Genomic DNA, 57,308 nt, shown 5'->3' with positions numbered 1-57,308 from the left:
AGCCGCTCGCCGCGAGCCCTATTTTCGACTAGCGTTTCATGCTGCCACTTCATCAGTACGCCAAATTCAGGGGTTTGATATTTCACAACAGGGCCAAAAGCAACGATTTGACCTCGATTGCCATCCTCCCCCACGGATTCACCGTGACTTTCATCATCACTCACCTGCTTGTACAAATACCCACTGACTCCAACCTGCCAGTTCTTGTTCAAACTGTAGCCAAGATGGTAGTCAGCATTCAGCTCTCGTCCCGACCGGTAATCAGTCGCATGATTATTGTCGTTTATCATGTAGAGAATCTTGGCACTTATCTCCACCTCCTCTATCGGGTTCGCCGTGAAGGAGTACCACGGCGAGTAGGACCACACATTGGTTCCCACATTGAAGAGCCGATCCTTGTCATACGAGGCGGTGGGTGCATATAAATCTAAACCCAGCATCTGATGAAAACGTGGAGAGTTCCAACCGAGAAACAGTGGAGTAAACGCCAAATCGGCGAAGCCTTCATCCTCGCCACTGTTGCGAACACGCCCTTGGGGCGTCTCTGTATAAAAACTCACTTGCCCTTTTATGTAGGGTAAGGCTGCACGACTGGCCAGCGTCGCACCCCATAAGGTGTAGTCGGCGTAGACGTAATCCAGGCAAATCGCTAGCGACTGATAACTGAGTTTGAAATCTTCAATCCCGGCCATTCTGTGCCCATCCGCGCCCTTTAGTTCACTTGACTCATAGGCGGAGCTGTAAAAGAAAGTGGTTAATCCTGGCGGCGGCATTCGTCCGGCCAACACAGTATCAAGACCGAGTGGGTAAGCGGTTCCGTTGTTTTCGGTAGCGTGAGCTTGGGCCCAAGTTAGCAGCATGGCTGCCGCACAGAGCAAAGTGGAACTTTTGCCGAGCAGCACAGTTTTTACGCGCAGCATAAGGATGATCTCGTATAGATTATTATTTTTTGATTACGAAGATTCATGCGGACGAACAGAACAGCCGGAATAACGTCACAACGACAACAGGGCCTGCCTCTGTGGGGCATTTATTATTTGCAATGCAATACAGTCCGTCTTTATTTCAGGCAGGCCTAATTGAATAGTGGGTGTCTGTAAGACTTACCAGGCCGTGGTACCACCATCGACCCGAATATCAGTGCCCGTGATAAAAGAGCTTTCATCAGAAGCCAGGAACACAGCGGTAGCCGCAACTTCTTCGGGCTTACCCAAACGCCCCAGCATCACCTTGCCCAGCATTGCTTCAGCCCACTCGGGATCTTGCAGCAACGGGATTGTTTGCTTGGACTCAATCAACCCCGGGGAAATGCTGTTGGCGCGCAAGCCATGGACCCGGCCTTCCAGCGCCAGTTGGCGAGTCATGGAAAGCACAGCCCCTTTGGCGGCGCTATGCGCGATTCCAGGGAGCATGCGGTAGGTCGACCATGCCGAAACAGATGCCGTGTTAATGATGGAAGCACCCGGAGACTTGATTAACTCCGGCCAGGCTGCACGTACAAGATGGAACACCAAATTCAGTTCCTGATCGATTGTTCGATGCCAGTCATCATCTGATATCTGATCGACCCATCCAAAATAGGCCATCGCTGCATTATTGAATAACACATCGACGCGCCCGAACTCCGAAACAGCCAATTCGACCAGTCGAGTGCAGTTGGCAGGGTCCGTCAAGTCGCAATTGTTCAGAGAAACCATCTCCCCACCCATGGACTTCACTGCATCAACCGTCTCTTGAGCGGCCTCATAATAGATGTCGCACCCCACTACTTTGGCGCCTTGTTGCGCGAACATTAACGCAGCTGCTCGCCCCATGGACCCGCCGGTGCCTGTAATAATGCAAACTTTACCCTGCAGACGATTATTCATAAGCCTCCCATTTCTCCTGCTTGTTTTTATAAGAACAGCTTGCAGTAACACACCCGATCAGTCATGGAGGTTAATGAGTTGGGCGAACTGTAGGTAGACCACTACTTATTGACTAGGCGCGAAAATCACCAAGGACTGTTGCGCTCACGCACCAGTCACGATGAAGGGTCCAAAAGGGAAATGGCAGGCAGGGTTAGAAATTCAGGATGCGGTTATATTCCGGCTCCAAGCACTTTGGTTTTTCGGGCACGTCACCCATTGAATACGGACATGATCAAGCGCCGCAGCCAGACGCTTCTGGGGGCCTCGTGAAAACGCGCATGCCAGTACTGCTTGAGGTCATAGCGTGGAATGTCCAAGGGAGGTTCGACCATTCGCACGTTCAGATTATGCGTGTACATGTTGGCGACGGTGCGTGGCAACACCACGATCAAATCAGAGCGTTCGATGATCGATGGCACACTCATGTAGTGAGAAGTCTGCAGCACGATGTTTCGGTGGATACCTGCTTTGGTCAGATGGGCTTCGAACATTTCCTGGCGACGGCTGCCATCACGTACCTGCAAATGCTCCAGCCTACTGAAATCCTCCAGGGACAGGCGCTCCCCTGCCAGAGGGTGATCGAGGCGGATCAGGCAGACCAAGTCATGAGAGAACAACCGCTGCTGATAGATGTTGGGGGTTGTAAGGTCGGGAAAATAGCCAAGCACCGCATCGACTCGGCCCTCATGCAGGTTCTCCACAAGCTCATCAGGTGCCAGGCTGACCGTTCGTATGCGCGTATTCGGTGCCGCGCTGCGCAGGCTTTGGAATAGCGCAGGTAGAAAGACCACTTCACCCACTTCGCTCAGGCAAAAGACGAACTCCTGCTCGCTGGTAGCAGGGTCGAAGGTCGGGCCGCTGAGGATGTCCCGGTCGATGATCTCGATCACTTCGCGGGTGCGCTCAATGATGCCTTGCGCCCGTGGCGTCGCCTCCATCAGGTTGCCCGAGCGAATGAACAGTGGGTCGCCCAGTGAGTGACGCAGGCGGGCCAGTGCAGCACTGGTTGCGGGTTGGCTCATGCCTAGCCGCTTCGCCGCCGCGGTGACATTGCCGGTTTCATAAACGGCCAGCAGGACGCGGAGCAAGTTGAGGTCGGTGCGCATAGGTATAACAAAACCAGATAGTTTGAATAATTAGAATTGGCTTCCTTTATTTAATGCGCTTGGCGACGATCCCGTCCAGATAAAAAAATAAAAGGTAGCCGCATGAATCCTGACAACGCCCGAATTGGCGAGATCATCGATAACGCGAAGATCTCGCCGTACCAGATCGTCATCCTTGCCTTGTGCTTCCTCATCGTCCTGGTGGATGGTTTCGACACCGCAGCCATTGGTTATATCGCCCCGTCACTGCGCGAAGAATGGGGTCTGTTGCCTGCCCAGTTGTCACCAGTTTTCGGGACTGGATTGTTCGGCCTGATGGTCGGCAGCCTGATACTGGGACCGGTCGCCGATGCCATAGGGCGTAAACGCGTTTTACTGATTTCAGTGCTGGTGTTTGGTCTCGCCACCCTGGCCAGCGCCTTTACCCATTCGATCGAGTCACTGACGGTTCTGCGTTTCATCACTGGCATCGGCCTGGGTGGTGCGATGCCGGCGTGCATTGCCTTGAGCGCCGAATATTCCCCTGCACGCCGGCGCATGATCATGGTGACCTTGAGTTGGAGTGGCTTCACGGCTGGCCTTGCCTTGGGCGGCATGCTCGCCGCACAGACGATTCCAGCATTCGGCTGGCGTTCCGTTCTGGTACTGGGTGGCGTCATGCCGCTAGCGTTACTGCCAGTGTTGGCCTGGCTAATGCCCGAGTCGGTTCGGTTCATGGCGTCCTCGGCCAAGCACGCCGACGCCTTGCGCCGGGTGGTCGAACGCATCACCAGAAAAAGCTGGAGCGGTGTAATGATCCTCGATGACGAACGCCCGGCCCAAGTAAGGTCGCCGATCTCGCACCTGTTCATCGAAGGGCGGATGGTCCGAACACTGCTGCTGTGGGTGACCTTCTTCTGCTCGCTCTTTGTGTTCTACCTGCTGACCAGTTGGCTGCCTACCCTACTCAAAGAGGCCGGCTACGACATCGCTTACGCTTCACGTATTGGCGCCATGGTGCCGCTGGGCGGTACCGTCGGCGCCGTTCTCATGGCCCTGCTGATGGATCGCGTCGGCCCTTACCCTGTGTTGGCCCTCTCGTACTCGGGAGCAGCAGTAGTCATTGCTGTGACGGGTTATCTGATGGGTAACCCCTACCCATTGGCCACAGCCGTATTTCTCATCGGTTTCGGTGTGGCCGGTGCTCAAAACGGACTCAACCTGGTATCCGCCACCCTGTACCCCACGGCTGCCCGCGTGACCGGGGTGAGTTGGGCAATGGCTGTCGGCCGTTGCGGTTCAATAGTCGGCTCGACGCTAGGCGCCTGGTTTATTTCCACCGCTGGCACGTCACAGGTCTTCTTCCATTGGTTGGCGCTTCCCGTACTGGTCGGCGCGATAGCCATAGGTGGCCTTTATTGGCTCAGCATTCGCCGGAACCAGACAGTCAAGCCTGCTCAAGTTGCTCACGTAGAAACTCAATGAAGCGTTGAGTTTTTGCGGGCAAGAGACGGGTTTCAGTGAGGGCGTACACCTGGATCGGATTGGCGTGCCATTGGGGCAGTACCGGTTGCAGCAAGCCGGTGCGCAGATCGTCCGCTGCAATGCCTTCCGGCAACACGGCGATCCCCAGATCCAGCGTCGCTAATCGACGAAGCATCCCGACGCTATTGAGTTGAAACCTTCCACCCACCTCGATCTCAATCACTTCGCCTGAATGGGAGAGCTGCCACTTGCCAGCTTTTCGCAGGCGCAGGCATTCGTGGTTTACCAGCTCAGACGGATCGCTGGGCGCGCCATTGAGCTCCAGATAACGAGGCGAGGCGTACAAACGACGAGAGAGGCTCGCTAGCTTTCGCGCAATCAGATTCGAATCTGCCGGTTCGCCCATGCGGATAACTACATCGACGGGCTCGCTGACCAGGTCGACCTGGCGCGGCGTGAGGTCGAATTCAAAGCTGATGCCAGGGTACCGTCGGGCGAACTCGGCGATGAGTGGTGCCAGGTAAATGTTGGCGAAATCCACAGGCAGTGACGCGCGCAAAAGGCCGCTTGGATGCGCAAGCATTTCACCCAACTGCTCGTGCGCCAGTCGCGCCTCGTCAACGATTCGCTTGCATCGGTCAAAGTACAACTGCCCCGCCTCGGTCAATTCGATCTTGCGCGTGGTGCGGTGTAACAGCCTCAAGCCAATGGCCTTTTCAAGCCCGCTGATGCGTCGCGACAAGGTCGAATTGGGCATCGCCATCGCTTCTGCGGCCCTGCGAAAACTGTGGGCTTTGACGACCTCGACAAACAACGCCATGTCGTTCAGAAGTTCCATATTCATTGCTCCACTGGTGGATCAGTCAATTCAATTATAACCAGTTTATCCCGAATAAAGTTTAATGAATGATAACTACATCAGCCTTCGAAGCCATTCCACACGCCTCGAACTCAATCAGTACAGCGCCGGTGCCGTTGACGGTTTCAACGGTGCCCCGTAGGAGGGCGTCAACTGCATGAAAGACCTTAATGACCTTTATTACTTCGTGCTGGTGGTCAAACATGGAGGGTTCTCGGCAGCGGCACGGGCAACGGGAATTGAAAAAACGTTGCTCAGTCGTCATGTCGCCGATCTGGAATTACGAATGGGGGCGAGACTGTTACATCGCACAACGCGCCAGGTTTCGCTGACCGAAGCCGGCCATCATTTCTTTACCCTCAGCCAACCCGTTGTCGAGGGTGCGCACACCGCCTATGAAAGTGTCGAGCATCTTCGACGTGAACCCGTCGGGCTGGTACGGCTGAGCTGCCCTCAGGTCATGGCGCAGAGTTATTTGGCCCCCCTGCTGCCTGGGTATATGGAAAAATATCCAAAGGTACGGCTTGAGTTGAATGCAGTAGATCGAGAGGTCGACCTCTTTGAAGAACGCTTCGACGTGGCTTTGCGATCGCGTGCCCGGATTGAAGAAACGGCCGGGTTGGTCGCAAAGGAATTAGGCGCAACCAGGCAGATTCTGGTTGCCAGTCCTCGCTATCTCGATCGTGTCGGACGGCCTGCCACGATCAAGGCCATTTCGGAAATCGAGACGCTTTCACGTCCTGGTGACATCCATGATGGCGTCGGTCGCTGGCTCTTGCGCAGTTCATCAGGCGAAGAGCTGCTGGTCAGCCACCAGCCACGTCTCATATGTGATGACCTACGTATGCAGTTGGAGGCCGCCGTCAATGGATTAGGCGTCGCCTTGTTGCCAGAGCCCATAGCTGCAGCCTCTGTACGCGCGAAGGCCCTGGAAGTTGTCATCCCCTCCTGGACCGGTGCAACGCATATCATCCATTTGCTCTACCCCAAACCGAAGGGGATGTTGCCCTCTGTTCGTAGCCTGATCGACTACCTGAGCCTCCATTTACCCCAAAGCATCCAGGAGCGAAGCATCACCGTTGAGAGGGTCGCTTGATGAAGGCGAAGGCCGCGCCGGTTCATGCTTTGAGCTCGGGGAACGTAACGCCTTGATGGCCGCGGTTCCCTCTCAAAGCGACTATTGCCAGTCTGATTGTTGGCTGCGCAGTACCTGGCCTACCATTTCTCTCAACCACTTATTCTGAGGGTCTCGGTGAAATCGGTCATGCCAGTACAGATCAATCTCGAACGAGGGTATTTGCAGGGGCAGAGGGTGTATGGCGAGAGGATAAAAGCGCGCCAGGGCTTTACCCAGGGCAATGGGCAGCGTCCATATCATGTCGGTATCCAGCAGTAAGTGCGGACCGGACAAGAACTGAGGGGTGCGCATTTTAATGCAGTCTCTGCCGCCCGCATCGATCAAGGCACGCTCCAGTGCCTGGTGACCGCTACCACCGGATTCCACCAACAAATGCTCACTGGTGACAAAGCTTTCAAGGCTTAAGCCGCGACGCGCCAAGGGGTGGTCTTTGCGCATGGCGCAGACGTAATGCTGAGAAAAAACCGGCGTGCGGTGAATGTCAGTCTGAAGGGTCGGCATAAAGCCGAGCGCCAGGTCTATTCTGCCAGTGGACAGGCCATTGAGCGTCTCATCCATCCCACCCACGACGGTGTGTATCCGCGCTTGAGGTGCAACCCTGGACAATTCGCTCAAGATGGGTGGCAAACAAACGACCTCGCCAATGTCGCGCATTCTAATGATGAATAACTTTTCACAACTTATCGGATCAAACACCGGCATTTGGCATCCGGCATCCCTGACCATCGCAAGAGAGGCCAACAGTCGCGGTGCGATATGGACACAAAACGGTGTGGGTTCCATTCGGCGACCTACCAGCGTAAACAACCTGTCACCATAGTCGTTTCGTAACCGCTTGAGCGACCCGCTGACTGCTGCCTGCGTAACACCCAGATTCTGCGCCGCAATTGAAGCGGAGTGGTCTCGCCACAACGCCTCAAACGTATAGAGCAGATTTAGATCTTTCATCACAACGCCTTCACCGATATTCAGAAACCAAAACACTGCACTTGCCAGCAAAGCGACGTGGGCTTCGACCGGCAAGTGCAGTAAAACTGGAATTCTTGAGTGTTATGCGGACGCGTGGATAACATCACTGACATATGCGTTACTGTACAGCGGTGAAATATCAATGTGAATTCGATAATCATTGATCAAGCGGGAAGCATTGAAGTGAACGACCACACAACAAGGAACATTGATGATCGTGCCGTCATGCTTGGTGTAATACGTATCAAAGCGCATTATTGTCGTGTCGCCTTCGCTCCACACGCCTTGAAGAACATGCTCCAGAGAGGCTATCTGAGTAAAAAATAACTCAATCGCCTCCCCGACGACTTCTTTCCCCTTCACTTCCGGGGAATTGCCAAACCGAAACACGACATCATCAGCCAGATAACTCAAAAAACCTTCGACCGACATCCGATCGACATTTTCAAACATACCTGTCAATTCATGGTTCATGGCACGCCTCATTTCTTGTTTTTGTTTTTTGGGTTTTAGTTATTGCACTGAGTTTTAGGCAGATTGGCTGATCTTGTTACGGATGGTTTGCAACGTACTTCTCACCGCATCCAGATAGGATTTTTGCATGCCGCTTGCAAACTCGAGTTCTTTTTCGCTACCGGCCGGGACGCCTGGCAGGGAGAAAACGAAGGAGAAGCGCAAATACAGTTCGCCGTCCTCTTCCTCGATCACGTTTTTGATGATCCCGCGAGCATTCCCGGAGAGGCGCACGAATTCAACTTGTTGCTCTGTCGAAAGAATCACCAGCTCCTGCAGGCGTTCGCCGTGCAAGACCACTTCACGAATAAAGCGATCGCCCTGATCTTCGACAATGTTGCACTCGGTAATTGCCGAGACGTAAGGAACGGCATTGCGCGCCTTACTCACCAGTCCTTCCCACACCTGGCTTCGATTCAGACTCACATCGTTTGCTTCTGATTGCGCATTAACCTGAATGCGGCGACTGATATTTATCATGGAAAACTCCGTTTGCTTCTGTTTTCAAAACAGCTGACCCCACGCTTAATTCAGGGGTGCAGCCCATCATTTACCAGCGAGCGGTAAACATCCTTGTTAATACGGCAGTCCGTTTGGAACGTCTTAGACGGTCAAGTAGCCGCCATCGACGGCTAACGCCGTACCGGTGACAAAACTGGCGTCATCCGACAGCAACCACAGCGCTGCCTTGGCAATCTCTTCCGGTTGCCCGAAGCGACCGATGGGATGGCGTTCACGTAGCGCGGCAAATTGCTTCGCAAAGTTGGGCTCTTGACTGGCGCGCACGATCATCGGTGTTTCGATAACACCCGGCATAATGGCGTTGATCCGAATATTAAGGGTGCCGTAGTCAACGGCAGCTGCTTTGGTCAAACCGATCACACCATGCTTTGCCGCCACATAATCCGCTGCGGCTGCGATGGCCACGGAGCCCAGTGACGAGGCCGTGTTTACAATGGCACCACCGCCACTGTTTAACATGGCGCGGATCTGATATTTCATGCAGTAAAAAACACCCGTCAAATCGATGCGAATAATTCGCTCCCAAGCGGCGGATGAAATTTCATGTAGCGGCAAATTACTTTGCTCCACACCGGCATTGTTGAATGCGCCATGTAATCTTCCAAATCGCGCAACCACTTCATCAACGGCTGAAGCGACAGCTTCTTCATGGGTGATATCACAAATAATTGAATAAACCTTGCCACCGGCCGACGTGACGGCTTGGGCAGTTTCTTCCAAACCTGAGGCATCACAATCCACTAACACAACTCGTGCACCCGCCTTCGCAAATGCCAATGCGGAAGCGCGGCCGATACCACCAGAGGCACCCGTAATAAGAATATTCCGGTCGTCAAGATCGCTCATGGACACACTCTCTTTTTGTGTTTAAGTCACTCTATTTATATGCACTACAACGGACAATCCCGTAAAAACACCAAAGACTGGTGCATATATCCACCAATCAACGCCGTGTCAGGTCCAGCGCCACATCAACGATCATGTCCTCTTGCCCACCGACCATTTTTCGCCGCCCCAATTCGACCAGGATGTCGACGGTACGCAACCCGTAGCGCTGGGCCGCCGCTTCGGCATGGCGAAGAAAACTGGAGTAAACGCCTGCATAACCCAGCGCCAGCGTCTCGCGATCAACACGCACCGGACGGTCCTGAAGCGGACGGATGATGTCATCGGCGGCATCCATCAAGGTGTAGAGATCGGTGCCATGATTCCAGCCCAGTCGCTCGGCAGCGGCGATGAACACTTCCAATGGCGCGTTGCCCGCCCCCGCCCCCATTCCAGCCAGGCTGGCATCGATACGATCGCAGCCTTCCTCGACGGCGGTGATCGAGTTGGCCACGCCCAGCGACAGGTTGTGATGGGCGTGCATGCCGGTTTCGGTTTCCGGTTTGAGCACGGCTTTGAACGCACGGAAACGCTCGCGTACATCCTGCATGTTCATCGCCCCACCGGAGTCGGCCATGTACACGCAGGTGGCACCGTAGCTCTCCATCAACTTGGCCTGCGCGGCCAACTGCTCGGGGGCGATCATGTGGCTCATCATCAGGAAACCGACGGTGTCCATGCCCAGCTCGCGGGCATATTCGATGTGCTGTTTCGAGACGTCCGCCTCGGTGCAATGGGTGGCGATGCGCACCACCCGGGCACCGGCGTTGTAGGCCGCTTTGAGGTCATGCACGGTGCCGATGCCGGGCAACAACAACGTGGTGATCTTGGCGTGGCTGATCACGTCGGCCGCGGCCTCGATCCACTCAAGGTCGGTGTGCGCAGCGAAGCCATAGTTGAAGCTTGAGCCTTGCAGGCCATCGCCATGGGCAACTTCGATCGAGTCAACCTTGGCTTTGTCCAGGGCGCGGGCAATATCCTGCACATTTTGCAGCGAATACTGATGGCGAATGGCATGGCTGCCGTCGCGCAGGGTCACGTCGGAGATGTAGAGTTTTTTGCCGGGATTAAAGGTCATGTCGGTCTCCTCAGGCGTTCAGCATCGACTGCGCCATGCGCTCGGCGGTGGCCAAGGCAGCGGAGGTCATGATGTCGAGATTGCCGGCGTAGGCTGGCAGGTAATGGGCGACACCTTCGACTTCGAGGAACACCGAAGTCTTGAGCCCGGAGAACTTTCCGAGGCCGGGGATGTTCAGCGGGGCGTCTTCCGGGATCACGTCGAACTGGACCTTTTGCTTCAGGCGATAGCCCGGTACATAGGCCTGTACGGCGGCAGCCATCTCGACGATAGAGGCTTCGACCAGCGTCTGATCGGCGGCTTCGGACAGCACAAACACCGTGTCGCGCATCATCAAAGGCGGTTCGGCCGGGTTCATCACGATGATCGCTTTGCCCTTGGCCGCGCCGCCAATCACTTCGATGGCCTTGGAGGTGGTTTCGGTGAACTCGTCGATGTTGGCGCGGGTGCCGGGGCCGGCGGATTTACTGGCAATCGAGGCGACGATTTCGGCGTAATGGACCTTGGCCACTCGCGATACCGCCGCGACCATCGGAATGGTCGCCTGGCCGCCGCAGGTGACCATGTTGACGTTGAGTTGATTGAGATTCTGTTCCAGGTTGACCACCGGCACGCAATACGGGCCGATGGCCGCAGGCGTCAGGTCGATCAGGCGGATGTCGGGTTTGATCGAGCGCAGGAAGGCGTCGTTCTTCACATGGGCGCCGGCCGAGGTGGCATCGAAGACGAAATCGATGTCCTTGAATACATCCATGCGGGTCAGGCCTTCGACGCCTTCATGGGTCACGGCTACCCCCATGCGTTCGGCACGGGCCAGGCCGTCGGAAGCCGGATCGATACCGACCATGGCGGCCATTTTCAGGTGCTTGCCGTGACGTAAAATCTTGATCATCAGGTCAGTGCCGATGTTGCCCGAGCCGATGATGGCGACGCTGATTGGATTGCTCATTGTTATTGTGTCCTGTCGTTGCACACAGCCTGGGGATCAGGCGTTACCACGCCGGCGTTCGGCAAGGGTCTTGCCACCTGCGGCCCACTGGGTTTCGGGAATCTCTTGAAGCAGCACGCGTACGCTTTCTACTGGCACATCGAGGCTTTGCGCGATGGCCTGGGTGACGTTGACCAACAGTGCATGCTTCTTCTCTTCACTGCGGCCCTCGGCGAGATGGATCATGGCGATAGGCATGGTCGATAGCTCCGGTTCAACGCTGGCTGGACGAGGTAAAGCGCATGGAAACGCTGCCCAAATGCTGGTAGCGCACGGTGATGTTGTCCCCGGCAGCAACGGCAATGGCCTCGGTGATGCCACCGGTCATGATGAAACAGCCCGCCGGCAGTTCACGCCCCTTGGCCCCGAGCATGTTGGCCAGCATGGCGACGCTCTGCGCCGGGTGCCCGAGCACCGCGGCGCCGGCACCGGTGGCGACTACTTCGCCGTTCTTTTCCAGCACCACACCCAGGCATTTAAGGTCAATGCCCTGCACGCCACTCATTTGTCCGCCGGTGACGAAGCGTGCCGAAGAGGTGTTGTCGGCAATGACGCTCTTGAGATCGAAGCGGAAGTTCTCGTAGCGCGAGTCGATCACTTCAACTGCCGGCAAAATAAAATCGGTAGCCGTCAATACGTCGCCAACATGCACGCCCGGTCCCTTGAGCGGATGCTTGAGGACGAAGGCGATCTCGGCCTCGACCTTGGGATGGATCAACCCGTCAACATCGATAGCCGCGCCGTCCAGACAAGAGCCGTAGTCCGTAAGGAAGCCGTGGATCGGCTCAGTGACCCCCATCTGCTTCATCTTTGCGAAAGAAGTCAGGCCCATTTTCAGGCCAGCGATTCGTACACCGCGGGACTCCTTGCGCTGGCGAATGGTGTCCTGAATGGCGTAGGCGTCTTCCCAGTCCATGTCCGGGTGGGCATCGGTAATTTTGGCCACGGCCTCACGGTTGAGCTCGGCGTTTTCCAAGTGTTCGGCCAGTTGCGCGATTGTGCTTGCAGAGAGATTCATAAAGGTATCCTTCAAACGAAACGAACGGAGGCCGAGCCGATGCCGCCCAGGCTGATGCGCAATTGATCACCCGCCTGGACCGGCACCATGGCGGCCAGTGAGCCGGAGAGAATCACTTCGCCCTTGTTGAGTCCGATGCCAAGCTGACCGAGTTTGTTGGCCAGCCAGGCCACGGCGTTCGCCGGATGGCCGAGGGCTGCGGCACCCGCACCGGTAGCGACCACTTCACCATTTTTTTCCAGGGTCATGCCGACACAGGCCAGGTCGACGTCACGCGGGGCCACGCCCTGCCCGCCCAGGACGAAAGCCCCGGCGGAGGCGTTGTCGGCGACGGTGTCCTGGATGCGGATTTTCCAGTCACGGATGCGCGAATCGACAATCTCAAAGCACGGCATCACATAGTCAGTAGCCCGTAAAACATCAGCCACGGTGATACCAGGGCCATGCAGGTCTTCCTTGAGCACGAAAGCGATTTCGCCTTCGGCCTTGGGGGCGATCAAACCGTCGATGGCGATGGCGGCGCCGTCGGCATAGAGCATGTCCGAGAGCAGATGACCGAAGTCCGGTTGATCGACGCCGAGCATGTCCATCACCACTTTGCTGGTGACACCGATCTTTTTTCCGATGACTCTCTGGCCGTCGTCAAGGCGTCGCTGGATCATCGACAGCTGTACCTCATAGGCCTGCTCCAGCGTCATGTCCGGGTAGGTGTCGGTCAGCGGCGCCAGAGCCTGGCAGTTGCTGAGGGCCTGGTGCAGTTGCTGGCCGAGAACGTGGATCTCTTGCTTATTCATGAATGGCTCCTTACAGCCGCACGCAGACGTTGCGCAGCTCGGTGTAGAACTCAAGCGAATGCACGCCCCCCTCACGGCCGATACCCGACTGTTTGGCGCCGCCGAAGGCGGTACGCAGGTCGCGAAGGAACCATGAGTTGATCCAGCAGACACCCACGTCCAGCGCGCTGCCCAGGCGATGGGCGACCTGCAGGTTGCTGGTCCACACGCTGGCCGCCAGGCCATAGGGTGTGTCGTTAGCCAGACGGACGACTTCTTCTTCGGTATCAAAGGGGGCGATATGGCAAACCGGGCCGAAGATTTCCTCGCGCACCACGGCCGAGGTTTCCGAAAGACCAGTCCAGATCGTCGGCTCGAACCAGGCCCCTTCGGCCAGGTGTTCCGGTACCTGGGCAATGCCACCGCCGTGAACCACCGTGGCACCGTCGGCGACCGCCTGACGGCAATAAGAGAGAATTTTTTCGCGGTGACCGAGCGAGATCACTGGTCCCATGGTGCTGTCGTGCTGGTTCGGGTCCCCCACTTTGATGCCTTCTGCGTGGGCCTTGAATGCAGCGACAAAGCGCTCGAACAGCGGACGCTGCACGTATATGCGCTCGGTCCCCAGGCAGACCTGACCGCTGTTCTCGAACACGGCGCGCCCCAATCCTTTGACGGCCTTTTCCAGGTCCGCATCGGCGAAAACGATGCCTGCGTTCTTGCCGCCCAGTTCCAGCGATACCGGGCGGATACCCTTGGCTGCGGCCTTCATGATGATCTCGCCCGTGCCGGTTTCACCGGTGAAGGTGACACCATTGACCTCTGGGTGAGCGGTGAGGAAGGCACCAGCCGAGTCACCGCCGAAACCATGCACCACGTTGTACACACCCGGTGGCACGCCGGCTTCATTCATGACTTCGGCGAGCAACGTGGCGGTTGCCGGGGTCTCTTCGGAGGGTTTGACCACGACAGTATTGCCACAGGCCAAGGCCGGCCCAACCTTCCAGGTCATCAGCAACAGCGGCAGATTCCAGGGACAAACAACAGCGATGACACCACGCGGTGCTCGCACGCTGTAGTTCACTGCCTTGCCACCGTCAGGGGTGTCCATCACGAAACTTTCGGTCGGCACATTCTTTATCAGGTCGGCGAATACCTTGAAGTTGGCCGCACCACGGGGAATGTCCAAATGTCCGGCCAAAGCGCGGGGTTTACCGGTATCGGCCACTTCGGCAGCCACAAACTCTTCATGGCGACGCTCGATGCCATCCGCCACCTTATGCAACAGGGCCGTTCTCTGGGCCACGGTCATGCTGCCCCAAGGGCCTTTCAATGCATCACGCGCAGCTCGTACGGCGGCATCGACCTCAGCTTTGCCGGCCTCATGCACCAAGCCGATCAGACTGTTATCGGCCGGGTTTCGGTTCTCGAATGTACGGGCGCTACTCACCCATTCACCATTGATGAAATGGCGGAATTCTTTCGCAGGCATAAGGTATTCCTTCTTGTTTTAGAGTGTTGGAGCGCTGGTTTCGGGGTCGCCCGCCGTCAGGTATTCCCACATGCGCTCGTAAATTCGGCCGCTGGTGACAGCCCGTCGTGCGCAGGCCTGTGCGTCGAGTACCGGCCCTTGAACGGCAAGACCTGTGCTGTGCAGTTGCAATTCAATTCGCGCGGCGTCTTCCAGGTACCAGGTCAGCGTCAACGCTTCGATCAGTGACGCGCCAACGACGATGGCGCCGTTGCCACGCATGACCAGGGCGTTTCCCTGTCCTAATTGATTGGCCAGGGCGCTGGCCTGTTCGTCGCTGCGCAGCAGCTGCGGGTCGTCCCACAGCGGGATTGGCGACTGGAAATAGCTGCCCATTCCATGGCGAGGACGGGGTGTGAGCCTTGCGCAAGACAGGGTCATGACCTGGGCAGGCATGCTTCGAATCACTGCGTGGACATCCGGGCGGCGACGGTATATTTGCTGGTGGATGCGGACTTCACCCAGCACTCCGTCGGGCAATTCACCTTTGATCGGCACCACAATTCCTGGCTCGCCCGGCCGGATCAAACCCATCGGTTGCGCTGCGCAAACCAGAAAGTGCTCCTCATCCAGCCGCAGGCTGCAGTGCCCGTAGGCATGAACCAGACCAGCGCGGGCCAAGGCGCGCGCGGCCACCCGTACTTGCGATTGCTGATCGCGGCTGGGAGTTGGCAAGCGATTCACGATTTGAACTCCGGAATGTCTGGCTTGGCGCCCCACACGCAGAATCCCGCACCCTCCGCCGGAAACTGGCGAGGCTGGTGGCTTGCATCATTCTCCGGAGAGATCAAGCTGACCCCTGTCGAGTATTCGTAGGTCATGCCGTCCGGCCCCTCGAAATAGAGGAACATCGCGCCCGAGGTGGGGTGGCGGCCCGGACCGAAGAGAATGCGAATGCCCCGCTCAACCAGGAAGTAATAGGCGCGCATCAAGTCATCGACGGTTTCCACCTGGTGGTTGATGTGTTGCACGCCGGGATGGGACGAAGGGAACAATGCTATTTTGTGGTGAACCTCGTCGATGCGCAGTAATGGCGCCTCGCCAATTCGGTCACTTACCCTGGCGTTTGCCAGCTGAGTCCAGAACAGTTCGTCACGCCGGGCATTCATGGTGCGCAAGCCAATGTGGCTGAAACCGGTGATGCCCGCATCGCGGCTTGGGAAATAGCGTCGCCCGCTGGCATGGGGACGCAACACCAGTTCGATGTTGTTGCCGCTGGGATCCTTGAAGCGAACGAAGTCGTCGACATAGCGCACTTCAGCGTCTGCACGCGAGCCATGCTGCACGTCGAATTCATGATGCTCGAGCAACACCGCTGCGTCTTCCAGATCTTGCGCCGTCCTGACCTCGAACGCTGTCGTGGTTTCCTGCGGATCGCCTTCGTAATAGCAGAGCGTGTGGTCACGACTGTCCGATCGGAAATACACCGCGCCGTTGGCTTCTCGGGCGACCTGCAGCCCGAGAACCTGAGTGGCGTAGCGACGCGCGTCATCCAGATTCGCGGTTCCCAACCGTATGTATCGAATGTCATGCAGGTTGATCATGAGGGATGTCCTCTTATTTATTGTTGTCTGGGATTCATCTTCCCGTTGGCCAATAAATAAAAGAAGCAAATATTAGTTATTCGCACTATCTGAAATGTTTATACAGATATCACCACCAGCCGCCTGTTTTCTGGAGCAAAAAAAATGCCCCGTATCAGTAGATACGAGGCATTGGCACCAACGGATTAGGTTACCCGATTGCCTCTTTGGCAATGTCTGAAGTGCCCATCAGCGTACTCCCCTCACCCAATGTTTTATTCCTTGGCATGGATATAACGAACAGTGCGGAAATAACGTAGAAGCCGGCACAGACCATCAATCCCGCTGCCAGGCTATAAAAGCTGGCAATGCCACTGAGCAGTACGGGGGCAAAAGCCGCCAGCCCTCGGCCCGCATTGAAACAGAAGCCCGCCCCAAGCGTTCGTACCCGGATGGGGTACATCTCGCTGAAGTAAGAACCAAACAACCCTGCGAACACCATGAAAAATGCGTACCCCGCCCCTATCCATATCAGCGATTGGGTCTGGGCGGTATAGACGTAGACCAGCGCCATCGTTGATGTGAGTAGTAGCGATATGACAATCGTAAGCCACTTGCCAATGCGGTCGGCGATGAAACCGAATACGTTCAGGCCAAAGAAATTCCCGAGATGGAGTACCGCCATAAAGCTGGTCATCGACGCCACACTCAAGCCACGGTCCTGTATCAGGTAGGTGGGCAGCCACGTGCTGACTCCCCAGGAGCCAAGCAATGCAAAGCTGGCTGCAAGAGACCCCAGCAAGGTGTTACGAAGTAGTTCAGGCGAAAAAATCTCGCTGACGGATATCCGCTTCGCTGCCGTTCCCTGAATATCGCGCTGAGCCTTCCAGGCCGGAGATTCCGGAATTAGAAAGTACACATAAATGATCGGCAGTATCACCGAGGCGCCGGACACGAAAAACATCAAACGCCATTCCGGCAGCATGAACTTTGCCGCCATGGCAGCCACGATGGCGCCAACCGGGAAGGCACTGATCACGAAGGATATGGCTCTGGCGCGTTGCGTGGATGGCCACGTTTCGACGATATAAGCCGAGAGGATCGTCCATACCCCGCCAAGCCCAAGACCCGAGATAAATCTCAAGCCCATCAGTACGTAGAGATCATGAGCGAATGCAAAGAAACAGGTCAGTGCGCCGAAGATTGCCAGCGATACCATCAATGCCCTGCGCCGGCCGAAGTTGTCGGAGTACCAGCCTGTGGCAACGCCGCTCACACCAATACCCAGCAATGTAGCGCTTGCCAGCGCTCCCACTTCATTGAGGCTCAGCCCCAGATCCTGACGGATAACGGGCAGAGCGAGCGTTAGCAGGATGATCTCCATTGCGTCAAAAAGGTAGGCGATAAATCCACCGATCAGTACATGCCACTTGGATATTCCAGTCACGATTTCACCTGATTTTAATTATTGGACAGTGATGTTCGCTCCAGGGCCGCCACGTTGTTTGTGGCGCCCTTGGAAAGAGGCAAAGTTCAGAATCGGTAAACGGCCTGCAGCCAGACTTTATTACCTTCGGCACGGTTCTCGACCAGCATCTCGTGCTGCACTTTCATGACAAACCCGATTGCCGGGGTCTGGTATTTGATCGAGGGGCCGATTGCGACGACCCGACCACGGTTACCATCCAGGTACGTCTGACCATTCTTCTCATCATCGCTGAGCTGCTTATACAAATAGCCGTTCACGCCCACTTGCCATTCGGGAGTGATGTTGTAGCCAATGTTGTAGTCAGCGTTGAACTCACGGCCGGAGCGATAGTGGGTAGCGGGGTTCTCACCATTTATCATATAAATGAGCTTGGCGCTGACCTCCAGTTTTTCCAACGGATAGGCGGTAAACGAATACCATGGCCCGTAAGCCCAGTAGTTTCGACCCGGGTTGAAAAGGCGGTCCTTGTCATAGGACCCGACGGGCGCAAATACATCCAGCGCGAATAATTGGCTGTACCGTGGAGAGCTCCACCCCAATACAAATGGAGTTACCGTCAGATCGCCGATGCCTTCTTGGTGATCGCTGCGATGAACTCGACCAGCAGGCGTATCGACATCGAACTTGACGTCGCCCTTGACAAAGGGCAAGGCAATGCGACTGGCTAGCTTGGCACCTAAAATCGAGTAGTCCTGATAAACATAATCCACTCGCATCGACAGTGCTTGAACATCAAGGTCAAAGTTGTGAATACCTTGTTTTTGATTGCCATCGCTATCCAGCGTTTTATTCGCACTGTAGTCGGACAAGTAGAAAAACTCGGTAAAGCCTGGCGGTGGCATCTTTCCCGCGAGGACCGTATTCACACCCAGTGGGTATGAGGTGCCGCCGCCTTCTGTTGCCTGGGCAAGCGGAACGAAAAAAAGACCTATGCAGAGGGTACTGATCCAGGCGTTTGACGCGCGATGGGTATTTGATCTTAGTGTGTTCATCTTATGTTCCATTTTTATTTTTGTATTACGGAGGAGAATTTTTTTTGAACTTTCAGCCCTAGCGTTACTTAAAAGCGGCTGGCAAATTTCAGGTGCAGCAATGCACACCGTCATTTGCCAGGACGCTGCAAACAGTTGAGTTATTCAACGGCCGGGCACTGATTGCCCGGCCCTCCGCGAGGTATTACCGAATAGTGGTTTCCAGCTCGCCGAGCCCTTCAATACAGACTTTCAAAACATCACCGCGGTCCAGGAATGTGTGGCTTTCCATGCCCACGCCTGCCGGTGTTCCCGTCAACAGAACATCACCGGGAAACAGATCGATGGTCTGGCTCAGATAGGAAATCTGCTCTGCAACGCCGTACATATGGTTGCGGGTATTGGAATCCTGGACCCACGCGCCGTTCCTCGACAACTTGATATTCAGGTTCTCGGGGTCTTTGACAAATTGCGCCGGCGTCAGGTACGGGCCCAGTGGGCAAGAACCCGTGAAGCATTTGTGGCCAATCCAGTCGAAGCGAAACGGCGAGCTGGGATCGACTTGCTCGCGACGCAGTCGATCACGCGCCGACAGGTCATTGGCGCAGGTGTAACCCGCCACATAGTCGAGCGCCTCTTCAACGGAGACACGCGACGCTCGCTTGCCGATCACCACCGCCAACTCGGCTTCCCAATCGAGCATGCGGACACCTTCCGGAAAGTCTACCGCTTGCTTGTGTGCGACCAGACTGCCGCGGCCGGGCTTGATGAAATGCCAGGGAGCAATGCCCTCGCTGCGCGGATCCAGCGACAGTTTCATGTTGAACGCACGGGCCATGGCTTCGACATGGTCACGATAGTTTGCTCCCGCGCAATAGATCGTGCCTGGACGTTCCAGGAACGGAGCAAAGTGCAACGTGGCAAGATCAAGCCGCTGCGACTCATAGAGCGCTGGCGCTTCAAACACTGCCACTGCAAGCTTTTGCAGCTGCGGATTGGACGTCTCCCAGCACTCGAGCAATGCATCGATGGAAGCTGCCGGCAACTCAAGGCCGATCTTGGCCACAAGCTGACCAAGATCATAGGCGTATTCGCCAACCAGCAGGCCGGTAGCGTTTGACTGGACATCCGTCCGATAGGTGAAAAGCTGATACTTCATGGGGCCACCATCACAGGAGCGAAAAGCGTTGGTTGGAAAAGCTGACGTGGAGCGTGAGGCCGCCTTCCATGAGCAGCCACTTGCGTACATCCACGTCATAAACGCCGTGGGCGATAAAGGGATCTGACTGGACAATGCGCTGAGCTTCGGCATGATCCGCCGCACGCAAAATGCTCATCCCCCCCAGCTCACCGGGAAGGGTCTGATCCGAAACAAAGGGCCCGGAAGCGAACAACTCGCCGCGTTGCTGCGCCAGAATCGCCCACTTCAAGTGGGCGTCCAGCAGCTCTGGTACGCGGGTCAGGTCCCGTGGCGTACGCATGACCACGAACAGCGGCTTGTTCAACATCCCTGCCAGCAGTTCCTTGGTCGTAGAGCTATCACTCATCACGTGCCGCCTCGAAGTTCTGAATGAATGCCTCAGGGGGTGGATTGGTTGCCCACACGGCGATCAGGTCTGGCGGTGCCCCGTCGATAGCCAGCCATTCGCTGTCATCTTCGGGAATGACATCGATGTCCCAGAAATATTCGACCATGCTGTCCCAAGGGTCGCGGATGTAATGAAAGTAGTTGGAGCCGGCCACATGTCGTCCCAGGCCAAAAGCGCTTTCGTAGCCCAGACTCATCAGGTGTTGAGCGCCCAGTTCGATCTCATCAATACCCATCACCTCAAAACTGAGATGATGCAGGCCGCTATGGCTGCTCTTGGCCAGACCCATTACATGGTGATCACCGCCACAGCCACACCGCAGAAAGGCGATCTTGTCCCCCGCGCGATCAGAGACTTTCATCCCTAGCACCCGGGTATAGAAGTCAATCGAACGATCAACATCGGTAGTGAATTTGATCAAGTGGCCCAGGCGCAACGGTGTCACTCGACGCAACTTCGAGGCCGGTGTGCACCCGCGCTGACCGATGCGGCGGTAACGGCCCGGGGTATTCAACTCTGGCGCCGGTAACGGAGCCATCGGCATGGACTCGGCCTCACTGACGTGTACCCAGTCGCCGGAGGGGTCACGAAACCACAGCCCTTCCTGCCCAATATCAAAAGGAGCCGGATGGATGACCACACCGTGGTAGCTCAGGTTTTCGCGAATAGTCTGCAGCCCCTCAGCATCGGTACCAAACGAGACATAGCTGAGGCGCTTTGTAGTGCCCGGCATCAGTCGCACTTGATCCTGGGCGCGCCCTTTGCAGCGCAACACCAAATGCTCACCTGCCATGCGGGCTTCGAGCCCGACAGCTTCGTAGAAGGAACGACCCACTTCCAGGTCTGGAACTGTCACGCCTACGTGTTGTAGAGAACGAATCATCTTGGATGCTCCTTCTTAACGAATAGGAGAAAAGGGTGCGGCGCTCAACAGTTCAACCTGCTGGGCAACCACCAGATGACCGTTCTTGCCGAGGAACATACGCCATCTTGGATCGCTGGACAGCGCCGCGCGGCGTTGGGCACGCTCCTCGTAGCTGGAATATCCCCACAACTGAATGACTCGATTGATGTCCCCAGTTTCCGGCTTGAAATAACCGATCAAGTTGCCCAGTGCCTCACCCTGAAGTGGTAGCCCCTCCTCCTCGTAAGCACGGAGGAATTCGTGCAGGGCGCCAGGCTTGAGTTGATAGGTACGTTGTTCAATCAGCATGTTGTTTTCTCTTTTTTGGAAGGTGCCTGGGAGTCGGCCTTGGAGTCGGCCTCAATTAGCTTGATCACTGCCGAGATATCTTCTTCACCGATGCCTTCTTCGATAGCCCTTAGAAAGTAGGGCTTGGCGGCATTGAACAAAGGCGCGGCGCTACCGAGTTGCTCGGATAGCTCACTGGCCATGTCGATGTACTTTTCCAGCGTGGCGAAAGGTCCTGGTGCCGGAAGGAAATGACGATCAGCCATCAGCGGTGCTCTTGCGCTGAACATCGTTGAGCCACCCGCGCTTTGGCGTATCACCTCAACCACCTGCTGTGCGCTGAACCCTGCTTTCACGCCAAGGTTTAGCGCCTCAGCTGCGGCCAAGGTGTGAATAGTCACGAGATAGTTGGCGATCAATTTCATCGCTACCGCGCACCCAAACCCACCAATGTGGAACTGGATGTCGGCGATCGCATCGAGCACCGGCTTGCAGTGCTCCACCAAGTCAGGATCACCGCCCAGAAACAAGGAAGCCTTACGTTGTGAAACCATTGAAGGCGTACCGCTGACCTCCGCCTCCAACACCCGAGCACCGCGTTGCTCGATACGCTGAGCCATACGTTGCTTGAAGGCTTTGTGGTAGGTGCCGATCTCAATGAGCGTGTGCTGCGTCCCTATGGACTGAAGCAGGCCATCTGGCCCCTCCATGATTCCCATGTGGGCCACTTCGCTGGGCAGGCAAGTGAGGATGAAGTTCGATTGCGCCGCTACGGCGGCTGGGCTTTCGAGCGCGATGCCACCCTGACGGATGAAGGCCTCGCGATCTCGACGTCGGTAACCGACAACGCGAAATCCGGCCGCAAGCAGGTTGGTTGCGATAGGAAGGCCAAGTTGGCCGATTCCCACCATACCGATGGTTATCACAGGCATTTTTTGCCTCTCTTGTTGTTGTTCTTTGACGCAAAGCTTGAAGCTCGGCTAGGCGCTAACCTAGGCGCAGCCGAGTTCGGGAGCAAACAGCCGGAGTAATGAATAAGTAGAAGCAAGCGTTATACGAAGGGTGGAATGGGCTCGATGCCTCAGCCAGGAGGCTGGAAAGCGATGACGCGAGAAGGCAGCAATCTGACCAAGATCGACTGGCCAGGACGCGTGGCTTTGCTGGCGAACTTGGTTGCTGTGCAGCTCACGCTGGTTTTCAGATTTTGGGTGAAACGCGTGAATGCGCGGTACGTAAATCGACTACCCAGCACCAGGAATGTCCTGTAAGGGGTTGCTGACGCAGAATACGTTCGATTTCTACGTCTACGTCTACTTCTGCCTTGTCGCCCTTCCCTCGCGGCTCACCTACCCGAACCCATTCTGAGATAAGTAAATGCCCCGCGCGGGTTACTACGTCGGTGACCTGAGTGAGTAGCATTGAAATATCAAGGTTGTGCATGGGGGACCTCGATGCCGAAAGGAGTTTGCGTCGTAAATTCGTTATGTTCGCATCGCACACCTTTGTAAAAGAAAATCGGTTTCACGCTCTCAAGATGGGCGGCTGTCGCGACCACCTTGCCCCCGCAGTTTCTTTCTAATACGGATCAAGGACTTGTAGCTCATTCTGCACGTGATCTAGAAAGGTCCCGGTATCGGCTGAGCTTTCCTTTCGCATATAGCACGCCGCCACCAAGGTAACCGGATGAACTCCCAGTACTGCACACAGTTCCTCTAGCTTCTCAAGCGTTGGGTGGGCGCCGAAGGTCTGAGCCATTACGCAAAATGGCTCGCCGGCGCGTCGGAACTGACGATGCCGAGAGAGTTCGCATAAGCACATGCTGACTCAAGACGCTCAAGAGGGATCTGCTCCTTGCGCACATCACGCTTCAGCGCGGTCACGGCCCTGAGCCTTGTCGCAAAGTCTCGTCGTTCTTCCAAATTGCGTTGTACGTAGAGGTGAGTTGCTGGGCCAGTGGCTTCAGCCCACTCCAGCAAGGCTGGCAGTTGAGAGTCCTGAAACTGGTGTTGATTGGGTGCTAAATGCTCTCGCAGGGTGCTGATACCAGGCGTAGGATTATTGTGATGACGGCTAATCACCCGTCGTTGGAAGGTCACTTCCAACCAATCGGCATTCACGCGCAAACGCAAGACATATACCGCTGCACTGTAAGGCCGCGCGCCCCTTCGCAGTACAAGGGCCGTGTTCTCACAACAACAAAAGCGAGGTGAAAGCATGTCTGGTAATCGTGGTGTCGTGTATCTCGGCGCAGGCAAGGTCGAGGTGCAGACCATCCCCTATCCGAAAATGGAAGACCCGCGCGGCAAGCGCATCGACCATGGCGTGATCCTGCGCGTGGTTTCAACCAATATCTGCGGCTCCGACCAGCATATGGTGCGTGGTCGGACCACGGCCCAGGTCGGACTGGTGCTTGGCCATGAGATCACCGGTGAGGTGATCGAGAAGGGCCGTGACGTGGAAAACGTGCAGATCGGTGACCTGGTCTCGGTGCCGTTCAACGTCGCCTGCGGCCGTTGTCGCAGTTGCAAGGAACAGCACACCGGAGTCTGCCTGACGGTCAACCCGGCGCGCCCCGGCGGTGCCTATGGCTATGTGGACATGGGCGATTGGGTTGGCGGCCAGGCCGAATATGTGCTGGTGCCGTATGCCGACTTCAACCTGCTGAAGCTGCCCGACCGCGACAAGGCCATGGAGAAAATCCGCGACCTGACCTGCCTCTCCGATATCCTGCCGACCGGCTACCACGGCGCGGTGACCGCCGGTGTCGGCCCTGGCAGCACGGTGTATATTGCCGGTGCCGGTCCGGTCGGAATGGCTGCTGCCGCCTCCGCCCGTCTGCTTGGTGCGGCGGTGGTGATAGTCGGCGACGTCAATCCGCTGCGTCTGGCGCATGCCAAGGCTCAGGGCTTCGAGATCGCCGACCTGACCCAGGACACTCCGCTGCACGAGCAAATTGCCAACCTGCTCGGTGAGCCGGAAGTCGATTGTGCAGTCGATGCGGTCGGCTTCGAAGCCCGTGGCCACGGCCATGACGGCGCGCAGCACGAGGCCCCGGCCGACGTGCTCAACGCGCTGATGGGCGTGGTGCGGGTCGCCGGCAGTATCGGGATCCCCGGTCTGTATGTCACCGAAGACCCGGGCGCGGTCAACAAAGCCGCCAAGCATGGCAGCTTGAACATCCGTTTTGGCCTCGGCTGGGCCAAGTCCCACAGCTTCCACACCGGCCAGACCCCGACGATGAAATACAACCGTCAGCTGATGCAGGCGATCATGTGGGACCGGATCAACATTGCCGAGGTCGTCGGCGTGCAGGTGATCAGCCTGGACGATGCGCCGCGCGGCTACCACGAGTTCGATGCCGGGGTGCCGAAGAAATTCGTCATGGATCCGCACAAGCTGTTTAGCGCGGCCTAAGGAGTAGGTTGGGAAAAGGGCAGCTTTGAGCTTAATGCCAGTCAGTTAAGCTGACTGGCGTTAAGCTCTGCGCCAATAGCTCATGCACAGGGTCTCCGACCGCGCGAGATCAGAGCAAGACTGGCGTATAACGCCATGCTCCGTATTGCCTTCTGCTTCGCTTAACAGCATCGGCATCCCGGATTCCCGATTACGCGGCTCAATGGCTGGCCCATCGGTTTCCCCTGTCAACGCTTCACCCTGCACCTCACGGTGCAACATGCATGACTCGGGGTCTGGTTGATTCGCCATTTCTTACCAGTATCGAACTTTCATCGACGATCCTCCGCCAGCTTTAACTGGCGCACCAAGCGTCCGACCAACACACCTTTCATGGTTAAACCGGCGCTCACCTGTGCGGCAGCAGTTCGGTAGTCTCACTCGCCCGCTGCAGTACCCGGAAGTAATTTTCCGAAATTCGAGGAACTAATTATGCGAAACCGGGAAATTGTTCCCCGTTTCGGAAAATTACTTCCGGGTACTGCTTTCTCGAGGCGTCTGAATGACTGACTTCACCTTCCTCACCCGTCATTGGCCAGCCGGCTGCCCATGACCGGCGCTATGATTATGAACAAGTGGTTGTGTCGTTCGATGAGGTCATGCAGCGCTGCACCAGGGATTTGTACGTAACATTGCATAAGCCATGCGGTGGCCAGAATAATCCGGGAGGCGACCGTATTATCGTGACCAAGGCGGTGAGCAATACAACATATCAGGAGTCCCATCATGAGCTATGGCAAGAACAGAGCGCAGGCCCTGGATGACCTGGAGGAAGCGACAGATGACATACGCCGAACTGACAATCATGCCGAGCGCCTGGAAGCGTTGTACAAGGCTCAGGGCATGCTGTACATGCTATGGCGTATTGATTGGGTGAACAGCGAAGACTTCGAAAAACTGAAGTTAAAGCTTCTCCGGGCTGATGCGGAGGCGGTGCGGCAGATAGAGGAGAAAGTGAAGCCCGCGTGAGCGCGAATGACGAATAATTTGTTGTGCGTTACAGCTCCCTCCTCCAACCCAGCCGCCGCCGGGCGGTAATGATTTGGGTGAAGCCAACATGAAAACGGTCACGGCCCTTTTCACCTGTCTGCTCGCTGCCAGCGTGTGCGCGGCGACGAGCACCTGTACAAATGCTGCGTCCCCCTCGCCTTCCATACCCAGCATTACGAATGTGAATATTGCTCGCCGGAGCAATGGGAATTCCTTGCATACTCATCATCTTATTAATGATGATTCCTCGCCATCATGCCCATCAAAACACCGCCCTTATCCGGAAAAATGGTGCTTGAACGCAACGCCCTTCACCTGAAACGGATATGGGTGAAGGGCGTTGCACTAATGGTTCAGCCAAGGTGGCTCGTGCCAAATAGTACATTCGGCAAATGGGGTTTAACTGGATGCCAAAACACCATTCAACTTCGCCACTTGCGTAGCCAATACGTCCATCAGATCTGGCGACAAGCAATCATAAGGTTCCAAACCAAGCGCGCGCAGTTTTTCGCGAATTTCCTTCATGTCCTCCGGCGGTGTGCCGGTTTCGATGATCGACGAAACGAAGGCTGCAAAGCCCGGTGCAGCCCAACCTTTTTGCGGAGAAAGCTCGGTATGCACGAAGTCCAGGCCATAGAACGCGTGGTCTTTATTTTCGATGCGGCCGTACATATGTGCATGGCACTCTTTGCAGGCATGTCGTTGAATAGTCGCGCGCTCGTCGACGATGACCAGCTTCTCAGCGTTCGCGGTGACGCTGACTTTGTCGCGTGGAACAACTGCAATGACCGCGAATTTCGCACCTGCGGGCTTCCAGCATTTGCTGCAGCCACAGGCGTGATTGTGCAGGGTCTGGGCGTCAATCCTGATTTCAACCTTATCGGTCGGACACAGGCATTGCAGGGTACCTCCAGAGAAGTTTGCAGCGCTTGGCTCTATTCCGTTATCCAGTGAAGGATGAAGCTTCAAGTTGCTCACGATAAACCTCCAGTATCAGGGAGTATTCGAACTGTATCTGGAGCCTGAGCTCCAGGGCACACATCAGTATTTGACAACGGTGCGGACCGATTTACCTTCATGCATCAGATTGAAGCTCTCATTGATACGTTCAAGTGGCATGGTATGAGTGACGAAGGGAGCCAGACCGATTTCGCACGTTCTGTATCAGCGCCTGTTTTAGAAGGAACACCCTCAGGGAGCGCTCTTCGACGCCGTGGGTTTTCCGACCCGCCTCTTGCGCTTGGCGACGGGAGCCCGACGAAGCTGCGTCAGTTGCTTCTCCAGCGTGTCGGCCGCCGGGCGGTGTGACAAGTTTTGAGCACTGACTTACACTGCGGATGCACCCAATGCGAACGAATGACTGTTTAACGGATCGATAGGTCCCACGGTAATCAGGGCATCACGTAATGATCTGGGTGAATCCAACATGAAAACGGTCATGGCCCTTTTCACCTGTCTGCTCGCTGTCAGCGTGTGCGCGGGGACGAGCACCTGTGCAAATGCTGCGTCCCCTTCGCGAACTTTCAAGACCAGCTTCGACTGCGCCAAGGCAAGGGCATCCGTCGAAAAGCTTATCTGTCGCGATCCCCAACTGGCCCAGATGGATATCGAACTGACGCGTCTTTATCGCCTGGCGCTCACGGATGAACATTCAGTACCGCGTCCAGACAAAGTCATGATCGACCAGCAGTTCTGGATCGAGGCCCGCAATCAGTGTGCCTCCGAGCCTGCGCCCAAGGCGTGCACGATCCGAAGTTATGCCGAGCGCGCGCACCAGCTACGCCAAGGCTCGGCAATTGTGAGAACCAAGGATCCAGACAGACTCACCGAAGGCCCCCTGGCTTTTCGTTGTACAGGGTTTAACGCGCTGATTGCCGCCACCTTCTTTAGCACGCAGCCTGGCGTCGTGTACCTGAAATGGGCGAACACCTCGATCACCCTGAGCCAGGTGCAGAGTGATTCGGGAACCCATTACACCGGCAAGGATTACCAGGGGAACTACAGCTTCTGGCAAAGCGGCAACGTGGTATTTTTCCAGAAACCAGGCTCTGGGGAAATGAGTTGTACGGCCGAGCCGGTCGGCTGAATTTTTATTAGGAGCCAAACCCCCGAAAGGGCAAAAGTCCGAAAACAAGGTATGACAAGAAGGAGTCTGTCTTGATGGGCCCTGGCTTGGGCTCCACTCGATCCTTGGCAGATCGTAGCGTTCGGCGTAATGCAGGCTACAAGCCCGTCACTACCCCAACAATTCCATTCTCAGCGACTTCAGTGTTTGCGAATCAAGAACAATCTCGCGCGTATTGATCGATAAAGGCTGGGTATTCCGATGCTGAAGGCTGAATTGGCTCAAGCCCCCACCGACACCATCAAGAAATATCGCGTGGTGTTTGCCGAAGGCAATGGCGTCGCCTGGGATCAGGCACTGTCGTTCAATGCCCAGCAGGATATCGAAGTAACAAATGTTGACCGCTGGATTCGAGGATTCGAGAGAACCTGGTTTAAGACAACGCCTACGCGCCATCGAGCGCAGGTTACCTGTCCGATACCCCGATCGCTTGATGTCAGCGTTATGGATACCGGACAGGGAGTTTGATGCCTAGAAGTCGTCCTCCACCTTACCGTTCTTGACCTTGAACTCGCGGCTCTGCAAGAAGGCGTTGCGGATGAAGGTGTATTTATCGCCGGTGATCACTTTCTCGCCCGACAGGTAACTGGCGCGGGTGTCGACGGTCTCGACCGCGAAGACGGTATTACGGGCAGGGATATCGTTCATGTAGCGGTACGGTGCGGTGTAGGTGTCCGGGTACTTGGCGATGCCATCGCGCACCGTGCTAGGCCCCAGCAACGGCAGCATCACGTACGGACCGGTCGGTACACCCCAGTGCCCGAGGGTCAAGCCGAAGTCTTCATCATTGCGCTGCAAGCCCATCTTGGTACCGACGTCGAAGAAGCCCGCCACACCCAGCGTGGTGTTCAACAGCAAACGAGCGGTGTCGACACCTGCGGCATGAGCTTTGCCCTGCAAAACATCGTTGGCAAAGTTACCAATGTCGCCGATGTTCCTGAACATGTTATGGATGCCGTCCTCCAGAAACTGCGGCGTGATGAACTGATACCCCTTCGCCAACGGCTTCAGTGTGTAGGTGTCGAGGGTGTCGTTGAAGCGGTAGATAACGCGATTGACGTCTTCCCACGGGTCGTCATCAGCCGCGTGAGCGGCGATGGGAACCAGAGCGGCCCCGGCAACGAAGCACAGCTGGGTCAGACGATTGGTAAGGCGTGCGCCGGTCACGGGCATAGCCGGAACTCCTGCGAAATGGGGGACGCTATGCTCAGCGACTCGAGCGAGTATAAGGCCTTCTGTCAGGATCTCAGGCAAAGTATTGGGCTGAAAATACTCGTACCCCTCCCCTTAAACGCTCTATACGTCATTGAGGCTGTGACCGGTCAGGCACGGATAGGCTATACAACAAGGCCGGCAGAAACACGAAGGTCGACAGCAGCACGGCGAACAGGCTCAGCAGCAACACCAGGCCCATGCTGGCTGTACCAGGATGGCGGGCGATGGCCAGGCAGCCGAACGCAGTGCCGGTGGTCAGCGCCGAAAACAAGATCGCGTGCGCGGTGGGCGATCCCAGGAACTGGCGCATGCCACTGCGCCAGTTCATCACGAAATAGACGTTGAAGGACACGCCGACGCCCAGCAACAACGGCAATGCAATGATGTTGGCGAAGTTGATCGACAGGCCGAGCAAGCGTACCAGCAGTGCCGTCAGCAAGGCCGACATCAACAAGGTAACCATCACCAGAACGGTGTCGCGGACCCGCCGCAGGACCACCATCAGCACCACAGCGATGGCCAGCGTGGCATAGACAGCGGCCTGCTCAAACGCCTCCAGGACCGTGTCGGCCGACTTGACGGTATCGAACGCCGAGCCGACGGCCAGGGGTGCCACCGCATGAACCGCCTCGACGAACCGGCGTAGCCCGGCGGTCGTTTGCGCCTGATCGCCCGGCGTCAGTTGTATCCGCACCCGACCGTCGGCAGTAAACCAGTCACGTTTGAGTTCGTCCGGCAGCCGCTGCAGGGTGATGCGTTGAGCGGAAAGCGAGTCATTCAGCGCCTTGAACGTCTGCGGCAAAAACCGCGCCAGTGATTGGTTGGCCGCCAGCAGAACGCTGTCCGGTGCCTGCGCCAACCGGCCCAGTGACTGACCAATGTGCAGCAACGGCGCATTTGGCGGCACGTCGCCGGAGACGCTGGTAATCGCGGCGCTGGTGTCACGTGCAGTGGCGCGCAACTCGGCGACCGTGGCGGGCGGTCTCAGCGCGTGGGGACTCAGTACCGAATACATCAGGTCCGACGCCTGCTTGATCTGTTCGAGCTTGTCGTCCTGGCCCTCGGGAACGAAGTCCGAGCCTGAAACCACCTGCGCGACTTCGGGCAGCGCACCGAGACGTTCACTTAGAGGGCGAGCGGTCGGTAGATCCGCCGCCAGCACGTTCAGGGTGAACGGGTTGGTGTTCGGGTCGTTCATCAGCGCGCTCAAGGTCTGCATGGCCTCGCTGTCCGCGCGCTTGGTATGCAGCGGATTGGCGTCGAAGGGCATGCTGACGGTGCTCCACAGGCCGGCCACCGCCAGCAACGCGAAAACCACCAGCACCGGCATCCGGCGATGTGCCAACCAGCTATCGGCCGCCGTGCCACCGGGCAGCACGACGTCAGTGTGCTGCGGCCCCTTTGCCAGCAGGCCCAGCAGCGCGGGCAATACCGTCAAGGTACACACCAGCGCCAACAGCATGCCGACGCCGGCGATGATGCCCAGTTCGGCCATGCCGCTGAAAGGGGTCGGTGCGAAGGCCAGGAAACCGCAGGCGGTTGCCGACGCGGCCAGGCCGATTTGCCCGCCGACCTGAAGGCCCGTTAGGTGCAGGGTGTCGGCGAAATCTCGGTCGCCGCGCTGCAGTGCCTGAAAGCGCACACCGAACTGGATGCCAAAATCGACAGCAAGGCCAATGAACAGCACCGCGAAGGCAACCGAGACCAGGTTCAGGCGGCCAACCGCGAACGCGGCGAAGCCCAACGTGTAGACCAGGCCCACGACCAGGGTCAGCAACACCGGCACAATCAGTCGCCAGGAACGCAGGGCCAATACCAGCCAGAAAATCACCAATAGCGCACTGCCGATGGTGATGGGTGCCGCTCGGTCGGTCAGGGAGCGAAACTCCTCATCGGACAATGGCACCGAACCGGTGTAGTTCACCCGGACCCGCCCTGCTTTCACATCGGGCAGGTTGGCAACGATGTTCAGCATCGCCTGAGTGGCGTCCTGGCCAGGTTCGAGGGCATCGTGGTCGAGCACCGGTTGGATCAGCACCAGTTCCAGACCGCCGCTATGACCAACCAGCTGGGGTGTCAACAACGCCTGCCAGGACAACGGCGAAGCCTGCCCATTCAGGCTGTCGTCCAGAGTCTTGGCAATGTTGCCCAGCGCGGAATCGTAGGTTGAGAGGTAGTCGCCCATGCCGTAGCTCACGCCTTCGACCAGCATATTCAGGCCCTTGAGCAGGCCACGGGCGGAGGGATCGCTGGCCAGCGGATCCAGTAGCTGACTGCCCTGCACCATGCTGTCGAGGACGTCGAATAAATCGCTGGACGACTGCAGCATCAAGCCTTCGCGGTCGAAGAATGGGCTGATGCCTGGCGTGGACACCGAGCGTATGTGGCGCGGGTCGGCCGCCAGACCATTGGCCAATGTGAGGGCATTTTCACGCGCCTCCTCCACCGTTGGTGCATGCACGACGGTGATGAGGGTATCGCTGAACTGCGGGAACAGGCCGGCGAACACCAGGCTCTGCTGACGCCACGGCAGGTCTGCGGAAAACAGGTGATCAGAATCCGTATCGATACTTAGGCGCGTGGAGGCGCCCATCAGACTCGCCGCCGCCAGCACTATCGCCAACAGCAGGACAATAACCGGGTGACGACCACTGGCATCCACCAGCCACACGATGCAGCGCTGCGCGATGCTGGTCATGACCAGCTTATTGCGTAGACGCCGAGTGCGACTGACGGACGCGGAGGATTCAGCGACGGCTTTTATCATGTCGTTGTACACCGCAAGGAGGTTCGCGCTTCCAGGTTCGGGCTGCCGTCGCGGCTGCGCGCAATGCACCGATGGCCCTGTTCATGCGTGATGAGAGTCCGGGCAAACCAGCCAGCAACCAGGGGCGGCGGGCCAAGGTCACGATCAGTTGCGGCACGCGGGGTCGACCCCAAGGATCAATCACAGCCTGCAACGCCTCGGGGAGTTCATCATCGCGTTCATCGATGACGGCCCTGAGCACGATGAATGGCAGATCGCGACTCGCCGCCACCGCCGCCACCGCCGCGCTTTCCATATCCACCGCCGCTGCGGTGTAGCGCTGCTGCGCGGCCATTTTTGCCGCGGCGGTGGAGAGCGGTCCGGGCAGGCTGAGCAAGGTGACATCAAACACCGTCGGCAATGCCGCGTCGGTCAGTCGCCGCTGCAATCGGTCGCGCCAAACAGGATCCACCGGGTAAATATGCCCCTGCTCGTCGAGTACGCTGTGCGGACAGAGCAACATGCCGGTGCGCAAGCTGCCATTCAGAGCACCGGCAACACCGAATGTCGCCAGCGCCTGAGCCCCGGCATCGGCCAAGGCCAGCGCCGCCTTGCGAGCAGCGTCCTGCCCCATGCCGCTGAGCCACAGACCGCAGCCCTCTGACAGGGGCACGATGCAGTCGGGGTGTACTGTCTGGGTCGTCAACGCAGCCGCTTCAGCCTTCAATGCCACCACGATACCCAGCGAGTGCAGTCTCACCTTTGCGCCCTTGACTGGCTGAGCAGGTGTCGAAAACGGGCCAACGCGTACAGCGGGAAATACGCAGCGTAGCCGTGATATTTGAGGTAATACACCCGTGGAAAACCGGGTGCGTTGTGCGAGGGATGAGACCAGAGTCCTTCATGCTGCTGGCAGGCGAGCAGCCATTGGATGCCGCTGCGCACCGAATCGGACTTGACCTCGCCCATCGCCAGCTGGGCCAACACCGCCCACGCGGTCGAGTGAGGTGTACTGACACCACCGTTGGTGCCGGCCAGGCTCGGGTCGATGTAGCTGTCATTGCTCTCGCCCCACCCGCCGTCATCGTGCTGCCGCGTGCGCAGCCAGTCCACGGACTTGCGCAAATAAGGTTGCTGGAGATCCTCACCTGCCAGCGCCAGTCCAGACAGCGCGCTCCAGGTGCCGTAGATGTAATTGTTGCCCCACCGCCCCCACCAGCTGCCGTCGGCCCGCTGGGTGGCGCGCAGATAATCGACGCAGCGACGCAGGCCGCCACGGTCCTGATCGCGCCCCAGCACGCCGAGGCACGCGGCCACACGGCCAGAGACATCCTCGGTCGGCGGGTCAAGCAGTGCGCCATGGTCGGCGAAGGGAATCGCGTTGAGGTAGTAATACGTGTTGTCTGCGTCGAAGGCCGCAAAGCCACCGTTCTTCGACTGCAAGGCCAACATCCAGTCCGTGGCCCGATCGATGCTCTGGCGATGGTGTCCGGGCTGACCGCGGCGGCGATCCAGCACGTGCAACAACGCCGCCACCAACGCGGTGTCGTCAATGTCGGGGTAGTAGGCGTTGGCGTACTGAAAGGCCCAGCCACCCGGCGCCGCCCGGGGTGAACGCGCCACCCAGTCGCCCTTGCATTCCAGCTCCTGTCGCTGCACCAGCCAGTCGCAGGCCCGCACGATGGCCGCCTCGGTCGCCGTGTTGTCATCGCTGTGAATCAAGGCCATTGCACTCCAGCCGGTATCCCACACCGGCGAAACGCATGGCTGGCAATACGCTGATCCGTCGGCGCGATGGACGACCAGTTTTTGGATCGAACGCAAACACGTATGCCGGGCCGGGTGATCCTTGGGGTAGCCAAGCAGGATTATTGCTTCGTAGCTATTGACCATCGGCGGAAAAATGGCCCCGAGGCCATCCTCGCCATTCAAGCGCGGCAGGAACCAGGCTTCCGCCTTGCGGATTGCACGCCGGCGCAGCCCCCCCGGCATCCAGCGATCGAGTCCGCGCCCCAGCTTGTCCAGCCCGAGGAACAGCCGGTTCAACAGGCCACCACGGAGAAAATAGTTACGCTCCAGTTCCGGCGGGGTAACGAACAGCTCACGAATACTGACTCGCCCGGGATTGATCGCACGGGCCTTGAGCGAACAGAGGATGGTCAAGGGCACCAGGGTCGTCCGTGCCCAGTACGAGGTCTTCTCGATGTGCAGAGGCGCCCAGCGCGGAAACAACATGATCTCGACCGGCAAATAAGGGACCGCGCGCCAGGGCACCTGCTCGAACATCGCCAGCAGGATGCGCGTAAACACATTGGTTTTGGCGGCGCCACCCAGCGCCAGTACCGCTTCCCGGGCACGGCACAGGTGTGGCATATCGAGCGCGTCGCCAGCGACCTTGAGTGCGTAATACGCCTTGACCGTGCACGACAGATCGATCGCACCGCCCACATACTGTGGCCACCCGCCATGGCCCTCGAGGACCTGAGTCGAACGCAGGTAGCGGGCCATCTTTTCCTGCAATACCTCGTCGATCTCATCCGTGAAATGCATCATCAGGATGTATTCGGCGGTGATCGTGCAGTCGGACTCCAGCTCGAAACACCAGTGGCCATCAGCACGTTGACGTGCCAACAGCGCAGCACGCGCACGGGCAATGGCCGAATCCAACACAGTGGTTTCGGGTACCCGCGCGCTGTTGCCAACGACAGCGTCAATAGAGGCGGAACACTCCCTCATGGCTGCACATCATCGGTGTCGGTGGAGGTGCACCAGATCGTTTCGGTGCAATAGGGAATGGCACTTTTCGGCCAATTGATTTTCCCCCCCGAGGGGGCATTCCACTCTGCAGACAGCAGTGTCAATGGAAGCTTGCGGGCGGCCGTTTCGAACAGCCAGCGCAAACCGCTGTTGGAGTTCCCACTCAATCGGGTGAGCGCGATGATACTGGCCACCGTTTTGTGTGAGATCTTGACTTGCTCACCGGCGCGAAAATTGAGGTTTTGCTGCAACTTGCGCAGCGTCATGACGGCCAGGCCGATGCTCCACAGGCAAAAACGGCGGAACCCCGCCTGCTCGATCGGAATGGCCAGCGTGTACTCCAGCGCGTTGCGCAGGTGGGCATGGGCCACGCCGATCAATTCGGACATCGCCCCCTCCTGACCCTCCTGACCCTCCTGACCCTCCTGACCCGCCTGCATGTCTGCCAGATGCACGCCATACCGGGCGAAGACATCCTGTGGCAGCCAGCACACGCCATGGCTGTAGTCTTCCCATTGGTCCTTGAGGATATTGGTCATCTGCAGGCCCTGGCCGAAGGACACCGCCAGACGCATCAGCCGCTCCCGTTGGCTGGCCACGGAAGGATCGAAATCGATGAGCAACTCGGTGAGCATTTCGCCCACCACGCCGGCCACGCAGTAGCAGTAGCAATCCAGATCGCGCAGCGTTTCCAGTCCTTGCTGCCCCACGCAGCACTGAAAGTCGCGCATGCCGTGGGACATGATTTTCAGGCATTTGATAATCGCCAGGCGCTGCGCTGGCTTCAAGTCCTGAGTGACTTGCAGCACCAGCGGCAACTGGCTGACCAGCTCGCGCTCGGCCAGCAAGGTCTCCTGTGAAAACAGCGGCGCCAGTTCGGCCGCGAAGCGCTGCGGGTCGATGCGGCCAGTGACGGCATCGATGAACCCATCCTCGTAACGCAACTTCTGCTCGGCAGACAGGGCCGGCTCGTCTTCGATGGTGTCGGCGACACGGCATAGCAGGTACGCATTGGTGACTGCACGGCGTAAGGCCGGCGGCAATTGGGGAATGGTGAGTGCAAAGGTTCTGGATACTTTGGGCAGAATGGCGTTTTGGTATGCGTCGGCAGCGCTTTCGGTGGCCTCAGTGGCCGGCTGGGATTCGATCATAGGCATGCCTTAGCCTTCCTCTTTTTGTAGAGTTAGGGACGGTCGGAAATAGCCCCCGACCGAAAAACAAGGGCGCGCCTATCAGACGCGGCCAATGTCACGCTTCCGAAATCAGTGTTCTACCCCCAAGGATGCGATGCGAGGCGTTTGCCTGCCTGGCAGACGCGCCTGAACCCTGTTGCTCAGGGCTCTCTTTTCGCACAATCCTCTGGCAACAATATAGTAGGAAAATTTGGTCCATACTGAAAAACGAACTGTTTGGAAATTTCAGTATCCTCTTCCCACAGCAAGCTCTGGCAGAGAACTCAAGGATTATTTACCGATGGTAGTGCCGTGAAAATACTGGTGAGCGGAGCCACTGGCTTTGTCGGCTCGGCCGTAGTGCGACGCCTCCTGCAAGATGACCACCATGTTCGGGTGCTGGTGCGGGCGACCTCGGATCGTCGCAACCTGCACAATCTGAATGTGCAAGTCATCGAAGGGGATCTCACCCAACCGACTTCGCTGCAGCGCGCCTGTGATGACTGCGACGCTCTGTTCCACGTGGCGGCCGATTACCGACTGTGGGCGCCAATTCCCGCGCAGCTCTATCAGACCAACGTCGACGGCACGCGGGCAATACTCGAAGCGGCCAGGCTGGCTGGTGTGCCACGTATCGTCTATACCAGTAGCGTCGCCACCCTTGGCAATCCCGGGGATGGCCGCCCCGGTGACGAGAACACCTCGGTGACACTGGGCGACATGATCGGACACTACAAGCGTTCCAAGTTCCTCGCCGAGGCGCTGGTCCGGGAGCTTGCCGCCGAGGGGCTGCCGGTGGTGATCGTCAACCCCTCGTCCCCGATCGGACCGCGCGACATCAAACCCACCCCCACCGGCCGGATCGTGCGCGACGCCATCGCGGGGCGCTTGCCCGCCTACGTCGATACCGGCCTCAACGTCGTGCATGTGGACGATGTCGCGGAGGGCCACTGGCTGGCGTTCCAGCGTGGCGTGGTGGGCGAGCGCTATATCCTGGGTGGCCATAATCTCAGCCTGCGCGACCTGTTGATCGAGATCGCCGACATTGCCGGGCGGGCTCCGCCGCGCTGGCGATTGCCGCATGCCGTGGTCATGCCGGTGGCTCATCTGGCAGAAGCCTGGGCACGGCTGACCGGCACCCAGCCGATTGCCACCGTGGAGGAAGTTCGCATGTCCAAAAAACGCATGTTCTTCTCCAGCGCCAAGGCCGAGCGCGAGCTCGGTTATGCCCCGGGCCCTGCCCGCCTGGCACTGGAAGATGCGGTCAGGTGGTTCGAGCAGCACCGGTAGCCATCAACGCATGAACCGGCGTGCCAGACGCGCGAGCCCCGGTACAAAGGTCGGACGCAGCAAGCGCTTATCGTAGCCGTCCATCCGCCGCCGATCCTCGGCTAGACACAGGTCCAGCAACTCGGGCAACTTGAGATCCAGGCCGATCTGCTGATGCCCGGTGAGGGTGAAGTTGGCGTCCTGCATTTCGTCGTTGCTGTCCAGCCCCTTGGCGATGCCGATGCGCTCCCAGATCAGGAAAGCCCAGACGCGAGCAACCTTGAACTCAAAGGCCACGCGTCGCCACCACGGCAACTGACGCCGGTACCAGGCGACCCAGTTGGCGAAAAACAGGATGTGCCGGGCCTCCTCCTGGATCACCGGTTCGAAGGTGTCCACCAGTTCCGCCGGAAAGTAACCGGTCAGCTTGGCCGACTCGAACAGGCCAAAGGCAAAGAAACTGTCGATGCACTCGCTGTAGCCGGTCACCAGCCACCCCCATTCGGGGTCCTTGGGCACCAAATAGTCCGGTTCCGGCTCCAGGGGAATGCCGTAGGCCTCGACCAGTTTGCTGAGCACCACCTTGTGGCGCGCTTCTTCGCCGCCATCCATGTTCAGCGCCTCACGCAGCAGCGGGTCCTTCACCGTATTGGAGTAGGTCTGCACTTGCAGCTGCGCGCGCCCCTCGGTCTGCACGGCGATGTCCCAGATCGGCAGTGACGTAATGCGCTGCAACACGTCGGGGCTCAGTTCGGGCCAGACCATTACCGCGGGCTTGTAGGGATTGTGGGTGTCCAGCAGCATGCGACAGAATAATCGCTTATGCGCCTCGGAGCCGATCCTGATCCGGCCGGGCTCCTCGCCCCGCCAGTGGCGCATGGCGTGATCGGCAGCGTCTGTGAGGGCATTGCCAAGCATCGGACATTCTCCTCTCGTCACTCAACGCTATAAACAGTCGGGCATCATTGCGCAGCTTGATCGCACTGCCGTCCTGCCTGACGGCGCACTTCCATCCAGTGCCAGTAAATCAGCGCCGGCACGCCAACCCCCACCTCGCGCATGCGCTTGACCAGTGACAGCGCCAGACTGACATCAGGCGGAACTCCTATCATGCTGCCGAACAGGATCAGACCGCCCTCCTGCACCCCCAGACCGGCGGGCACGATGAAGATGATGTGGCGCAGGGCCTGGGTCACCGCTTCGATGGCGATGGCATCCCAAACGCTGATCGAATAACCCAGCAGGTGCAGCGCCAGCCAGGTCTCGACGCTGCCCAGCAAGAACCCGGCAAACTGCCAGGCACCGGCGCCGATCAGCCGCATCGGGCTGGCACAAAGCGCGCGAATATCCTGGTCCAGATTAGAACCGTCGATCAGTTCGGTCAGGCGATTGCGACCGCCAAGGACTTTCTCCGCCACCCCCTCCAGACGCGAGAACACCTGGCCGTGGCGCAGCAACATGAACAACCCGAACGGCAGCGGCAAGCTGGCGGCCAAGGCAATCAACAGCGAGTCCAGCGCGCCCACCTGATGGGTCAACGCAATCAGCAACACGATGCCCAGCGCGGTGAATAGGTACTGGTTGACCAGGGTCAGCAAGACTTCGATGACGATGCTGGCGGTGGCGGCTGCACCGTCGATGCCGCGCCATTTGACCAGCCGGATGCCGACGATCTCGCCGCCGATGTTAACCACCGGCAAGAGTCGGTTACAGGCTTCGCGAATGGCGGCGATCCAGAACAGGGCCCAGACACCGGCGCGTCGTTGCGGGTCACGCGGTGCCAGCAGCATGCGCCAGCCCAGTACATCCAGCAGCAACGGCAATGCATGAAAAGGCAGCAGCCACAGCAAGGCCCAGCCGGCATGGTCGAGGGCACCGAGAATGGCGGCCCCGTCCTCATGCACCACCATATAAATGATTGCCGCCAGCCCGAGCAGCCCGGCAAGGTAGCTGAGCCGCTTCATGCTGCAGCCGCCGCCGGATCGCAGAAACCGTGGCACAACTGGCAGCAACCTTCGATGGCGCTGCGCACCCGTGGTGACAACAGCGCCGCCAGTTCGTCGGCATGGCGGTAGTCGGCCATGCCGGCCGTCAACCCGCCGTGAACCGCCGGGTGCAAATACAATTCCGAAAGACCGCTGGGCAACTGCTGCAACATCTCCAGCAGCACGCCCTCGTCCATGCCGCCGGTGTGCCGAAGGCCAAAGACATGATCGTTATAGATCACCCCGGCCCGCTCCAGGCGCTGGCGCATCAAGCCCAGCCAAGGGCGCAGCCACGGTCCCATGCCTGGCTCGGCGGGCAGCCGCACGGCGTGCAGTCCGAAGTCTCGGCCAATAGAGAGCAACAGTGATAAGACGGTCGGATGCAGATGGAAATGCTTGTGCGCATTGACGTGGTCTAGCGTCAAGCCGGTCGCCGCGAAGGCCTCGAACTGGGCGCGGATCTCAGCGGCCAGTTGGCGCCGTACACGGGGCAGGAAAAAAAACCGGAAGCCGTTGCGCACCATGGCGCTGTCGAACCAGCCTTGGGCATTCACCAGATCAGGAATACTCGCCGTTGGCAGCATGGCCTTGCCGTCAGCCAGTACCAAGTGCAGGCCAATGGCAAGACCGGGCATACGTCGGGCACGGTCGACGGCATCGGCCGCTGCGGGCGCCGCCACCATCAAGCTGGCGGCCCGCAACACCCCTTCTCGATACGCCTGTTCGACAGCCTCGTTGACCGCCGCGTGCAGCCCAAAGTCGTCCGCGGTGACGATCAGGCGCGGCCGCCCGACACGCATCGCGCTCAAGCCTCGTGCTCGCGCAGGAAGCGGAAGAACTCCACCCCCTCACGCAGGCGGCGCTTCGTCATGTCCCAGCTACCCAGCATTTCTTTAACGATCTCCCAGATCTTCGAGGGCCGGAAGTAGAAGCTTCGGTAGAAGGTCTCGATGCCGTGGAAAATATCTTCTTTGGACAGGTGCGGGTAACTGATCAGCGCCAGCTGTACGCCTTTCTCGTTGACCAGGTTCATGTCCCGGTTGGGTTGCAACCAACCGTTCTCCACCGCCTGCTTGTACAGCGTGGTGCCAGGGTACGGTGCCGCCAGCGACACCTGGACGGTGTGCGGATTGATCTCTTTGGCGAAGGCGATGGTCTTGGCGATGGTTTCCTTGGTCTCGCCGGGCAGGCCAAGGATGAAGGTACCGTGCACCTGAATGCCCAGCTTGCGACAGTTTTCAGTGAAGGTCCGCGCGATATCGGTCCGCAGGCCCTTTTTGATGTTGTGCAGTATCTGGTCGTCGCCGGACTCGTAGCCTACCAGCAGCAAACGCAGGCCGTTGTCCTTCATGATCTTCAGCGAGGAGTAAGGTACGTTGGCCTTGGCGTTGCAACTCCAGGTCCAACCCAACGCGTGCAGGCCCCGGGCAATCTCGTGCACGCGGTCCATGTTGGAACTGTCGGTGAAGGTGTCGTCGTCGAACATCAGCTCCTTGACTTCGCGCATGTTCTCCTTGATCCACTTCGCCTCGGCGATCACGTTGGCGGCCGAGCGAACGCGGTAGCGATGGCCGCCGACGGTCTGTGGCCAGAGGCAGAACGTGCACTTGGAGCGGCAGCCGCGGCCGGTGTAAATGGACACGTAAGGGTGTTTCAGATAGCCGATGAAGTAGCGGTCGATCTTCAGGTCGCGTTGGTAGACGGGCGCCACGAACGGCAATTCGTCCATGTTCTCGATTATTACCCGCGGCGGGTTGTGCTGCACACTGCCGTCGGCGAGCTTGTAGCTGATGCCGGTGACGTCCTTGAACGCCCGGCCCTCGGCAATTTCCTTGCAGGTGAAGTCAAACTCCTCGCGCGCCACGAAATCGATCGCCGGCGAGGCAGTCAGTGAATCGGAGGGATCGACCGCCACTTTGGCGCCGACCATGCCGATCAGGATCTCGGGACGGCGCGCCTTCAGCAGTTCGGCGAATTTGGCATCGGTGGGGAACGAAGGTGTGCTGGTATGGATGATCACCAGCTCATATTCGGCGGCAATCGTCAGCGATTCCTCCACCGTGAGCTCTTCCACCGGCGCATCCAGCAAACGTGAGCCGGGCACCAGCGCGGCGGGCTGGGCCAGCCAGGTGGGGTACCAAAAGCTCTTGATCTCGCGTTTGGCCTGATAACGTGAACCGGCACCACCGTCAAAACCGTCGAAGGACGGCGCCTGCAGAAAAAGCGTCTTCATAGGAATTATTAGCTCCAACGGTCACTGGACCGAGATTTGCCAACCGCCTGCGAACGCACTACAGAAAATCACGGTCAACTATAGCGTATGGGTCCGCCCTTGCGCGCATGCAGAACGTTGCCGCGCCACTTCACCCGCCGACCGGTCAGGGCCACTGCCCACTCCATTAATAGCAGCAGGTCGCGCAAGGGGGTAAACGGCACGCAATACCAGGGTGTCGATAGGCGTCTGACGTTGCGCCCGAGAAAAAACTGCGCAACCCGCGCAACACCCGCGACCACCGCCAGGCAGACGTTCAGCGTCGAAGGCGCCAGCGTAAGACCCACCAGCGACACCGGCCAGGTGAAACAGACAACGCTCATCGCAAAGCCGCCTGGCGAGATGGAACGGATGGTCCGCAGCCAACGCAGTTCGTGCATCCATAGCTCGCTCAGGCGGGTTTCGCTGACTTCAGTGCCCACCCATACTTCCGACAGCACGGTCCGCAACCCGGCTTCCCGGGTCAGCTGGCCCAACCAGAAATCATCGGCCAAGGTATCGCGCAACACCTCGAAGCCGCCGACGGCTTGCAACGTTTCGCGGCGCAGCGCGATCGTCGAGCCGAACGCGAAACGCCTGGAGCCGAAGGCATGCGCCAGGCAGACCGAAGGTGCAAACCAGTCGTCAATGAAAAGGCAGCCCAGACGCGACCAGAACCCGCCCTGCGGGACTCCGTGATATAGGCAGGTGACGATTCCCACACTTGGGTCCGCCAACGGCGCCGTCACCCGCGACAAATAATCCGCAGGCACACTGATATCGCTGTCGGCCAGCACCAGCCAGTCGTGACGGACCAGCGGCATCATGTTCAGCAGGTTGCTGACTTTCAAATTGACGCCCTGCACGCGGGGATCGACGACCAGGTCAATGGCCAGCTGCGGGAATTCCGCGCACAGCCTCTGCACCACAGCAATGGCGGGGTCCTGAGGCTCGCGCACACCGAATATCAATTGATCACCCGAGCGGATCTGCTGACAGAATCCGCGCAAGTTTTCGTACAGCCGCGGTTCGGCGCCATGCAAGGGCTTGAGCACAGACACCGGGTGCGCCCGCCCACCGACGCCCGCCAGAGGAGTCGGTGCGCGAAGGTGCTTGAGCACAGCGCCCAAGGCGACGACGGCATAGCCGGCGGCGGCAACGACCAATCCGCTGCCCAACCAGGTGGCGAACGTGCTGACGAAGTAAGGGGTCGGCATGTGGGGTTGATTACAACAATTGCTCGTTGATAGCAATCGACGTTAGATCGAAATCTGCGCAATGGAGATTCTGCGCTACGCTACACTGCCAAAACGGGATCTCTCGAGGAGGTTGATTTTGGCTAGCCAGGAACAGGAATGTCGCCAGTGGCGTGAATCGACGGACGTGGTTTCCTTTAATGACGAGCAGCTGGTTCTTGTCGACAGGTTCGATCAGGAAATCGGGTTTCTCGACAAGGCCTCCGCGCATCAGGGGCAAGGCTTGCTGCACCGGGCCTTTTCGCTGTTGGTATTTAATCGCAAAGGCGAGTTGCTGTTGCAGCAACGGGCAGCAGGTAAGCGCCTGTGGCCGGGCTTCTGGTCCAACACCTGCTGCAGCCATCCACGGCGTGGCGAGACGCTGGACGTAGCCATTGAACGACGTCTCGGTGAAGAACTGGGCATGCAATGCTCGCTACAGTTTCTCTTCAAATTCGAATACCAGGCACAGTTCGACACAGAAGGCGCCGAGCATGAGTTGTGCTGGGTGTATGCCGGGCGCAGCGACGAAGTTCCCACGCTCAACCTCAACGAAGTCTCGGCGCTGCGGTATATTTCTCCGGAAACGCTGGACACGGAACTGGCGGAACAACCGCACCATTTTACGCCTTGGTTCAAGATCGAGTGGGAGCGCCTGCGTCGAGAACATGCCGACCTGTTCACGCCGCTTTCTTAAGTTCCCGATGGTAGATGGCAGACAGAAATCGCGGAGACTTCCTTGGGCATTCCCCTTATTCAACAGGCCAGGATTGCACGCTACATCCTCGGCAAGAAGCTGAGAGGCCAGCACCGCTATCCACTGGCGATGATGCTGGAGCCCCTGTTCCAGTGTAATTTGGCCTGCGCAGGTTGCGGCAAGATCGACCACCCCAAGGACATCCTGCGCAAGCGCCTGAGCGTCGAGGATGCCTTGCGCGCCGTGGACGAATGCGACGCGCCCGTGGTCTCCATTCCCGGTGGTGAGCCCCTTATTCACAAGGAAATGCCGCAGATCGTGCGGGGCATTATTGCCCGCAAGAAGTTCGTTTATCTGTGCACCAACGCGATTCTGCTGACCAAGCACATCGATGAATACGAACCGTCCCCCTACTTCACCTGGTCTATCCATCTGGATGGTTTACAGCAGCGCCACGATGATTCTGTGTGTATGGAAGGCGTGTTCGACAAAGCCGTTGAGGCGATCAAGCTAGCGCTTTCTCGCGGCTATCGGGTGACCATCAATTGCACCTTGTTCAATCAAGAGCCGCCGGACAACATCGCTGATTTCTTCGACTACGCCATGTCCCTGGGCATCGAGGGCATCACCGTGTCTCCCGGTTTCAGCTACGAGCACGCACCGCGTCAAGACGTGTTCCTTGGCCGCACCGAGAGCAGCACCCTGTTCCGCGAAGTGTTCAAGCGCGGCAAGGAACGCAAGAGCAAATGGGTGTTCAATCAGTCCTCGATGTTCCTCGACTTTCTCGCCGGCAACCAACGCTACCAGTGCACGCCGTGGTCCAACCCGACCTTCAATATCTTTGGCTGGCAGAAGCCTTGCTACTTGCTGGTCGATGAGGGTTACGCGCCGACCTACAAGGTATTGATGGAAGAAACCCAGTGGGAAAACTATGGCGTCGGTATTAACCCCAAGTGCGACAACTGTATGGCCCACTGCGGCTTCGAAGGCAGCGCCGTCAACGACACCTTCGACCATCCACTGAAAGCGATGCGTGTGGCCCTGTTCGGCCCCCGCACCGATGGCGCCATGGCGCCCGCGCTACCTGTGCTCTACAGCGAACGTGTCGAGACCCCCTCCGCACGCATCCCGGTTCGCATCGTCGAACCCACCGGTGCGGATCCCGGTAAAGGCTAGTGGCGACATTGACCCTGTCCGCGTACGGCTGGGCGCTTACACTTCTCCCTGCCGTGATCTGGGTCGGACTGCTCGTGGCGCCATGGCGGCCGTGGAGCACCCGCGAACGGCTTGAGGCCGACTCACACACCGGCGGTACGACTGATCTCAGCGACATTACCGTGTTGATTCCGGCACGCAACGAAGCCGACACGCTCGGCGTTACCCTGACCGCCTTGCAGGCACAGGGCACAGGGTTGCAGGTGGTGGTCATCGACGACCAGTCCAGCGACGCCACGGCCACTATTGCTAGCGCCTTTCCTGACACTCGCGTCGTCAGCGGCCAGCCACTACCGGAGGGCTGGGCCGGAAAACTGTGGGCATTGGAGCAGGGAAAGTCCCACGTGCGTACGCCAATGACGCTGTTGCTCGACGCCGACATCCAGTTGCAGCCTGGCCTGCTGTCGGCGCTGCGGGCGTTCAAACAGCGTGAGGGGAAGCAGTTTGTTTCGTTGATGGCAGACCTGCGCCGCACCAGCTTTTGGGATCATCTGTTGTTGCCGGCGTTCGTCTATTACTTCAAATTGCTGTATCCGTTTGCCCTGTCCAATTCTCGCCATCGGTACGTGGCCGCGGCAGCGGGCGGCTGTGTACTGGTCGATACCGAGGTCCTGCAAAGTATCGGTGCCTTTACCTGCCTGCGGGATGCATTGATCGACGATTGCTCGTTGGCACGACAGGTCAAAAACGCTGGCTATCGTACCTGGCTGGGCCTTAGCCGTGGGGTGATTAGCCGGCGCCCTTACGGCACCCTGATCTCTATCCACGATATGGTCGCGCGTTCAGCTTTTACCCAGCTCGGCTACTCCATATGGATACTGCTGACCGTGACGGTGATGTTTGTCGTCGCCTATGCGGCACCGTTCGCCTTGCTGAGTTTGCCACTTGCTCGACCGTGGGCGCTGACTGCCTGGGGGGCCATGACGCTGAGCTATCTGCCGATATTACGCTACTACCGGATGTCTCCGTTCTGGGCCTTGTTGCTGCCACTGGGCGCAGCGTTTTACCTTGGCATGACCTGGAGTTCGGCGATCCGCTACTGGCGTGGAGTCCGTTCTCATTGGAAGGGACGAGTCTATAGTGCCTGATTCACGGGGCATTGATCCTTGGCGTCATTCGCCCTTCGACGACGCGCCGGTTGTAGCGTTTGCCGCAGAGCAATCGCTCTGCTAGTGTCAGTATTGAGTTGTTTTTTGAACCGCTGCCGACACTGGTTTCTGCCCATGGCCCCCAAGAAAGCCACCGTCGATTTCGAAAGTCCTCCCCTAAAACCGTGGCAGCCGGTTGCCCCTGATACAGACCGAGCAGAGTGTGCAGAACCTCCTCAAGCACGGCGTGCTCCTCGAACAGCGCCCTTCGGCGTGGACACTCAAGCATGATCGCGACCTACCAAAAACAATGCCAGGCGCGCGTCGATGCCGCTCTGGAAGAACTCCTGCTACCTCCACGCGACGAACTGCAACGCCTGTACCAGGCGATGCGCTACAGCGTCGTCAACGGCGGTAAGCGGGTCCGCCCGATGCTGGTCTATACCGCTTGCGAAGCCCTCGACGGCGCGGCGGAACAGGCCAAAGGCGCCGCCTGCGCAGTGGAGCTGATCCACGCTTATTCGCTGGTTCACGACGATCTGCCAGCGATGGATGACGACGACCTGCGTCGCGGCCAGCCGACCACCCACAAGGCGTTCGACGAGGCCTGCGCGATCCTCGCAGGCGATGGCCTGCAGGCGCTGGCCTTCGAGGTGCTCGCCGATCCCCGGCACAACCCTCAGAGTGCCGAAGTTCGCCTGGAAATGTGCGGTATCCTGGCGCGTGCCGTCGGCCCTGCCGGCCTGGTCGGTGGCCAAGCCATCGATCTCGAGGCGGTCGGTCACCAGCTCGATCAGAACGCTCTGGAAACCATGCATCGACACAAGACTGGCGCATTGATCGAAGCCTGCGTGCAGCTTGGCGCGCTGGCCAGCGGTAACGCAGACGAAGCCTCGCTACGAGCCCTGCGCGACTATGCTCGGGCCATCGGCCTGGCCTTCCAGGTGCAGGACGACATTCTCGACGTGGAGAGCGATACCGCCACCCTCGGCAAACGCCAGGGCGCCGACATTGCCCACGACAAGCCGACCTACCCGGCCCTGCTCGGTCTCGATGCGGCCAAGACCTATGCCCGCAGTTTGCACGACCAGGCCCTTTCCGCTCTGCATCCGTTCGGCGTCGGCGCCGAGCCGCTGCGCGCCCTGGCCTGCTATATCGTCGAACGGCGCCACTGAGCCAACCGGCGTCACCTGCGACCATTGGCCAAGTCCGCTAAAGGATCCTCCGATGTCCAAGACGTTCCATGAGATCCCCCGCATGCGCCCCGCCACTCCACTGCTGGACCGCGCCGCGACGCCGGACCGACTGCGTCTGCTCAGCGAGGCGGAGCTGGAAATACTGGCCGATGAGTTGCGTCAGGAGCTGTTCTATATCGTCGGTCAGACGGGCGGCCACTTCGGCGCCGGGCTCGGTGTGATCGAACTCACCATTGCCCTCCATTATGTCTTCGACACGCCCAACGACCGCCTGGTATGGGACGTCGGCCACCAGGCCTACCCACACAAGATCCTCACCGGTCGCCGGGGGAGAATGCACACGCTACGCCAGAAGGGTGGCATAGGCCCGTTCCCGCGCCGCATCGAGAGCGAGTACGACACCTTTGGCGTCGGTCATTCCAGTACCTCAATCAGCGCCGCCCTGGGTATGGCCATCGCCTCGCGCCTCAAGGGTGAAAGACACAAATCCATTGCCGTGATCGGCGATGGTGCACTGACGGCCGGGATGGCCTTCGAGGCGCTCAGCCACGCGTCGGATGTGAAGGCCGACATGCTGGTGATCCTGAATGACAACGACATGTCGATCTCCAATAACGTCGGCGGCCTGTCCAACTATCTGGCGAAGATCCTCTCCAGCCGCACCTATGCCAGCGTGCGCGAGGGCAGCAAGAAAATCTTGTCGCGCCTGCCCGGCGCCTGGGAGATTGCTCGCCGCACCGAAGAATGCGCCAAGGGCATACTGGTGCCCGGCGCCCTGTTCGAGGAACTCGGCTGGAACTACATCGGCCCGATCGACGGCCACGATCTGCCGACCCTCCTCGCCACCCTGCGCAACCTGAGCGACCTCAGGGGGCCGCAGTTCCTCCACGTGGTCACCAAGAAGGGTAAGGGGTTTTCCCCTGCCGAGGTCAATCCGATCGGCTATCACGCCATCACCAAACTGGAGCTGGAGCCCGCCGGTGCGCAGCAGCCGCCGAAGAAGGCGAGCGGACCGAAATACTCTAATGTCTTCGGCCAGTGGCTGTGCGACATGGCCGCCACCGATTCGCGCCTGACCGGCATAACTCCGGCCATGAAAGAGGGCTCCGACCTGATCGCCTTCAGCGAACGCTACCCGGATCGCTATTTCGACGTCGCCATCGCCGAGCAGCACGCCGTGACCCTTGCCGCCGGCATGGCCTGCTCTGGCCTGAAGCCGGTTGTGGCGATCTATTCAACCTTCCTCCAGCGCGCCTACGATCAGTTGATCCACGACGTCGCGGTGCAAAATCTCGACGTGCTGTTTGCTATCGACCGCGCCGGTGTGGTCGGTGAGGACGGTCCGACCCACGCGGGCAGCTTCGACCTCTCCTATCTGCGCTGCATTCCCGGAATGCTGGTGATGACCCCCAGCGACGAGAACGAATTGCGCCGCATGCTCACCACCGGCTTCCGCTACCCAGGCCCGGCGGCGGTGCGCTATCCCCGTGGTTGTGGGCCGAACGCGACCATCGAACCTGGCCTGGAACCCCTGGAAATCGGTAAGGGCGTGCTTCGTCGCCGCGGCAAGCAAGTCGCCCTGCTGGTGTTTGGTACGCAGTTGCCGGAAGCGTTCAAGGTCGCCGAAGAGCTGGATGCCACGGTGGCTGACATGCGCTTCGTCAAACCGCTGGACGAGGCCTTGATACGCAAGTTGGCCTCCAGTCACGAACTCTTGGTCACCATCGAGGAAAATAGCATCATGGGCGGTGCCGGCAGCGCGGTGGCCACATTTCTCGCCAACGAGAACCTGGTCCAGCCGATCCTTCATCTGGGCCTGCCGGATCGCTACCTGGAACCCGCCCAGCCCGCCGAAATGCTCGCCGAATGCGGGCTCGACGCCGCTGGCATCGAAGCTGCGGTGCTCGGGCGCCTGGCACTGTTGCACTGGGCTGACGACGGGCAGAAACAAGGGGTTCTCCCGTAAGGGTCAAACACATTAAACTTTGCCCTCGCCTGAAAAGGCTGCGGCTGGCAGCAAGGTGTCCTTATATCAGCGAGCCCCGTTAGCGTCGCCGTTTGGCCTCAGCGCCCTGAAAAAGGCTGCACGTGACTGCTTGTAATCCCCCTGAATTCGAAGCGAGGCTGCGAGGATTGTTAATCCCGTCGCCACGGTTGGCTGAAGATCGCCTGGCTTTTCTTGGCGTATCTCTTGGTCTTGGCCTTCTTGGTACTGGATTTGCGTACATTCTTTATTATTTCATTGTGCAACGCCTTGGTGCGCTTGCAGCGGCCTCGGTGACTTACATTCCACCGGTTGTGGCGTTGCTGATCGGATTTTTCGTGGCCCGGGAGGCAGTACATGTGATTGATCTTCTAGCCATCGCAGCAATTCTTGGTGGCGTGTACGTTGTGCAAGTCGGACGGTGACAGGCACTGGTGCTCCCTTCTCAGAACGGACCAGGCCTGGAGCGTAATCGCAGTCACTGACACCTCTGGCTTGGTGTACCAGAGGGTTCGTTAGCCCTCCTCTCCGCCACCATCCGTCCGGTTTTTCTACGCCACAAAAATAGAGACTTGCAGCATGCAAGCTGCCAAATCATATTATGACTGTAATATTGTTGATGAAGCGCAAAAAAAATCAGGCCTATCGGAGTTGATCCCATGAATGATGCAACCACCCTTCACAAGCTGTTCCTGGACGACTTATCAATCGGCGACACGTTCCGCAGCGGCACATACCTGATCGATGAGCAGCAAATAAAGAGTTTTGCACAGCAATTCGACCCCCAACCTTTTCATCTGGACAATCAGGAGGCTGAGCAAACTTTTTTTGCCGGGCTCGCTGCAAGCGGCTGGCATACGGCCGCCATCACCATGCGCTTACTTGTCTCATGCCTGCCTTTGGATGCGGGTCTTATCGGCGCTGGCAGCGAGCTGAGCTGGCCTACCGCTACTCGCCCTGGAGACGAACTGCGCGTCGAGACCTCCGTCCTGGCCATCAACCCTTCGAAGTCCAGGCTTGATCGCGGTCTTGTTACGTTCCAGACTGACACGCTCAACCAGCACGGTGAGTTGCGTCAACGCTCAGTCGCCAAATTGTTGATCTTTCGCCGCAGCACCTCCGCGGCCCACTGAAGCGTTTCAACTAAAAAGCTACGTGTTCGCGAGAGAACCTCTATGCCACACGACCTGAGTCACCTTGACACAGCGCTTGCGGCCTACCCCCGGGTGGCGCTGCTGGAAGGCCCCACACCGATCCAGAAACTGTCTCGATTGAGCCAAATGCCCGAGCTGAACGGATGCAATCTCTACGTAAAGCGAGATGACCTGACAGGCCTCGGCGGGGGTGGAAACAAACTGCGTAAGTTGGAGTTTTTGCTCGGCGAGGCACTCGCCGAGGGCGCCGACACCCTGGTGACCTGGGGCGGTCTTCAATCCAATCACGCTCGGTTGACCGCTGCAGTAGCCGCCCGCCAAGGCCTGGCCTGCGAACTGATTCTGACCCAATCTGGCGTGCGCACAGATGATGACTATCGCCTTAACGGCAACGTCCTGCTGGACGCTCTTTTTGGCGCTGCGATCCATCGGCTACCCCTCGGGGCTGTTCCCGACACCTATGCAGCAGAGCTGGTCGAGAAGCTCAAGCGACAGGGTAAAAGGCCCTTTGTCATGCCGTTGGGCGGTTCAAGTCCCAGAGGTTGTCTGGGCTATACCGCATGCGCGGCCGAGGTACTTCGCCAGGCGGATGCTCTGGGACTCCATTTCGACCGTATAGTCGTCCCCAATGGCAGTAGCGGGACCCACTCGGGCTTGCTGGCCGGCGTCACCCTGGCCCGAGCATCAACGCGAATTATCGGATACACCGTACTCGGAACAGAAGAACAAGCTTTCGGTATAACCCTGGAAAAAACCCGACAAGTTCTACACCTCCTTGACCCGTCCACCATACTGGCTGAAAGCGCGCTCAGCGTGGATGGCAGCCAGCGTGGCGACGCCTATGGCGCCCCGACCGAAGCCATGCTGGAGGCTACCCGTCTACTGGCTTCCCATGAAGGGTTGCTCATTGATCCCGTATACGGCGGCAAGGCATTCGCCGGATTGCTGGCATCCGTCCGCCGTGGCGAATTCCCGGCCGGCAGCAATTTGCTCTTTCTGATGACTGGAGGAATACCGGGCATTTTCGCCTACCGTGCTGCCTTCAGCTGACCGGTCATGGGCGTTCTCCAGCGGTCGTAAAACCCTCCCTGCAGGCGAGCACCGGGAGGTTGGAACAACAGAGACGTATCAGCCCTTCGCCTGGCTCATGCGAGTGAACAGTTCAGTGGGCATTTTCTTGCCGTTGAAGGTGTACTGGTTGCTCCTGAACGTGTAGACCTCGGCTTCGGAGAGGTAACCGTCTTTGTTGGTGTCCATGGCTTTGAATTCCTCACCGCCCTTCGGGGCCACGGTCAGGAGTTCCTTGAGCGAAGCGCGGCCGTACCGGGGTGCTAGACTCAATCACGCCTTGGGCACTGATCAGCGTTGCTCCTTCGCGGCACCTGAGCTGCCAAAGCCCCTGTCTCCTGATCTGGAGGTATCCAATGAGCGATAGTACCGAACTCACTTCCTTCACCGGCTGGGCCGCAACGGCGGCCGGTGCTCCATTGGAGCGCTATAGCTACGATCCCGGTCCATTGGGGGACGAGGAGGTGGAAGTCGCCGTGGAGTATTGCGGCGTCTGTCACTCCGACCAGTCACTGATCGATAACGAATGGGGCATTAGCCACTACCCCTTTATTCCCGGCCACGAGGCGGTCGGCAGTATCGTGCGAGCGGGCGCGCAAGTACGCGGTCTTGAAGTGGGACAACGGGTGGGTATTGGTTGGTACAAGGGCAGTTGCATGCATTGCTCCTCGTGTATCGGAGGCTCCCATCACCTATGTGGCACAGTCCAACCCACCATCATCGGCAGCAACGGAGGCTTCGCCGACCGCCTGCGTTCGCACTGGGCCTGGGCTCTGGCGATACCGGATGGACTCGACCCGGCCATGGCCGGCCCTCTGTTCTGCGCCGGTTCGACGGTGTTCAACTCGCTTGTGGAATTCGACGTCAAGCCCACCGACCGGGTCGGTGTGGTGGGCATCGGTGGCCTCGGTCATCTGGCACTGCGCTTCCTTAACGCCTGGGGCTGCGAAGTCACGGCCTTTACCTCGTCGTTGAGCAAGCAGGACGAAGCCAGACGCCTGGGCGCGCACAAGGTAGTCGCCTCGACCGACAGCAATGCGCTGAAATCCATTGCCGGCACCCTGGATTTTCTCTTGGTCACCGCCAACGCCGACCTTGACTGGCCGGCCATGCTCGCAACCCTGCGCGGCAACGGACGCCTGCATTTTGTTGGCGCAGTGCCCGGCGCTATTCCAGTGCACGTGTTCGACCTGCTTGCGCAACAGAAGACCTTATCTGCCTCGCCGGTGGGTTCGCCCAGTACCACGGCGACCATGCTGGAATTCTGCGCTCGTCATCAGATCCTGCCGCAGGTCGAGCACTTTCCCATGAGCCGGGTCAACGAAGCCATCGATCACTTACGCAGTGGCAAGGCGCGCTACCGCGTCGTGCTCGACGCCGGCAAATGACAGACGGGCGCGTCGGGTAACGCCGCACGCGCCCTCTACCGCCGCTACTACAGCCCCCCCTCATCGGCTCGAGCAGAGCAGACACAGACCTTTCCATTAGAAGCTCCCAGCTGTCGCAGCGCAGCGACTGTGCCGCCATGGACATGACTGCTCGAAAGTTTGCTGGTCAGCTCAAAGCGCCGAAATGCCCGATTGCGGACATCGACGTCCGAAATGTTCGGACCTGTACTGATCGACGCCATCGAGATCTCCAACCGCAACGGTGTGCGCCTGACGCTGAAGGCGTAAGCAATCAGATGCGCAAGTGCGCACTCATGTAGTCAATGAAAACCCGCAACTTGGGCGAGGCATAACGGCTGGCTGGCCACAGCATCCAGAAGACGACCTGGCGGTCCATGTAGTCGTCCAGCACTGTGACCAACTGGCCGCCTTCCAGCGCTTCGCGCACCAGGAAGGTAGGCAGAAAGGCAATGCCCCGGCCCTGGATTGCGGCATAGGCAAGAGGCTCGATCGTGTTCGATATCATCGTGTCGGGCAGCACCAGTTCAGCCTCGGAGGCTTCGAGCCGCAGCGGCCAACGCTCCAGTTTTCCCGTTGCGGGAAACTTGTGTTGCAGGCAGAAATGGCTTTCCAGTTCACGCGGATAAGTGGGTACACCCTGCCGCTTGAGATACGTGGGCGACGCCACCAGCACATGTGCGCAGGAACCCAAGCGGCGCGCGGCGAGGCGAGAATCGGTTTGCTCGCCGGTCCGAATCACCGCGTCGAACCCCTCCTCGATCACATCGACCATGCGGTCGCAAAAATCGATATCCAGTTCGACTTCCGGATACCGCTCCATGAATCCGTCAAAGGCCGGCATCATCAGGTCGCCCAGTAGAGGAGTGCCCACGCGAAGCCGCCCACGCGGGCTGCCAGCCAGGCCTGACAGCTCGGACTCGGCAGCGGTGACCTCGCTGAGGATGCGGCGGCATCGCTCAAGGAACACGGTCCCCTCGGCAGTCAGCGTGATACTGCGTGTGCTGCGATGAAACAGCCGTACACGCAAGCGCTCTTCCATCCGAGCGATGGTTTTGCCCACGGTCGAGGACGACACCCCCAGCTGCCGGCCGGCCTCGGTAAAGCTGCGCGTTTCGGCAACTTGCACGAACATTGAAATGCCACTCAGGCTTTCCATCACTTTTCCTGCTTGCCCCCGGTAGTACCCCACCAACAAGGCGGGATTACGGAAAAACTATCCGAAATGTTCGGCATCGCGGGATATTTTTCTTCACGCACTTTACGCCTACATTGCCCCCATCCCACCACTGACAGGTATCGACGTCATGTCCAAACTGCATACGAACATCCAAATAGGCCCTTATCAAATTGCCCACCGCGTCGTTTTAGCGCCACTTACCCGCATGCGTGCCGAACCAGGCGCCATTCCTGGCCAGCTGATGGCCGAGTACTACGCCCAGCGTACCACCGCCGGTGGCCTGCTGATCGGCGAAGCCACTATCGCCGCAGCCAATGGCAATGGATACCTCGGTGCTCCCGGTCTGTATGACGACAGCCAGATCGCCGGCTGGAAGCTCGTGACCGACGCAGTCCATGCCAAGGGCGGAAAAATCTTCCTGCAGCTCTACCATGCGGGGCGCCAGTCCAATAGCCTGCTGCAACCGGACGGCGGCCAGCCGGTGGCCCCTTCCGTCGTGGTCCACGGTGGCGTGGCTTACACCGAGCTCGGCTGGACCCCCGGCACCCCGCCGCGCGAACTGACCATCGCTGAAATCCGCCAGCTGGTGGAAAGTTTCCGCGCAGCGGCCGAACGCGGTATCGCTGCCGGCTTCGACGGTGTCGAGATCCACTCGGCGAACGGCTACCTGTTCGATCAGTTCCTGCAGGACGGCAGCAACAAACGTACGGATATCTACGGTGGCTCGTTCGAGAACCGCAGCCGGTTCCTGCTGGAAGCGGTAGAGGCTGTGATCTCCGTCTGGGGCAGCAATCGGGTGGCGGTGCGTCTGGGGCCGAGCGGCAATTTCGGCGATATGTCCGACAGCGACCCCGTTGGCCTGTTCACCTATGTCGCGCGCGAGCTGGACAAGCTGGACCTCGCCTATCTGCATCTGATCGAGCCGCGCATCCTGGGTGTCGTCGAGGACGAGAGCCGGGACCAGAATCCGGTGGCGACCCAGCTCCTGCGCAAGCACTACAAGGGCACCCTTATCGCAGCGGGCGGCTTCTCCGGTGAATCGGCCAAGGCGATCCTTGAGGCCGGCGATGCTGACCTGGTCGCTTTTGGCCGTCACTTCATCGCCAACCCTGACTTGCCAGAGCGCCTGCGCAACGGCTGGCCGCTGAACCCGTACGACCGCGAGTCTTTCTTCGGTGGCACGGAGGTGGGTTACACGGACTATCCTTCCCATACCGAAGCTGCATGATAATCCGCACTGCTGGCAACTGGGGTCGTAGTACCCCAGCTGTCCAAAAAACCTGACTCACCTCAGCAACGGGGTTGAGTGCATTCTGGCTGATGAGTACCCGGAGTGCCGGCCGTGCCTTGATCGAACATCTTGTAGCGAGTCTTCCTTCGGTCGACCTGTTCATCCGGACAGCGCGCTGGACGGCCTTTATTTCCATCCTTCCAGGAGAAGTGTCATGCGTATGACCGGCAATACTATCTTCATCACTGGCGGCGGCTCCGGCATTGGCCGAGGCTTGGCCGAAGCCTTCCACAAACTCGGCAATCAGGTGATCATTTCTGGCCGGCGTATGGAGCGGCTGCAGGAGACGCTCGACGCCAATCCCGGCATGGCCGCCATTGAACTCGACATTACCGACCCGCACAGCATCCAGGCGGCAGCACAGAAGCTCATTTCCAATTACCCGGACGTGAATGTGCTTATCAACAATGCCGGCATCATGCTGCTGGATCACGCGGACGGGCCGGTGGACGATGCACTCGCACTGTCGACCGTCACCACTAACCTGCTCGGCCCGATCCGCATGACCTCGGCACTGGTCGAGCATCTGAAGGCACAGCCCGATGCGGTGATCGTCAATGTCTCCTCCGTTCTCGGCTTCGTGCCGATGGCGGTGACGGCGGTCTATTCAGCGACCAAGGCAGCGCTCCATTCCTACACGTTGTCACAGCGCTACCTGCTGCGCGGACATGGCATCCAACTGGTCGAAATCGCGCCGCCTTGGGTACGCACCGAGCTGCTCAATAGCAGCGAGGAAGAGCGCGCTATTTCTCTCGACCAGTTCATTACTGAAGCGATCAAGCAGTTCGAGAGCGGCGTGGACGAAATCCTCGTCTCTCCAGCCGAGGCTATGCGTGCCAACCCCGGCCCGAACGAGCATGCGTGGGTCAATCAGTTCAACGACATGATCGCAGCCGGGCCGGCGTTGGGCTGACCGCGACGACGTCAGAGCTGGCCAGGCCCACGCTGACACATCACTGGAGCATCTCGCTGGTGGCGCGATGCTCCGGCACTTGCGCTCCATCTTCAGGGGGACGCTGATCGCCAATGTCCGAATGGACGCCGAAACGCGGTAACCGGCTCATCGCTGTAGGCAGCGCCGATGGCCGGCACTTCATCTCCAATCCGGATCTGCTCATCAAGGCGCTGGATATGGCTTACGAGCAGCGAGGGCGGCCTCCGGGGCAGCTGTTTCACCCGGATCAGGGTTCGCAATATGGCAGCCGTCAGTGATGCATCGGTACAATTGGATTCGGCCCCATCAATTCAACGGTGGGCTGGCGCCAGCTCAGGCCGGGAAAAAACTTAACGTCGTGTCCAGGATTAGCTGACCACTACAGGTGTGTTGGCCTGCTTGTGGCAGTCCGCGTGGAGGCTTGACGCGTAAAGCTATCGAGGCTCAAACCCTCGCAGGACGTTGTAGCGTCTGCAGTAGCGGCATAGGGTGAACGGGAAAGGCGGCGAACAATGGAATATCCGCAGGAAAGACTATTTTGAACACAACCTCCCCTCTCAATGCCCGCGAGGTCTACCAGGTGCTAAGAGACGTTGCGCTTGGCACGCGTTCCATGAAAAGAGCCTGCAGTCAGTCTTGGAATGAAATCTGCAACGGCCCCACGTTCGTTGAGGTCGACGGCTGGCATCTCACGCTGTTCAACGATTGCGACGCGTTGGACTACTGCGAGCATTGCAGGGCACCAGACGGTCGAGTCGGGACTCTTGAAACCTGGCAGCGCTACGGCACTGATCCTGTCGACCTATTGAGTGGCTGGGAACGTGAGCAGCTTGAGCAGCTGTTAAATGCGCTCTGACCGTTACTGCCAATGCTCACATAATTGAATCAGCTCATCGACCACGTATCTAACCTTCGGGTTGATGCCCCTCTCCCGAAAACAAGCGAGGCCGCATCGACAAAGAGGGCTCGCACGCAACCGGCCCTCTTTGTTCGAGCGATGGATGACGCGCCGTTTTCATTGCTGGGGCCCTTGCTGCTGAGACGGAGACTGCTGTCGTTGGGATTTCTGTTGCGGCTGCGGCTGCGGTTGCTGCTGCGGCTGATGCATTAGCTGTCCCGCCTCGTGTTGCTGTTGGGGCGGTCTCTGTTGCGGCAGTGGCTGCGGTTGTAGCTGCGGCTGATGCATTAGCTGTCCAGCCTCGTGTTGCTGTTGGGGCAGTCTCTGTTGCGGCTGCGACTGCGGTTGTTGCTGCGGCTGATGCGGCAGCTGTCCAGCCTCGTGTTGCTGTTGGGGCAGTCTCTGTTGCGGCTGCGACTGCGGTTGTTGCTGCGGCTGAGGCATTAGCTGCGGCTGATGCGGTAGCTGTCCCGACTCGCGC

The 57,308-nt window shown here is 58.7% G+C and carries 54 protein-coding genes and 4 pseudogenes (1 of these 58 only partly in view); 20 read left to right on the top strand and 38 right to left on the bottom strand.

Going from position 1 to position 57,308, the window contains the following annotated elements; all coding sequences use genetic code 11:
* From AC07VR_RS25035 to AC07VR_RS25025, 3 genes are all read right to left on the bottom strand, one after another.
* Positions 1 to 920 carry the 5' portion of a SphA family protein gene (locus tag AC07VR_RS25035; RefSeq protein ID WP_495012892.1) on the bottom strand. The gene continues 28 nt to the left of window position 1, outside the view, so 920 of the gene's 948 nt are visible here — the first part of the coding sequence; the start codon lies at positions 918 to 920; its stop codon lies off the left edge, out of view.
* 183 nt (positions 921 to 1,103) lie between these two features.
* Positions 1,104 to 1,868 (bottom strand): SDR family NAD(P)-dependent oxidoreductase, encoded by a 765-nt coding sequence (locus tag AC07VR_RS25030; protein ID WP_495012891.1) that lies wholly within the window; start codon positions 1,866 to 1,868, stop codon positions 1,104 to 1,106.
* A 251-nt stretch (positions 1,869 to 2,119) separates the two neighbouring features.
* Positions 2,120 to 3,016 carry a LysR family transcriptional regulator gene (locus AC07VR_RS25025; RefSeq protein WP_495012890.1) on the bottom strand — a complete coding sequence of 299 codons (897 nt, stop codon included), beginning with the start codon at positions 3,014 to 3,016 and terminating at the stop codon, positions 2,120 to 2,122.
* Positions 3,017 to 3,118: 102 nt separating this feature from the next.
* Here AC07VR_RS25025 and AC07VR_RS25020 point away from each other — a divergent pair, with 102 nt between their 5' ends.
* Positions 3,119 to 4,480 (top strand): MFS transporter, encoded by a 1,362-nt coding sequence (locus tag AC07VR_RS25020; protein ID WP_495012889.1) that lies wholly within the window; start codon positions 3,119 to 3,121, stop codon positions 4,478 to 4,480.
* On the opposite strand, the gene AC07VR_RS25015 is transcribed toward AC07VR_RS25020, so the two are convergent.
* Entirely contained in the window at positions 4,443 to 5,318 is an 876-nt protein-coding gene (locus AC07VR_RS25015) for a LysR family transcriptional regulator (protein WP_495012888.1), read from the bottom strand. The genes AC07VR_RS25020 and AC07VR_RS25015 overlap by 38 nt on opposite strands.
* A 178-nt stretch (positions 5,319 to 5,496) precedes the next feature.
* Between AC07VR_RS25015 and AC07VR_RS25010 the strand changes: the two genes are divergently transcribed.
* Positions 5,497 to 6,435, top strand: coding sequence for a LysR family transcriptional regulator (locus tag AC07VR_RS25010; protein WP_495012887.1), 939 nt, complete (start codon positions 5,497 to 5,499; stop codon positions 6,433 to 6,435).
* An 81-nt stretch (positions 6,436 to 6,516) separates the two neighbouring features.
* On the opposite strand, the gene AC07VR_RS25005 is transcribed toward AC07VR_RS25010, so the two are convergent.
* From AC07VR_RS25005 to AC07VR_RS24910, 20 genes and pseudogenes are all read right to left on the bottom strand, one after another.
* The gene (locus AC07VR_RS25005; RefSeq protein WP_495012886.1) at positions 6,517 to 7,425 is read right to left on the bottom strand and encodes a LysR family transcriptional regulator; all 909 of its coding nucleotides are present in this window, start codon (positions 7,423 to 7,425) and stop codon (positions 6,517 to 6,519) included.
* A gap of 102 nt (positions 7,426 to 7,527) precedes the next feature.
* Positions 7,528 to 7,920, bottom strand: coding sequence for a nuclear transport factor 2 family protein (locus tag AC07VR_RS25000; protein WP_495012885.1), 393 nt, complete (start codon positions 7,918 to 7,920; stop codon positions 7,528 to 7,530).
* A 54-nt stretch (positions 7,921 to 7,974) separates the two neighbouring features.
* The gene (locus AC07VR_RS24995) at positions 7,975 to 8,439 is read right to left on the bottom strand and encodes an SRPBCC family protein (RefSeq protein WP_495012884.1); all 465 of its coding nucleotides are present in this window, start codon (positions 8,437 to 8,439) and stop codon (positions 7,975 to 7,977) included.
* Positions 8,440 to 8,562: 123 nt separating this feature from the next.
* Entirely contained in the window at positions 8,563 to 9,327 is a 765-nt protein-coding gene (locus tag AC07VR_RS24990) for an SDR family NAD(P)-dependent oxidoreductase (RefSeq protein ID WP_495012883.1), read from the bottom strand.
* Between the two features lie 97 nt (positions 9,328 to 9,424).
* Positions 9,425 to 10,444, bottom strand: coding sequence for a 4-hydroxy-2-oxovalerate aldolase (dmpG, locus tag AC07VR_RS24985; RefSeq protein ID WP_495012882.1), 1,020 nt, complete (start codon positions 10,442 to 10,444; stop codon positions 9,425 to 9,427).
* A 10-nt stretch (positions 10,445 to 10,454) separates the two neighbouring features.
* Entirely contained in the window at positions 10,455 to 11,393 is a 939-nt protein-coding gene (locus tag AC07VR_RS24980; RefSeq protein ID WP_495012881.1) for an acetaldehyde dehydrogenase (acetylating), read from the bottom strand.
* Between the two features lie 36 nt (positions 11,394 to 11,429).
* Complete coding sequence (locus AC07VR_RS24975) at positions 11,430 to 11,630, bottom strand: 2-hydroxymuconate tautomerase family protein (protein WP_008157144.1); 201 nt, start codon at positions 11,628 to 11,630, stop codon at positions 11,430 to 11,432.
* A 16-nt stretch (positions 11,631 to 11,646) separates the two neighbouring features.
* Entirely contained in the window at positions 11,647 to 12,450 is an 804-nt protein-coding gene (gene dmpH / locus AC07VR_RS24970; protein WP_495012880.1) for a 2-oxo-3-hexenedioate decarboxylase, read from the bottom strand.
* An 11-nt stretch (positions 12,451 to 12,461) separates the two neighbouring features.
* Entirely contained in the window at positions 12,462 to 13,244 is a 783-nt protein-coding gene (gene dmpE, locus AC07VR_RS24965) for a 2-oxopent-4-enoate hydratase (protein WP_495012879.1), read from the bottom strand.
* A gap of 10 nt (positions 13,245 to 13,254) precedes the next feature.
* Positions 13,255 to 14,715 (bottom strand): 2-hydroxymuconic semialdehyde dehydrogenase, encoded by a 1,461-nt coding sequence (locus tag AC07VR_RS24960; RefSeq protein WP_216743071.1) that lies wholly within the window; start codon positions 14,713 to 14,715, stop codon positions 13,255 to 13,257.
* Positions 14,716 to 14,733: 18 nt separating this feature from the next.
* Positions 14,734 to 15,438: a class II aldolase/adducin family protein gene (locus AC07VR_RS24955; protein ID WP_495012878.1), complete on the bottom strand. Its 705-nt coding sequence runs from the start codon at positions 15,436 to 15,438 to the stop codon at positions 14,734 to 14,736.
* Positions 15,435 to 16,298, bottom strand: a complete 864-nt coding sequence (locus tag AC07VR_RS24950) for a VOC family protein (protein WP_495012877.1) — start codon at positions 16,296 to 16,298, stop codon at positions 15,435 to 15,437. The genes AC07VR_RS24955 and AC07VR_RS24950 overlap by 4 nt, the downstream gene beginning before the upstream one ends.
* Before the next feature lie 190 nt (positions 16,299 to 16,488).
* Positions 16,489 to 17,724: an MFS transporter gene (locus AC07VR_RS24945; RefSeq protein ID WP_495012876.1), complete on the bottom strand. Its 1,236-nt coding sequence runs from the start codon at positions 17,722 to 17,724 to the stop codon at positions 16,489 to 16,491.
* Positions 17,725 to 17,810: 86 nt separating this feature from the next.
* A complete protein-coding gene (locus tag AC07VR_RS24940; RefSeq protein ID WP_495012875.1) occupies positions 17,811 to 18,758 on the bottom strand; it encodes a SphA family protein in 948 nt (315 codons plus the stop codon).
* Positions 18,759 to 18,942: 184 nt separating this feature from the next.
* Positions 18,943 to 19,896: a fumarylacetoacetate hydrolase family protein gene (locus AC07VR_RS24935; RefSeq protein WP_495012874.1), complete on the bottom strand. Its 954-nt coding sequence runs from the start codon at positions 19,894 to 19,896 to the stop codon at positions 18,943 to 18,945.
* Positions 19,897 to 19,906: 10 nt separating this feature from the next.
* Positions 19,907 to 20,284, bottom strand: a complete 378-nt coding sequence (locus AC07VR_RS24930) for a YciI family protein (protein WP_495012873.1) — start codon at positions 20,282 to 20,284, stop codon at positions 19,907 to 19,909.
* A complete protein-coding gene (locus tag AC07VR_RS24925; protein ID WP_495012872.1) occupies positions 20,277 to 21,209 on the bottom strand; it encodes a VOC family protein in 933 nt (310 codons plus the stop codon). Before AC07VR_RS24925 ends, AC07VR_RS24930 begins: the two co-directional genes overlap by 8 nt.
* 15 nt (positions 21,210 to 21,224) lie before the next feature.
* Positions 21,225 to 21,539, bottom strand: a complete 315-nt coding sequence (locus AC07VR_RS24920; protein ID WP_495012871.1) for an NIPSNAP family protein — start codon at positions 21,537 to 21,539, stop codon at positions 21,225 to 21,227.
* Positions 21,533 to 22,453: pseudogene (locus AC07VR_RS24915) on the bottom strand (NAD(P)-dependent oxidoreductase); the annotation flags it as partial. The gene AC07VR_RS24920 and the pseudogene AC07VR_RS24915, both read right to left, overlap by 7 nt.
* Before the next feature lie 819 nt (positions 22,454 to 23,272).
* On the bottom strand, positions 23,273 to 23,647 hold the full coding sequence (locus AC07VR_RS24910; RefSeq protein ID WP_495012870.1) for a hypothetical protein: 375 nt from the start codon (positions 23,645 to 23,647) through the stop codon (positions 23,273 to 23,275).
* Positions 23,648 to 23,732: 85 nt separating this feature from the next.
* Between AC07VR_RS24910 and fdhA the strand changes: the two genes are divergently transcribed.
* Positions 23,733 to 24,932 (top strand): formaldehyde dehydrogenase, glutathione-independent, encoded by a 1,200-nt coding sequence (fdhA, locus tag AC07VR_RS24905; RefSeq protein WP_494992913.1) that lies wholly within the window; start codon positions 23,733 to 23,735, stop codon positions 24,930 to 24,932.
* A gap of 765 nt (positions 24,933 to 25,697) precedes the next feature.
* A complete protein-coding gene (locus AC07VR_RS24900) occupies positions 25,698 to 25,940 on the top strand; it encodes a hypothetical protein (RefSeq protein WP_494992912.1) in 243 nt (80 codons plus the stop codon).
* 420 nt (positions 25,941 to 26,360) lie between these two features.
* Here AC07VR_RS24900 and gfa read toward each other — a convergent pair whose 3' ends face one another.
* Together gfa and AC07VR_RS24890 are read right to left on the bottom strand one after the other, a co-directional pair.
* Positions 26,361 to 26,939 carry an S-(hydroxymethyl)glutathione synthase gene (gene gfa / locus AC07VR_RS24895; protein ID WP_495012869.1) on the bottom strand — a complete coding sequence of 193 codons (579 nt, stop codon included), beginning with the start codon at positions 26,937 to 26,939 and terminating at the stop codon, positions 26,361 to 26,363.
* A gap of 63 nt (positions 26,940 to 27,002) precedes the next feature.
* Positions 27,003 to 27,113 (bottom strand): annotated as a pseudogene (locus AC07VR_RS24890) (hypothetical protein); the annotation flags it as partial.
* Positions 27,114 to 27,387: 274 nt separating this feature from the next.
* On the opposite strand from AC07VR_RS24890, the gene AC07VR_RS24885 reads away from it, so the two are divergent.
* Together AC07VR_RS24885 and AC07VR_RS24880 are read left to right on the top strand one after the other, a co-directional pair.
* Positions 27,388 to 28,047: an MliC family protein gene (locus AC07VR_RS24885; protein WP_494992910.1), complete on the top strand. Its 660-nt coding sequence runs from the start codon at positions 27,388 to 27,390 to the stop codon at positions 28,045 to 28,047.
* Between the two features lie 240 nt (positions 28,048 to 28,287).
* The gene (locus AC07VR_RS24880) at positions 28,288 to 28,554 is read left to right on the top strand and encodes a hypothetical protein (RefSeq protein ID WP_495012868.1); all 267 of its coding nucleotides are present in this window, start codon (positions 28,288 to 28,290) and stop codon (positions 28,552 to 28,554) included.
* 3 nt (positions 28,555 to 28,557) lie between these two features.
* On the opposite strand, the gene AC07VR_RS24875 is transcribed toward AC07VR_RS24880, so the two are convergent.
* From AC07VR_RS24875 to AC07VR_RS24855, 5 genes are all read right to left on the bottom strand, one after another.
* A complete protein-coding gene (locus AC07VR_RS24875) occupies positions 28,558 to 29,259 on the bottom strand; it encodes an MlaA family lipoprotein (protein WP_495012867.1) in 702 nt (233 codons plus the stop codon).
* Between the two features lie 130 nt (positions 29,260 to 29,389).
* Positions 29,390 to 31,999, bottom strand: coding sequence for an MMPL family transporter (locus AC07VR_RS24870; protein ID WP_495012866.1), 2,610 nt, complete (start codon positions 31,997 to 31,999; stop codon positions 29,390 to 29,392).
* 49 nt (positions 32,000 to 32,048) lie between these two features.
* Entirely contained in the window at positions 32,049 to 32,807 is a 759-nt protein-coding gene (locus AC07VR_RS24865; RefSeq protein ID WP_494992905.1) for a phosphorylase family protein, read from the bottom strand.
* The gene (gene shc / locus AC07VR_RS24860; protein ID WP_495012865.1) at positions 32,804 to 34,783 is read right to left on the bottom strand and encodes a squalene--hopene cyclase; all 1,980 of its coding nucleotides are present in this window, start codon (positions 34,781 to 34,783) and stop codon (positions 32,804 to 32,806) included. The genes AC07VR_RS24865 and shc overlap by 4 nt, the downstream gene beginning before the upstream one ends.
* Positions 34,780 to 35,961: a phytoene/squalene synthase family protein gene (locus AC07VR_RS24855; RefSeq protein WP_495012864.1), complete on the bottom strand. Its 1,182-nt coding sequence runs from the start codon at positions 35,959 to 35,961 to the stop codon at positions 34,780 to 34,782. The genes shc and AC07VR_RS24855 overlap by 4 nt, the downstream gene beginning before the upstream one ends.
* Before the next feature lie 252 nt (positions 35,962 to 36,213).
* Between AC07VR_RS24855 and hpnA the strand changes: the two genes are divergently transcribed.
* Positions 36,214 to 37,266, top strand: a complete 1,053-nt coding sequence (gene hpnA, locus AC07VR_RS24850) for a hopanoid-associated sugar epimerase (RefSeq protein WP_494992902.1) — start codon at positions 36,214 to 36,216, stop codon at positions 37,264 to 37,266.
* Positions 37,267 to 37,269: 3 nt separating this feature from the next.
* Here the strand turns inward: hpnA and AC07VR_RS24845 are convergent, their stop codons facing one another.
* The 5 genes from AC07VR_RS24845 to hpnI form a co-directional block, all read right to left on the bottom strand.
* Positions 37,270 to 38,163, bottom strand: a complete 894-nt coding sequence (locus tag AC07VR_RS24845) for a ferritin-like domain-containing protein (protein ID WP_494992901.1) — start codon at positions 38,161 to 38,163, stop codon at positions 37,270 to 37,272.
* 44 nt (positions 38,164 to 38,207) lie between these two features.
* A complete protein-coding gene (locus AC07VR_RS24840) occupies positions 38,208 to 39,209 on the bottom strand; it encodes a lysylphosphatidylglycerol synthase domain-containing protein (RefSeq protein ID WP_494992900.1) in 1,002 nt (333 codons plus the stop codon).
* The gene (hpnK, locus tag AC07VR_RS24835; protein WP_495012904.1) at positions 39,206 to 40,030 is read right to left on the bottom strand and encodes a hopanoid biosynthesis-associated protein HpnK; all 825 of its coding nucleotides are present in this window, start codon (positions 40,028 to 40,030) and stop codon (positions 39,206 to 39,208) included. The genes AC07VR_RS24840 and hpnK overlap by 4 nt, the downstream gene beginning before the upstream one ends.
* A gap of 5 nt (positions 40,031 to 40,035) precedes the next feature.
* Complete coding sequence (gene hpnJ / locus AC07VR_RS24830) at positions 40,036 to 41,463, bottom strand: hopanoid biosynthesis associated radical SAM protein HpnJ (protein ID WP_494992899.1); 1,428 nt, start codon at positions 41,461 to 41,463, stop codon at positions 40,036 to 40,038.
* 74 nt (positions 41,464 to 41,537) lie between these two features.
* On the bottom strand, positions 41,538 to 42,698 hold the full coding sequence (hpnI, locus tag AC07VR_RS24825) for a bacteriohopanetetrol glucosamine biosynthesis glycosyltransferase HpnI (protein WP_495012863.1): 1,161 nt from the start codon (positions 42,696 to 42,698) through the stop codon (positions 41,538 to 41,540).
* 61 nt (positions 42,699 to 42,759) lie between these two features.
* Here hpnI and idi point away from each other — a divergent pair, with 61 nt between their 5' ends.
* The 8 genes from idi to AC07VR_RS24785 all read left to right on the top strand — a co-directional run bounded on the left by idi (position 42,760) and on the right by AC07VR_RS24785 (position 51,100).
* A complete protein-coding gene (gene idi, locus AC07VR_RS24820) occupies positions 42,760 to 43,413 on the top strand; it encodes an isopentenyl-diphosphate Delta-isomerase (RefSeq protein ID WP_494992897.1) in 654 nt (217 codons plus the stop codon).
* Between the two features lie 42 nt (positions 43,414 to 43,455).
* A complete protein-coding gene (gene hpnH, locus AC07VR_RS24815) occupies positions 43,456 to 44,589 on the top strand; it encodes an adenosyl-hopene transferase HpnH (RefSeq protein ID WP_495012862.1) in 1,134 nt (377 codons plus the stop codon).
* On the top strand, positions 44,589 to 45,716 hold the full coding sequence (locus tag AC07VR_RS24810) for a glycosyltransferase (protein ID WP_495012861.1): 1,128 nt from the start codon (positions 44,589 to 44,591) through the stop codon (positions 45,714 to 45,716). Before hpnH ends, AC07VR_RS24810 begins: the two co-directional genes overlap by 1 nt.
* Positions 45,717 to 46,003: 287 nt before the next feature.
* The gene (ispA, locus tag AC07VR_RS24805) at positions 46,004 to 46,891 is read left to right on the top strand and encodes a (2E,6E)-farnesyl diphosphate synthase (protein WP_494992894.1); all 888 of its coding nucleotides are present in this window, start codon (positions 46,004 to 46,006) and stop codon (positions 46,889 to 46,891) included.
* A 52-nt stretch (positions 46,892 to 46,943) separates the two neighbouring features.
* Positions 46,944 to 48,878 (top strand): 1-deoxy-D-xylulose-5-phosphate synthase, encoded by a 1,935-nt coding sequence (dxs, locus tag AC07VR_RS24800; RefSeq protein ID WP_495012860.1) that lies wholly within the window; start codon positions 46,944 to 46,946, stop codon positions 48,876 to 48,878.
* A 122-nt stretch (positions 48,879 to 49,000) separates the two neighbouring features.
* Positions 49,001 to 49,321 (top strand): EamA family transporter, encoded by a 321-nt coding sequence (locus tag AC07VR_RS24795; RefSeq protein ID WP_495012859.1) that lies wholly within the window; start codon positions 49,001 to 49,003, stop codon positions 49,319 to 49,321.
* Positions 49,322 to 49,555: 234 nt separating this feature from the next.
* Positions 49,556 to 50,029: a MaoC family dehydratase gene (locus AC07VR_RS24790; RefSeq protein ID WP_495012858.1), complete on the top strand. Its 474-nt coding sequence runs from the start codon at positions 49,556 to 49,558 to the stop codon at positions 50,027 to 50,029.
* A 42-nt stretch (positions 50,030 to 50,071) separates the two neighbouring features.
* The gene (locus tag AC07VR_RS24785; RefSeq protein ID WP_495012857.1) at positions 50,072 to 51,100 is read left to right on the top strand and encodes a D-cysteine desulfhydrase family protein; all 1,029 of its coding nucleotides are present in this window, start codon (positions 50,072 to 50,074) and stop codon (positions 51,098 to 51,100) included.
* Between the two features lie 78 nt (positions 51,101 to 51,178).
* Here the strand turns inward: AC07VR_RS24785 and AC07VR_RS24780 are convergent.
* Positions 51,179 to 51,370, bottom strand: a pseudogene (locus tag AC07VR_RS24780) (HvfA family oxazolone/thioamide-modified RiPP metallophore); the annotation flags it as partial.
* 104 nt (positions 51,371 to 51,474) lie between these two features.
* Here AC07VR_RS24780 and ahr point away from each other — a divergent pair.
* Entirely contained in the window at positions 51,475 to 52,506 is a 1,032-nt protein-coding gene (gene ahr, locus AC07VR_RS24775; protein WP_495012856.1) for an NADPH-dependent aldehyde reductase Ahr, read from the top strand.
* Positions 52,507 to 52,798: 292 nt separating this feature from the next.
* Here ahr and AC07VR_RS24770 read toward each other — a convergent pair whose 3' ends face one another.
* On the bottom strand, positions 52,799 to 53,683 hold the full coding sequence (locus AC07VR_RS24770; protein WP_495012903.1) for a LysR family transcriptional regulator: 885 nt from the start codon (positions 53,681 to 53,683) through the stop codon (positions 52,799 to 52,801).
* Positions 53,684 to 53,831: 148 nt separating this feature from the next.
* Here AC07VR_RS24770 and AC07VR_RS24765 point away from each other — a divergent pair, with 148 nt between their 5' ends.
* The 4 genes and pseudogenes from AC07VR_RS24765 (at position 53,832) to AC07VR_RS24750 (ending at position 56,785) form a co-directional block, all read left to right on the top strand.
* Positions 53,832 to 54,932, top strand: a complete 1,101-nt coding sequence (locus AC07VR_RS24765) for an alkene reductase (protein WP_494992887.1) — start codon at positions 53,832 to 53,834, stop codon at positions 54,930 to 54,932.
* A gap of 217 nt (positions 54,933 to 55,149) precedes the next feature.
* Positions 55,150 to 55,908, top strand: coding sequence for an SDR family oxidoreductase (locus AC07VR_RS24760; RefSeq protein WP_495012855.1), 759 nt, complete (start codon positions 55,150 to 55,152; stop codon positions 55,906 to 55,908).
* 194 nt (positions 55,909 to 56,102) lie between these two features.
* A pseudogene (locus AC07VR_RS24755) lies at positions 56,103 to 56,305 on the top strand (IS3 family transposase); the annotation flags it as partial.
* A gap of 162 nt (positions 56,306 to 56,467) precedes the next feature.
* The gene (locus AC07VR_RS24750) at positions 56,468 to 56,785 is read left to right on the top strand and encodes a DUF7693 family protein (protein WP_495012854.1); all 318 of its coding nucleotides are present in this window, start codon (positions 56,468 to 56,470) and stop codon (positions 56,783 to 56,785) included.
* Positions 56,786 to 57,308 lie beyond the last annotated feature (523 nt).

It is taken from the genome of Pseudomonas sp. GW821-FHT02H09, from assembly GCF_059421425.1.
The sequence above is the reverse complement of the archived record's forward strand: the minus strand, read 5'-3'. Positions and strand labels throughout refer to the sequence as shown.

Coding starts and splice junctions, on each gene's coding strand:
- AC07VR_RS24840 (WP_494992900.1), bottom strand. CDS start 39,209: ATGAAGCGGCTCAGCTACCTTGCCGGGCTGCTCGGGCTGGCGGCAATC.
- ahr (WP_495012856.1), top strand. CDS start 51,475: ATGAGCGATAGTACCGAACTCACTTCCTTCACCGGCTGGGCCGCAACG.
- AC07VR_RS24845 (WP_494992901.1), bottom strand. CDS start 38,163: ATGCTTGGCAATGCCCTCACAGACGCTGCCGATCACGCCATGCGCCAC.
- AC07VR_RS24785 (WP_495012857.1), top strand. CDS start 50,072: ATGCCACACGACCTGAGTCACCTTGACACAGCGCTTGCGGCCTACCCC.
- ispA (WP_494992894.1), top strand. CDS start 46,004: ATGATCGCGACCTACCAAAAACAATGCCAGGCGCGCGTCGATGCCGCT.
- AC07VR_RS25020 (WP_495012889.1), top strand. CDS start 3,119: ATGAATCCTGACAACGCCCGAATTGGCGAGATCATCGATAACGCGAAG.
- AC07VR_RS24900 (WP_494992912.1), top strand. CDS start 25,698: ATGAGCTATGGCAAGAACAGAGCGCAGGCCCTGGATGACCTGGAGGAA.
- AC07VR_RS24975 (WP_008157144.1), bottom strand. CDS start 11,630: ATGCCTATCGCCATGATCCATCTCGCCGAGGGCCGCAGTGAAGAGAAG.
- AC07VR_RS24760 (WP_495012855.1), top strand. CDS start 55,150: ATGCGTATGACCGGCAATACTATCTTCATCACTGGCGGCGGCTCCGGC.
- AC07VR_RS24990 (WP_495012883.1), bottom strand. CDS start 9,327: ATGAGCGATCTTGACGACCGGAATATTCTTATTACGGGTGCCTCTGGT.
- idi (WP_494992897.1), top strand. CDS start 42,760: ATGGAGATTCTGCGCTACGCTACACTGCCAAAACGGGATCTCTCGAGG.
- hpnJ (WP_494992899.1), bottom strand. CDS start 41,463: ATGAAGACGCTTTTTCTGCAGGCGCCGTCCTTCGACGGTTTTGACGGT.
- AC07VR_RS24770 (WP_495012903.1), bottom strand. CDS start 53,683: ATGGAAAGCCTGAGTGGCATTTCAATGTTCGTGCAAGTTGCCGAAACG.
- AC07VR_RS24765 (WP_494992887.1), top strand. CDS start 53,832: ATGTCCAAACTGCATACGAACATCCAAATAGGCCCTTATCAAATTGCC.
- AC07VR_RS24855 (WP_495012864.1), bottom strand. CDS start 35,961: ATGCCTATGATCGAATCCCAGCCGGCCACTGAGGCCACCGAAAGCGCT.
- AC07VR_RS24875 (WP_495012867.1), bottom strand. CDS start 29,259: ATGCCCGTGACCGGCGCACGCCTTACCAATCGTCTGACCCAGCTGTGC.
- AC07VR_RS24880 (WP_495012868.1), top strand. CDS start 28,288: ATGCTGAAGGCTGAATTGGCTCAAGCCCCCACCGACACCATCAAGAAA.
- AC07VR_RS24930 (WP_495012873.1), bottom strand. CDS start 20,284: ATGAGTGATAGCTCTACGACCAAGGAACTGCTGGCAGGGATGTTGAAC.
- hpnK (WP_495012904.1), bottom strand. CDS start 40,030: ATGCGTGTCGGGCGGCCGCGCCTGATCGTCACCGCGGACGACTTTGGG.
- AC07VR_RS24980 (WP_495012881.1), bottom strand. CDS start 11,393: ATGAGCAATCCAATCAGCGTCGCCATCATCGGCTCGGGCAACATCGGC.
- AC07VR_RS25005 (WP_495012886.1), bottom strand. CDS start 7,425: ATGAAAGATCTAAATCTGCTCTATACGTTTGAGGCGTTGTGGCGAGAC.
- dmpH (WP_495012880.1), bottom strand. CDS start 12,450: ATGAATCTCTCTGCAAGCACAATCGCGCAACTGGCCGAACACTTGGAA.
- AC07VR_RS24885 (WP_494992910.1), top strand. CDS start 27,388: ATGAAAACGGTCATGGCCCTTTTCACCTGTCTGCTCGCTGTCAGCGTG.
- dxs (WP_495012860.1), top strand. CDS start 46,944: ATGTCCAAGACGTTCCATGAGATCCCCCGCATGCGCCCCGCCACTCCA.
- hpnI (WP_495012863.1), bottom strand. CDS start 42,698: ATGCCGACCCCTTACTTCGTCAGCACGTTCGCCACCTGGTTGGGCAGC.
- AC07VR_RS25000 (WP_495012885.1), bottom strand. CDS start 7,920: ATGAACCATGAATTGACAGGTATGTTTGAAAATGTCGATCGGATGTCG.
- AC07VR_RS25015 (WP_495012888.1), bottom strand. CDS start 5,318: ATGGAACTTCTGAACGACATGGCGTTGTTTGTCGAGGTCGTCAAAGCC.
- AC07VR_RS24870 (WP_495012866.1), bottom strand. CDS start 31,999: ATGACCAGCATCGCGCAGCGCTGCATCGTGTGGCTGGTGGATGCCAGT.
- AC07VR_RS24935 (WP_495012874.1), bottom strand. CDS start 19,896: ATGAAGTATCAGCTTTTCACCTATCGGACGGATGTCCAGTCAAACGCT.
- AC07VR_RS24960 (WP_216743071.1), bottom strand. CDS start 14,715: ATGCCTGCGAAAGAATTCCGCCATTTCATCAATGGTGAATGGGTGAGT.
- AC07VR_RS25010 (WP_495012887.1), top strand. CDS start 5,497: ATGAAAGACCTTAATGACCTTTATTACTTCGTGCTGGTGGTCAAACAT.
- dmpE (WP_495012879.1), bottom strand. CDS start 13,244: ATGAATAAGCAAGAGATCCACGTTCTCGGCCAGCAACTGCACCAGGCC.
- AC07VR_RS24940 (WP_495012875.1), bottom strand. CDS start 18,758: ATGAACACACTAAGATCAAATACCCATCGCGCGTCAAACGCCTGGATC.
- AC07VR_RS24950 (WP_495012877.1), bottom strand. CDS start 16,298: ATGATCAACCTGCATGACATTCGATACATACGGTTGGGAACCGCGAAT.
- AC07VR_RS24995 (WP_495012884.1), bottom strand. CDS start 8,439: ATGATAAATATCAGTCGCCGCATTCAGGTTAATGCGCAATCAGAAGCA.
- AC07VR_RS24920 (WP_495012871.1), bottom strand. CDS start 21,539: ATGCTGATTGAACAACGTACCTATCAACTCAAGCCTGGCGCCCTGCAC.
- AC07VR_RS25030 (WP_495012891.1), bottom strand. CDS start 1,868: ATGAATAATCGTCTGCAGGGTAAAGTTTGCATTATTACAGGCACCGGC.
- AC07VR_RS24925 (WP_495012872.1), bottom strand. CDS start 21,209: ATGATTCGTTCTCTACAACACGTAGGCGTGACAGTTCCAGACCTGGAA.
- shc (WP_495012865.1), bottom strand. CDS start 34,783: ATGAGGGAGTGTTCCGCCTCTATTGACGCTGTCGTTGGCAACAGCGCG.
- dmpG (WP_495012882.1), bottom strand. CDS start 10,444: ATGACCTTTAATCCCGGCAAAAAACTCTACATCTCCGACGTGACCCTG.
- AC07VR_RS24790 (WP_495012858.1), top strand. CDS start 49,556: ATGAATGATGCAACCACCCTTCACAAGCTGTTCCTGGACGACTTATCA.
- AC07VR_RS25025 (WP_495012890.1), bottom strand. CDS start 3,016: ATGCGCACCGACCTCAACTTGCTCCGCGTCCTGCTGGCCGTTTATGAA.
- fdhA (WP_494992913.1), top strand. CDS start 23,733: ATGTCTGGTAATCGTGGTGTCGTGTATCTCGGCGCAGGCAAGGTCGAG.